This is a genomic window from Aquimonas voraii, assembly GCF_900101825.1.
Taxonomy (GTDB): domain Bacteria; phylum Pseudomonadota; class Gammaproteobacteria; order Xanthomonadales; family Xanthomonadaceae; genus Aquimonas; species Aquimonas voraii.
This window is the reverse complement of sequence record NZ_FNAG01000017.1, coordinates 1-52,422: the sequence shown is the minus strand read 5'-3', so window position 1 is coordinate 52,422 and position 52,422 is coordinate 1. Positions and strand designations below refer to the sequence as shown.

Genomic DNA, 52,422 nt, shown 5'->3' with positions numbered 1-52,422 from the left:
TCGCTATCGACCAGGCAGGCCTTGTACCGACCTTCCCAGAGCGTTCCGGTGCGCGCGTGGCGCGCGTTGAACTGCCCGACATAGCGCCGGCCGAGCTGTTGCATCAGGCAACCTGTGGCACCCACTTCGGGCGGCGTTGCCAACAGGTGGACGTGGTTGTCCATCAGTACATAGGCGTGCAGCTTGCAGCCCGTGGCGAGCAGCGCCTCCCGCAACAGTTGGCGATAGCAGGCGCGATCCATGTCATCGAGGAAGCAGGGAAGGCGATTGTTGCCACGCTGCACGATGTGCTGCGGAATGCCTGGCAGGTCGAGTCGAGGTTGGTGGGCCATGTGCACAGCATCGCTGCAGCGGTGGCCACCCTACGTGGGCACAACGCTGGCGATGCTGTAGGAACTCGGCGCGCGGGGCTATCGGAAGTGAACCTGACCCCGTTTCCCCGCTACCGCATCAGCTGCGGATCGCGCTTCTCGTGCCAGACCCGAATGATCTCGATCATGTCGCCGCTCAGCCGGTACACCAGCAGATAGGGCGTTCGCTGCACGCGCCATTCCCGTGACTTCAGATCGTCACCCGGTCGACCAATGTAGGGAAACTGCACCAGCTTGAGCACGCTGACCCGGATGCGCCGCGCGATGTCAGTGGCCGCCTGCGGATTCTCTGCTGCGATGTACCTCTGCGCGCTCGCGAAGTCCGCCAGCGCGAGCCGGGTCCACCTAACTTTCAATATCGATGCCCCACTTGGCGAACTCCTGGTGGACATCCTGATCGCTCGCAAATTCACCGCGATCTGCGGCCGCAATGCCGGCATCTACCGCCGCGCGGAACCGGGCGTACTCCAGCACGTCCGCCCAGGTCGCCCCTTCAGGCAAGCGCTCGGCCAGACCGTGCAGCTCTTGCCGTAGGTCATCGGGGGGCAGGTCTTTGATCACGGCGTTCATGGCAGACCTCGCAGGGGTGCTGTCCGGATGATAGCGGCCTTGGCCGATCAGCGACGAGAACAGGGGTCGGAGTCCACTTTGCAGGCCGCGCGCAGGAAATGCCACGCTTCCTTGTGGCGATTGCCGTGGCGGGAATGATGCTCAAGGCGCAGATTCTCCTGCCCCAGTTCCATCCAAAGCGTGATCCCGCACGCGCGCATCGACGTCAAGCATGGGCATTGGGTCAAGTCGCCCGACGCCATGCCAAGACAGCCACGCATCGACCTGCACGGCGTACCGCAGCACCTCGTGCAGCGCGGCAACGATCGCTGCCCCTGCTTCTTCGCGCCCATCGACCGCAAGCGCGACCTCGGCGAACGGCGCGAGGCTGCACCCTGACACGGCTGCGTCGTACACGCCTACTTGTTGATGACCGACCGCGTGTATCTGCTGCTGACACCCGCGGCGATCGGTTGCGTCAGCGCCATGAGGTTTCGCGGGGGCGTCGCTGCGTCTGCTGCATCAACGATCGCTAGCGCCGCACCGGCACTCTTTGGGATGGCCGCTTCAAGGCCTGCGCGGTGCACTCCGACGATCACCTGCTGCGCTGTTACTGTTCGATCGAAGTCAATCCGGTCCGTGCGCGCAGGGTCAGCCAAGCCGGCGAGCACGCCGGGTCGAGCGACGCCGCAAACGCGCAGGGCGCGATCGACCCGCGGGTCAGCCCGCACCCGCGGTCCCTGGCGCTGCATGCCGAAGACATGGCAAGCCATCGCCTTTACCGCGAGTGGGTCCAATCGGCGATCACACCGAACGAAGTCGCGCCGGACGAAGTCGACGAGATCAGACAACGCCTGGAGTACCGGCACGCCTTCGAAACGGTGCGGCTCCGACGGCGGATTCAATTCCGAATCGCAACACGCTTCTTGAGGGCTTCGGCGAAGACCTCGTAAGGGGTGCGCCAGCCTAGCGTCTTTCGCGGCCGGCTGTTGATCCTGCGCTCGATCTCTTGGAGCCGCTCGTCACTGACTGTCGCGAAGTCGGTGCCCTTGGGCAGGTAGTAGCGAACCAGTCCGTTGCCGTTCTCGTTGGAGCCGCGCTGCCACGAGGCGTAGGGCTCGGCAAAGTAGAAGTCGGCCTTGCAGGCGATCGCGATGATCTCGTGCTCAGCAAACTCCTTGCCGTTGTCCGCGGTGAGGGTGTGCACCAGGTGCTGGATGGGCGCCAGCGTGCCGATGATGGCGCGGCTCACAGCCTCTGCGGTGCGCTGCGACACGCGCCGGATCAGGTGCAGGCGCGAGCGCCGCTCCGTCAGCGTCACCAGCACCTGGCCTCCGTTGGCCTTGACCATGGTGTCCAGCTCCCAGTCACCGATGCGGCTGCGCTCCTCCACCATCGGCGGACGTTCGCGGATGTCGCGCCGATGCTTGATCTGGCCGCGACGATCCGGACGATAGCGGCGCCTCCTGCGTGGCTTGTTCTGCCGCAGCAGCGTATGCAGCGAGCCGCCACGCCGATGATCCGCCGCAATGTGCTGATAGATCCGCTCATGGCTTGCCAGCCCCGTCGCACCGGCAATCTGCTCGGGGCTGTGATCCTCGCGCAGCAGCGCCTCGATACGCGGCCAGTGCGACGGATCGATCCGGGGGCGCTTGCTCGCATGGTGGCGCCGCTGTCGCGCTCGAGTATGGGCTGGATCCGGGGAGTACCCCGCGGGGCATCGGTTGCGCTTGAGCTCGCGACAGATCGTGCTGGCGGATCGATGCATCCGCTTGCCAATCGCACGCAGACTCAAGCCTGCTTCGCGCAGCGCGTGCGCCTGATATCGTTCCTCTTGGGTCAGGTGACCTCTGGACATGGGCAACTCCACTTGCAGGTAGAGGAGCTCAGGCTACGTCACCTGGCCCACTACGCTCCGTAGGGGTGTTGCGTTTCAGAGTTGAGACCGCCGCGAAATTCCACGTCAAGTGAAGGACTTCGGGCTGTGCGTGGAGCACCGACGTTTGGTGTTTCGCCTTGTCTGCTGTCGGTTGGGTGGAGCGATGGAACAGAGCCTGTGCTTGCACGCCCGATACGCAGAACCTTTGCTGATCTGACCGGGGCAAGGCTGCGGGTGGATCGCCGGGCTCGCTTGTCGCAGGAAGAAGGCCCGACCAGCGGCAGGCCGTGGCGTTCCTGCATGCGGGTCTGTTCCCTTCTTCTCCGCGCGCCTGCGCCATGGCATTTTCCACTCGGTGCGACCCAGGCCCGGCCAGGAATCGGGCACGTCGGCGCAAGACCGTGCACGGCCTTGCGCGTGGTCCTCGGGTGTTCGAGCTAGCTTCGCACCTCGAATCCGTGTACCTGCGGATCACCTCAGCCTCAACCGCTCACTCGAACCCATCCTTGAGCAGATCCTGCGCATACAGCCGCACCCGCATGACGCTGCCGTAGAAGCTGCCGTCGTCGCTGGCATAGGCATAGCCGCCGAACACCACGCGTTCGCCGTCGGCGGACAGGGCCATGCTGTCCAGGCGGTTGTCGCGGTCGCTGCCGAACAGGCTGTGGCCGTAGCCCATGCGGCCCGGCAGGCCGAGGTTGAGGTTGCCGAAGCTGCTGTCGAAGCTGCCGTCGGCGTTGAGGCGGACCAGGGCGGCATCGCCGAAGCTGAAGCCCGCGTACTCGTAGCCGCCGCCGATCAGGATCTTGCCGTCGGGCGTGGCGAGCACGTCGGCGGCATAGGCGTCTCCGTGGATGCCGCTGGCGGTGTAGTCGAAGTTCAGGGCGGTGCCGCCGAGGAAGCCCGGATCGTTCGCGCCCGTCACGGTATCGATCACGCTGACGCCGATCGAAGGGTCGGTGTCGCTGGCGTTGGCGGCGTAGCCGACCACGATCAGCCGCGAGCCGGCGCCCTGCCGCTGGAGGGCCAGGCGATTGCCGGTGTTGTGTCGAAATCCCGGGGCGGCACTGAAGAAGAGACTACGGAAGCCGTTGCTGCCGAACTGCGGGTCGATGCCATAGCCTGGCGTTGCCGAGGGAAACGAGGTGCCGATCACCGCCGTGTCGAACTGGCCCTGCGAGTTGACGATGCCGCGGCGAAGCAGGGTGCGGAAGCGCAGCGGCACGTTCGCCCCGGGCACGTAGTCGGCGGCGAGATCCGCCACCTGCACATCGAAGTTGGCGCCGATGCGCAGCGCATACCACGGGTTGGGCTGGCCCAGGTTGCCGCCGATGACGTTGCCGCATTCGGCTACGCCGCAGAGTTGGCCGGTGTTGGCGAACAGCACCACATGCATCAGGTCGCGCGGGCCGCTGTCGCCGTCGCGGATCGCGCCGGCGAGCATGAAGCGGTTGGACGCCAACTCGTAGGGTTCGATCGCACCGGCGATGTCGGACGGCGTGCCGCCGCGGCGAATGCGCAGCAGCCCGCCGCTGGCGAAGTTGGGGTCGAGGCTGCCGTTGGTCAGCACCGCCCACACCGCCATGTCGCTCTGGTTGAAGGCGCCGAACAGCGTGCCCAGCACCAGCAGCGCGCCATCGGCGCGAAGCGCGGCATCGACCGCCTCCACTTCGAAATCGACGCCGGCATCGAACAGCTGCTGTCCGCGCGGACCGTAGCTCGTGTCCGGCGAGCCGTCCGCGTTCAGGCGGGTGACGCCGATCTGGCTGTTGCCCGGGAACTGCGAGCCGAACGGTGTTGGCGTGTTGCTGACCAGCAGGGTCTTGTTGTCCGCCTGCACCAGGGTTTTGACGACCCGGGTCGCGCCGCGCTGCAGGCTGGCGTCGATGGGGAAGAAGGTCGTGGTCTTGCCACTGGCGACGGGGCCGAAACCGGGATCCAGCTGACCGTTGGCCTGTGCCGCCAGCGCCCAGGTGGCCAGCAGTGCGAGTGCGATGAGGCGAGTGATCGGGTGTGTCATCTGCGGTTCTCAGCGATCGGCGCAGGAAAGCGCCCTTGCTGCGACACACGCTGGATGGGGGTTGGACCTGACAGCCGGCGCACGAAGCGACCCTGCGACTGGCAGCCGTGCCGCTGAGCACGGCTGCTTGTAGGCACGCTCTTCCAGGTCAAGCCTCCTCGGCGGCGTATAGGCGTGCTCGCGAGCCGCAAGCGGGGTGCAGGCTGCGTGCAGAGCGTTGGCGGCTGTTGAGCCCCTCTCCCCCGGTGGGAGAGGGGTTGGGGAGAGAGGGGGCACACTCGCGGCAAGATCCCCCCTCTCCCCCGGCCCCTCTCCCTCCAGGGGAGAGGGGAGCAGAGCACTCTGCTTACGCACGACGCTCATCAGATTCCGGAATCCCAGGTGTTTGTAGGAGCGAGCTTGCTCGCGACCCGCGGGTTGCGTGCAGGGCGCACGCTGCGTGCAAAGCGCAGGCTGCTCTTGAGCCCCTCTCCCCCCGTGGGAGAGGGGTTGGGGAGAGGGGGAACGCTCGCGGCACGCTTGCCCCCTCTCCCCCGGCCCCTCTCCCTCCAGGGGAGAGGGGAGCAAAGCACTCAACCGACGCGCAGAGGCGCAGTGGCACAGCGGTGGCGCGCTCAGTGCGACCTATCGGCTACGCCCTGCTCTGCCTGTTGGCCGAGGGCCGAGATCCGCTCACGCTCCGGGTGTGCTTCAGGGAAGGCGCGCTGGTACTCGGGCCAGGCCTGCTTCCACGCCGACAGTGCCGTGTCCTTGTCGCCCGCGCCCAGCGCGGCCTGTGCGAGCAGTGCGTAGGCCTCGGCGCGGCGCATGGGGACGAAGGCGTGCGGCTGCGCCTCCATCAGGGCCACGGCTTGCCGGAACACGCGCATCGCATCGTCGAACTGCTCGGCGCGCAGATGGACCCAGGCCTGCTGGCGCAGGAAGTTCTCGCGTGCAGCGGGCGCAATCTCGGCGACACCCAGCGATGCGCTGGCCGTGTCCAGCAGCTCGAAGGCACGATCGAAATCGCCCTGTTTGGACAGTGCGCCGGCGACGCTGCCCAGCACGTCGATGCGCTGCGAGTCGCCCACCCGCGGATCGCCGCACAGGGATTCCACTTCGCTGGCGATCGCGCGCAGCGCATCGCGCTGGTTCGGCAGATCCAGCGAGAAGGCCAGCAGCTTGAGCAGGCTGAGTCGAACGGAGGCAGAGGGCTCGGTCTCCTCGGCTTGCGCCTGCAGGGCGGCGCGCAGCACCGGTACGGCAGCCTGCGCCTGGCCCTGATTCAGCAGGGCGTGCCCGATGTCACCCAGCGACTGGCGCAGCAGCAGCGGGTCGTCGGCGTGGCGCTGCTGCAGTGTGGTCGCGGCTGCCCGCAGCAGGTCGACGCTGCGCGGCTCGTGGCCGCTGTATTCCGCGGGCACGGCGCCGCCGATCACGTCCAGCAGCGCGCTCAAACGCGCTTCCGCGCGCGCGGCCTGCTGCTCGGCGCGCTGCGCCTGACGCAGGGTGCTGAGCACCCCCAGCACCGCGACCAGCAGCAGGCCCGCCAGCACGGCCAGGCCGCGGCGATGGCGCCAGATCCGCCAGCGCCACTGGCGCGCGAATCCGCCGGTGCCGCTGCGCAGGGCGCGGTCATGCTGCAGATCGTGCAGGTCATCCAACAGCGCGGCGACCGAGGCATAGCGGCGCTCGGGTGGCTTTTCCAGACAGCGCGCCAGCAGGGCCTCCAGCGCGCGTCGCCGCCAGCCCGTCGGGGCGTCGCGCACGGGCAGGCGCGCAGGCAGGCGTCGCACAGGCCCGTGCAGGATGCGCTCCGCCCAGGGCTGGGGCTTGCCGGTCACTTCAGCGTGCGGCGACTCGCCGCTCAGCAGCTCGAACAGCAGCACGCCGAGGGCATGGATGTCGGTCGCCGTGGTCGCGGCCTGCCCCAGGATCTGCTCGGGCGCGGCGTAGCGCCAGGTCAGCAGACGCAGCCCGCTCTGGGTGAGTTCGTCGGCCGCGTCGTCCAGGCCCTTGGCGATGCCGAAGTCGAGCAGTTTGGGCACGCCCTCGCGGGTCAGGCGGAGGTTCGAGGGCTTGATGTCCCGATGCACCACCAGATGACGATGCGCGTAGTCCACCGCCTCGGCCACCTGCCGGAACACCGCCAGCCGTTCGGCATAGCCCGGCGTGCGCGCGGCCCACTCCGCCCACGAGGCGCCGTCGACGAGCTCCATCGCCAGCCAGGCCTGCCCCTGCGCGCCGATGCCGCCGTCGATCAGCCTCGCGATGTTGGGATGGTCGAGCCGCGCCAGCAGCTGCCGCTCCTGCGCGAAGCGCGCCTGCTGCAGGCCGTCCAGACGCGAGGCGCGCAGACGCTTCAGCGCCACCGTCTGCGCGAATCCGGCGCCGACCCGCTCGGCGCGGAACACGTCCGCCATGCCGCCAGAGCCGATGCACTCACGCGCCTGGAAGGCGCCGAAGCGCGGCAGGTCCAGCGCCGGTGGCTGCAGGTCGTCGGCGTCCAGATGACTCAACAAGCCCTGCAGTTGGGCGGCGAAGGCGGGATCGCGCTGCTGCCAGTCGCGCAGCGCCTGCGCACGCGCTTCGTCAGGCAGCTCGCAGACGTCGTGGAAGGCCGCGCGCAGGCGCTGGAAGTCCACGTCCGGCGCGTGGCTCACGTGGCGTCCAGCGCCTGACGCAGCCAGGCCTTGGCCATCGCCCAGTCGCGATACACCGTGCGTTCGTCGACCTCCAGCAGGTTCGCCACCTCCAGCACTTCGAGCCCGCCAAAGCAGCGCCACTCGACGATCTGCGCCATGCGTTCGTCGTGTTTCGCCAGCGCCTTCAAGGCTTCATCCAGCTCCGCCAGGTTCATGTCGGCTTCGATCGGCAGGTGCAGCAGCTCCACCCATTCGACCTGCTGCCAGTGGCCGCCACCGCGCTTGTCGCGCTGGGCGGCGCGCGCGCGATCCACCAGCACCTGTCGCATCAGCTTGGCGGCGGTGGTGAACAGGTGCTTGCGGTCGCGGATGTCGATCGAGCGCGCGCCGAGCAGGCGCACGAACACGTCGTGCACCAGGGCGGTCGGCTGCAGGGTGTCGTGGTCGCGGTGGCCGCGCAGGGTGTGGGCGGCGAGGCGGCGCAGCTCGTCGTAGACCTGCGGCAGCACGCGGTCGAGCGCGTCGAGATCGCCCTCGCCCCAGCGCGCCAGCCAGCCGGTGATGTCCGCCTCGCCCAAGGTGCTCATGCCCGGCTTTCCGCGCTGTGGTGGGGCGCAGGATAGCCGAGGCGGACGCGGGGCTTGCGGCGGGCGGCGCCTGCGAACGCGCGGGCGAGAGCGAGGGGCGGACGGGATCGGGTGCATGCGGGCACGTACGCCCAGCGGGGCGCGCACCTGACAGGGGCGCGTGGTCGGACGGCGCGTCTGGCGTTGTGTCAGGCGCCTGCACGGAAGGGCGTACGTGCAGGCAGCCCACCTGGAGTTCCGCCCATGCGCCGTCTGCTGCCCCTCACCCTGCCCTTCGCCCTGCTGCTCGGCGCCTGCGATGCCGAAGAACGCGGCGCGGCGCCCGCCGCGACCGCTTCGGTGTCGAGCACCGCTGCCGCTGCGGCGGCGCCCCCTGCTGAAACCGGCAACGTCGTGCGCATGCGCGTCGACGGCGTCGACTGGCAGGCCGACCGCGAGTTCTTCTGCGCCGTGCATCCGCCGGGCATGGACCGCGCGGTGCTGGTCAGCGCCTCGCTGGGGCCGAAGGATGCGAACGAGCAGACCTTCAACTTGAACCTCAGCGGCATCGACGGCCCCGGGCGCGTGCACCTGCAGAGCAGCGCCTCGTGGGTGCACACGATCCAGCTGGCCAATCTGGATGCCGCGCGCGTTCTCAACGGCGGCGCGATGGGCTTCGACATCACCGTCGAGCTGCTGGCGGTTTCGGCCGACCCCGTCCGCGTGGAAGCGCGCTTCGAAGGCCAGTTGATGAGCAGCGCCGGCAGCGCGCTGCGCATCGAGGACGGCTACCTGCGCTGCAGCGAATGACGCCCGCCTGCACTTCAACCGGAGGACTGCCCATGCACCGTCTTGTTTGCGGGGCGACCGTCGCCCTGTTCGTCGCCAGCCCCAGCCAGGCCGCCGTGTTCACCGTCGACACCAGCAGCGATGCCGCGCTCAGCGCCTGCACGCCGGCGCCAGCCGACTGCTCGCTGCGTGGGGCCATCCTCGCCGCCAATGGGATGCCCGGCGCCGACCGCATCGAGTTCGCGCTGCCGGAAAGCGACCCCGGCTATCAGCCGGCCAGCGCGCACTGGCGCATCGAAGCGCAGAGCGCGATGCCCAACAACGCCGGCGATCTGGAGATCGACGGCTACACCCAGCCCGGCGCGCTCGCCAACACGCAGTCACCGGAGCTCGGCGGCAGCAACGCCGTGCTGAAGATCGAGCTGCGCAATGCCGGGCAGTCGTCCAACACCGGCATCGACAGCAGCAGCGCCAACTTCGATGCGCGCCTGCTGCTGCGCGGGCTGGCGATCAGCCGCTTCGCCTCGCAGGTGGTGCTGAGCGGCGGCGCCGCGCATCGGGTCGAGGGCTGCTTTCTGGGCACCGATATCAGTGGCACGGCGCCCTCGCTGACCGGCAATTCGGGCCTCGGCATCGGCGTGCGCGTGCAGGGCGAAGGGCCGTATGTGATCGGCGGTGAGACGCCGGCCGCGCGCAATGTGCTGTCCGGTATGTTCAGCGGCATCGTGTCGTTCTCGGTGCCGAACGGTCTGCGCATCCGCGGCAATCTGATCGGCACCAATGCCGCCGGCACCGCGTCCATTGCCAACCGCAGCTATGGCATCGACCTCGGCAGCTTCCGTGATGTCGTCATCGGCGGCACCACGCCGGCGGCGCGCAATGTCATCTCCGGCAACGAGTTCACCGCGATCCAGCTCGGTGCCGGCGCCGCGCCGGCGATGTTTCCGAACCTGCGCGTGCTGGGCAACTACATCGGCACCGATTGGAGCGGCAGCCTGCCGATTCCGAACGGCCGCAACGCGGCCAGCCCGAGCCAGCCGCAGCCTTCGATCCTGCTGTTCGCCGGCGGCGCCTGCAGCGTGCAGATCGGTGGCTTCAGTGCCGGCGAGGCCAACCTGATCGCCTACGGCGGCGCGCAGGGCATCCTCGTCGGCACCTGCAGGCGGGTGGCGGCCGCCGGCAATCTGCACATCGGCCACCGCGACATGGCGATCGACAATTCCGCCACGAGTTTTGCCGACGGCCCCACCGCCAACGACGCGGGCGATGCCGACAGCGGCGGCAACCGCCTGCAGAACGCAGCGGACGTCGTGGACGCCGTAGCGGTCGGCGCCGACCGCTTCCGCCTCGATCTGCGCATCGACAGCGCGCCGGGCAACGCGACCTATCCGCTGCGCGTCGATGCCTTCCGCGGTCGCGGTGCGGATCTGCTCGAACACCTGGCCCAGCGCACGATTACTCAAGCCGAGGCGCAGACCGTGGTGTCGATCGAGCTGCCGCTCACCGCACTGGCCGACGGTGTGGTGCAACTGCTGGCCACCGACGCCGAGGGCAATACCAGCGAAGTCGGTCGCTATGCCCTGAGCCCGGTGTTCGCTGACGGCTTCGAATCCGACTGAGCCCGAACACGGTCGAAAGCCCGCGGTGCGCGAGCGCGCAGCCGCGGGGCTTCGGGATCGAGTCGCGTGCGCAGGTGGTCAGCCCGCCGACTCGAAGCCATCACGGAGGAGCTCGGGCGCCCTGGGCCGAAGACCCGCTCGACCTGACAGGCCCGGTGGCGAACCCTCGGCGCGTCTGTTCAGTCCTCTGAGGCCGGTTCCAGCTGCGGCCGAATCCCCAGTCCTGAAGCGCCAATCTCGGCCTCAGCGAAGTACTCCGCCATCGGTCGCGGCCGCCCGAACGCGTAGCCCTGCGCGTAGTCGAGTCCGAGCGTTCGCATCTGCTCGGCCAGGGCCGGGGTTTCCACCCATTCGGCCACGCTCTGGCGGCCGGTGACGCGGGCGATCTGGACGATCGACTGCACGATCGCCAGCGCCAGCGGTGAGTCGGCGGCGTCGCGCACGAAGCTGCCGTCGATCTTGAGCAGGTCGACGTCGAGTTGGGGCAGGTAGGAGAACGAGCAGAAGCCGGTGCCGAAGTCGTCGAGGGCGAAGCGACAGCCCAGGGCGCGCAGGCTGCGGATGAAATCGACGGCGCGGCCGAGGTCGCTCACCGCGCCGGTCTCGGTGATCTCGAAGCACAGTCGCGACAGCGGAAAGCTCGAACGGGCGAGACGCTGCTGCAGGAAGCGGCCGAAGCCGGGGTCGACCAGCGAGGCGGCCGACAGGTTGATCGAGCACAGGCGCACGCCAGCGGCCTGCTGGGGATGGTCTTCCAGCCAGTCGAGGCAGCGATTCACCACCCAGGTGTCCAGCCTTGAAGACAGGCCGAAGCGCTCGGCCGCGGCGATGAACTCGGCAGGCGCCAGCAGGGCGCCTGTGGTCGATTCACGCTTGCGCAGCAGCACTTCGAAGTGGCGGCCCGGGCTGTCGCCCTGCAGGGGCGCGATGTCCTGGCAGAACAGCTCGAAGCGATCCTGCTCCAGCGCCTCGTTGATGCGCATCACCCAGTGCATGGCCGAGGTGCGCTCGCGCACCGCGGCATCGGCGGCGTCGGCGCGCTGGACGCGACCGCCGCCGAGCTCCTTGGCGGTGAAGCAGGCGGCATCGACCTGGGCCAGCAGGGCGCCAGCGTCGACCTCACCCTCGCCGGCCAGCACCCAGCCGACGCTGGCCCGTGTCGACACGAGGCCCGACTGCCAGGCGAAGCGGAAGTCGGCGATGCGCTCGCAGAGCTGCTCCAGCGCCTGCTGGGGGTCTTCGTCTTCGAACCCCGGCTGCAGCACGGCGAACTCGTCGCCGCCAAGCCGGAACAGGTAGGCGTGCTCGGGCAGGGCGCCGCGAATCAGGCCGGCCAGCTCGCGAAGCAAGGCGTCGCCGGCGGCATGGCTCAAGGTGTCGTTGATGATCTTGAACTGGTCGAGGTCGAGGTAGGCGACCAGCAGCGGGCGCGCGCTGGGCGAGGCCAGCGCTGCGCGCAGGTCCTCCTCGAAGGCCGCGCGATTGGGCAGACCGGTAAGCGGATCGCGCAGGGCCCGCCGCAGCAGGCGCAGGGCGGCGACGCGATTCTCGTGGATGGCCCCGGCAAGGATCTGCGGCACCACCATGGTGATGCACAGGAAACCGACCAGCACGGCGCTTTCAACCGCGCCGCTCGGCACCCGGAAACCGGCGATGCCGAGCCCGGTCAGCGTGGCCACCACCAAGGCGAAGACCGTGGTGAGGATGAAGGTGAGCAGAGGCGGAAAGCGGATCGCGCTCCACAGCAGCATGGTCATCGGCAGGCCGGCCAAGCCGAGCGCCTGGCTGCCGCTGCGCGCACCCACCGCGAACACCAGGGCGATCGCGGCCACGCTCAAGGCCGACCACAGGATGTACTCGAGCCAGCCTCGGCGCGGCGCCAGCGGGCCGTCAGCCGCCGCGCCCTGCTGGCGCCGGCGCAGGGCGCCGATGCAGAGCAGCAGGGTGGCACAGAGGGCGATCACACCGAAGACGTCGCCCAAGGCCCAGGCCAGGGCCTTGGTCGGCCAGTCCTCGCCAGCGGCAAGCCCGGACAGCACCAGGCCCAAGGTGCCGATGGCGGCGCTGGTCGCAGCCAGCGCGCAGGCGCCGATCAGGATTTGAAAGCCGGTCTGCACCGTCAGCCGACTGGAGGCGGTGCCGCCCAGCGCGCTGTAAGCGGCGCCACCGGCCAGGGCGCCGAGCGCGTTGGCGAGCATGGAGAACGGCAGGAAGCTCCAGGGCACGGGCGCCAGCAGCGCGTGCATCGCCGGCACCAGCAGCAGCACCATCACCGCAGCGCGGGCGCCGAAAAGGATCACCAGGGCCAGCCCGATGCCGGCCGGCAGCCAGATCAGGGCGACATCATCGGGACCGCGCAGGAAGCCGATGCTGAGCCAGGCCGCCAGCAAGTACAGCAGCGCCGCGGCCAGGAAGACACCCGGATGTCGGCGCGGCGGACTCGGCACGTGGCACTCCAGCTTGCGGCCTCCGTGGCGTGGGCCGGGCGCCTCCTGCGCGCGGCATTGCGGGGTGCGGCTCACCGGCGATGGCGGCGCGCGTTCTCCAGCCGGATGCAAATCCCAAGCCGCTCGGGGACCGCACGCGGAGCCGGCTGCTAACATCCGCGCGCCCTCCCTCAAGGCTGCGTGACGATGCTCGAGATCCTGCGCCCCGACGATTGGCACCTGCACCTGCGCGACGGCGCAGGCCTGGCCGCGGTGCTGCCGCATACGGCAGCGCAGTTCGCCCGCGCCATCGTCATGCCCAACCTGCGCCCGCCGGTGCGCACCGTGGCGGAAGCCGCCGCCTACCGCCAGCGCATCCTCGACGCCCTGCCCGCAGGCCTGCGCTTCGAGCCGCTGATGACGCTCTACCTCACCGACAACACGCCGGCTTCCGAGATCGAGGCCGCAGCGGCCAGCGGCTTCGTGAAGGCGGTGAAGTACTACCCGGCCGGCGCCACCACCAACAGCGATTCCGGCGTCACCGACCTCGCCCGCTGCGGGGCGGTGTTCGAGGCTCTGCAGCGCACCGGCCTGCCGCTGCTGATGCACGGCGAGGTCACCGACCACTCGGTCGACATCTTCGATCGCGAGGCGGTGTTCATCGAGCGCCATCTGCAGCGCGTGGTCGAGAGCTACCCTCGCCTCAAGGTGGTGCTGGAGCACGTCACCACCCGCCAGGGCATCGAGTTCGTACGCGACGCGCGCGCGGGCGTGGCGGCAACGCTGACCGCGCACCACCTGCTGCTCAACCGCAATGCGATCTTCCAAGGCGGCATCCGCCCGCATGCGTACTGCCTGCCGGTGTTGAAGCGCGAGGAGCACCGCCGCGCCCTGGTCGAGGCGGCGATCTCGGGCAACCCGAAGTTCTTCCTCGGCACCGACTCGGCGCCACATGCGCGCCACACCAAGGAGGCCAGCTGCGGCTGCGCGGGCCTGTACACCGCGCACGCAGCGATCGAGCTCTACGCCGAAGCCTTCGAAGACGCCGGCGCGCTGGATAGGCTGGAGGGCTTCGCCAGCTGCTTCGGGCCGGACTTCTACGGCCTGCCGCGCAACCCAGACCGCATCCGCCTTGAGCGCCGGGAGTGGCAGGTTCCGGAGAGCTATCCCTTCGGCGCCGACAGCGTGGTGCCGATGCGCGCCGGGGAGACCCTGCGCTGGCGTCTGCTGACCGGCTGAAGCACGCCGCCGGCGAGCCGAGGCTCAGCCGGGCGGCGGCAGGAACTGCGGGTGCAGGGCGCGCATCCGCGTGCTTTCCACGCGCGGGCTGCGCGCGCCACCGTCGAGATGAACCCGGCAGGGCCCTTCCACACGCGCCTCGACCAGCGCGGCCTGGGCGCGGGTAAACCAGGCCGCGCCGTCCTCGTCCGGCAGGGCCAGGGCGGCGCCGATCGACAGGGTGGCGCGCCCGGGCAGGCGCGACAGGGCCGCATTCAGTTCGGCGTGCAGCGCGTACAGGCGCGGCGCCGCTTCCTCCAGCTTCAGGCCCGGTAGGCGCAGGGCGAAGACGTCCTCGCCGATCCGATAGAGCCCGTCGATGCGCCGCAGGCGCTGGCCAAGGAGCTCGGCCAGTCCGAGCAGCACGCGCTGGCCGGCGCCGGCACCCAACTCGGCGCACAGCGGCTGGAAGCCGTCGATGTCCAGCACCGCCACCAAGCCGCGCGGGCCGCTCGGCTGCGGTCGTTCGAGGTCGAGCTGGAGCTGCTCGGCGGCCTCGGCGCCCGTGAGCGGGTCCAGACGAGGGGATGGCGCCGGCGTCGGCGGCACCCGGGCAGGGCGTTTCGTGAGGCGCAGGGCAAGGCTCGCCAGGGCCGCGCCCGCAGCCAGCAGGGCCAAGCGCTCCAAGGCGCCAGCCGAGGCCGGATCGGCCGCAGCGAGCAGGCCCCAGAGCAGGCCTGCACCGAGACTCAGGGCCAGCGGGCCCCAGGGGCGCCGTTCTGGCGGGGCATCGCCCATGGACGCGAGCGGGGAACGCACAGGTGACGCATCGGAGGAAGCCCGCGGCACGCGCGGCTGCTGGATCGCCATGGCCGGAACACCGAAGCCGGAAGTGCCCGGAGCATGCAAAGCCCGGACCGACGGCAGACCGTCGCGCCCCGATGCTGCGCCGCACGAACTGCGGCCGCGCGCCGGCACACGCAGCCTGCCCACGCTCCACCCGGCTGCCGCGGGCTTGCGCTGCGCCCCCGGCTTGCCTCAAATGGCGGGCCGCAGCACCGCCGCCCACGCAGGGAATCGACCGTCCATGAGCCGCAAAACCCGCAGCAAGCCCGCGCCCCGTCCCGCCCAGAGCGCCGCCGCACGCAGCGCCCCGGCACCGCGCCGCCCGCGCGAACTGGCGCTGATCGCGCTGTCCGCGCTCGGCCTGCTGATCACCGCCTACCTGAGCTGGGGCGCGCTGTTCGGCAGCCTGCCGGCAGGCTGCGCGGAGGGTTCGAGCTGTGCGGTGGTGCAGGGCAGCGTCTGGTCGCGCTTCCTCGGCGTACCGGTGGCGGTCTGGGGCTTTGCGACCTATCTGGTGCTGCTGTTCCTCGCGCTCTCGCGCGGCAAGCCGGCAGCGCGCTGGAAGCGCCTGTTCAGCGTCGCCCTGGTCGGCGTCGCGATCAGCCTCTACCTCACGCTCGCCGGCCTGGTGGCCCTGCAGGCCGTCTGCGCCTGGTGTCTGGCCTCGCAGGTGGTGATCCTCGCGATCTTCGTGCTGGTCCTGCTCGAACGCGAACGCGCGGCGGCGAAACCGGCCTGGGGCGTGTGGATCGGCCAGCACGCGATCGTGCTCGCCGCCGTGCTCGGCCTGATGCACGCCAGCGCCATGGGCTGGATCGGCCCGCGCGAGGATCCGCGGCTGGTGGCGCTGGCCCAGCACCTGGAGTCGACCGGCGCGAAGTTCTACGGCGCCTTCTGGTGCCCGGTCTGCCAGCAGCAGAAGCAGCGCTTCGGCGCGGCGCAGAAGTACCTGCCCTACGTCGAGTGCAGCCCCAACGGCCGCACCGGACCGGTGGCCTTCGCCTGTGTGTCCGAGAACATCACCAACTACCCGACCTGGATCATCCGCGGCCAGCGCTACAGCGAGGTGCTGGACACCGATACCCTGGCACAGCGCTCGGGCTTCCGCTGGCAGCCGCCGGCGGAGTGAGCCCAAGCTTCGGCGGCATGGCGCGCAGCAGCGTGAGGCGATCACGCGTGCTCGGCTACCCTCGGGGCGCGTGCCATTCCGGCATGGCGCCCACCTGGAAACCGCGATGAGCGCACTGAATGTCCTCGGCCAGCCGCTGCAGCCCTGCGGCACCGATCCCATGACCGGCTGGTTCCGCGACGGCTGCTGCCGCGGCGATCCCGAGGACCGCGGCCTGCACCTGGTCTGCGCGGTGATGACCGAACGCTTCCTCGCCTTCTCGAAATCGCGCGGCAACGACCTGTCGACGCCGCGGCCGGACTACGACTTTCCGGGGCTCAAACCCGGCGACCGCTGGTGCCTGTGCGCGATGCGCTGGATGGAGGCCTACGAGCACGGGCTGGCGCCGGACGTGGTGCTGGAGTCGACTCATCTGAACGCCCTCGGCGTGGTGCCGCTCGACGCCCTGCGCACCTACGCCTACAGCGGCTGAGCACGGCATGGCCGACGTCGATGCCGACCTGGCCGCGCTGGGCTGGGCCCTGCGCACGCTGCCGCTGCCGGCGGGCCCCGCGCTGTGGATCGGTGCGCGCCCCGGCCTGGACGTGCCAGGTGGATTCAGGATCGTGGCGCTGCAGGATTTCGCCCCGTGGTGCGCCGCGCTGACGCGCGCCGGCCTGGCCTGTCGATCCGCGACCGAAGGCGACGGCGTGCACGTGCCTGCGCCCGGCGAAGCGCAGTCCCTCGTGCTGCTGAGCCCCGCACGCCAGCGCGAGGCCGCCCGCGCCGAAGCCGCCCGCGCACTCGCCGCGCTGGCCGATGACGGCCTGCTGCTGGCCAGCATCGCCAACGATGCCGGTGCCAAGGCCTTCGAGTCCGATCTGCGCAGGCTCTGCCCGGTGCTGGAGGTGCACAGCAAGCACAAGTGCCGCCTGCTGCTGGCGCGCGCATCCGACCGTGAATTCGCGCAGATTGCCGCCTGGCGCGATCTCGATGCGGCAAGGCCACTGCAGACCGAAGGCTTTGTTGCGATGCCCCTGCTCGGCGCGCCCGGTCTGTTCGCGGTCAATCGCATCGATGCCGGCAGCGCCCTGCTGATCGAACACCTGCCGACCACGCTGGCGGGCGCGGTGGCCGACCTCGGCAGCGGACTCGGCGTGCTCTCGGCGGCGGCGCTCGAACGCTGCCCGGGCCTCACCTCCGTCGATCTGTTCGAAGCCAACGCACGCGCGGTCGCGCTGTCGCGCCACAACCTGCGCGATGCCCGCGTGCCGGTCCATGTGCATGGGTGCGATGTCACCCTCGGGGTCGCGGGCCAGTACGACGCAATCCTCTGCAACCCGCCCTTCCACGAAGGCGCGCGCGGCCTGCCGGCGATCGGCCAGGCCTTTCTGCGTGCCGCCGCCGATGCGCTGAAGCCCAAGGGCGAGGCCTGGATCGTCGCCAACGCGCATCTGCCCTACGAGGCGGTGTTGACCGAGCGCTTCGATCGCGTCGATCGGGTCGCGGAGGCGCGCGGTTTCAAGCTGCTGCGCACCTGCGACCCGCGCCCGCGCCGGTGAGCCTCGCGCCTGTGATCGGACAGCTCAGCAGGCGCAGCAGGACAGCGCGGCCGCTGCAGGCGCTTACGCTCGCCGGCCGGCCAGTCCCCCGAGGTGCCAGCAGATGAGCGAACCACTGAACGCAACCGGCGGTTTCATCGAGCGCTGGGCCAAACGCATTCCCGACCCGGTGCTGCTGTTCATCGCCTTCTTCGTGATCGCGTTCGTCGCTTCGGTGCTGCTCGGCGGCCACCGCTTCGAGAGCATGGGCGCCGGCGGCGAACTGCAGACCTACAGCATCCGCAGCATGGCCGAGGCCGAGCAGGTGCGCTGGATCTTCGACAATGCGCTGCTGACCAACTGGCTGGGCTTTGGCGGCGGCGTGCTCGGCGTGATCCTGGTGGTGATTCTCGCGATCGGCATCGCCGAGCAGTCGGGCCTGCTGAGCGCGCTGATCAAGCGCCTCGCCCTGTGGGTGCCGCAGTCCCTGCTGCCGCTGCTGCTGGTGCTGCTCGGCATCCTGAGTTCGCTGGCCACCGATGCCGGCTACCTGATCCTGATCCCGCTGGCCGGCATGCTCTACGCCGGCATGGGCAAGAATCCGCTGATCGGTATGGCGGCGGCGTTTGCCGGTGTCTCTGCGGGCTTCTCCGCCAACCTCGTGCCGGGCACGCCGATCGACGTGATCATCGGCGTCAACGCCCAGGCCTTCGCGGAAGCGCAGGGCGTGCCCTTCACCAATGCCGCGGGCGAGCCCCTGCAGGCGGCGACCATGCACTACTGGTTCATCGCCACCTCGACCTTCGTGCTGGCCGCCACCGGCGCGCTGGTGACGCGCTGGTTCGTGCAGCCCAGGCTGGAGCAGCAGCCCTTCGTGGTGCCCGCGGATCTCGGTCTTGGCGAATTCGCGCTGTCGTCCGTCGAACGTCGCGGCCTGCTCGGCGCGGGCCTCGGCCTGCTGGTGGCGGCCGCCCTGATCGCCGGATTGATCCTGGGCCCGCTGGCGGCGTTCGAGAACGCGGAAGGCCGGCGCATCGTGCCGTACATGAACAATGTGATCCTGCTGATCTCGCTGGCCTTCGCCTGTGTCGGCATCGGCTTCGGCATCGGCGCAGGCACCTTCAAGCGCGCGCAGGACGTGGTCGACGCGATGGTCAAGCAGATGAACACCATCGGCTACATCCTGGTGCTGACCTTCTTCGCCTACAACTTCCTCGGCCTGCTCACCTACAGCGGGCTCGGCGCCTGGATCACCTATCTCGGCGGCCAGGCCCTGCTCGGGCTGGGCCTGGATGAATCGCCGGTACTGCTGTTGATCGGCTTCGTGCTCGCGACCGCCACCATCAACCTGTTCATCGGCGGACTCACCTCGAAGTGGATGCTGCTGGGGCCGATCTTCATTCCGATGCTGTACTTCGTCAGCCCGGCGATGACGCCTGACGTGGTGTCCGCGGCCTACCGCGTGGCCGACTCGGCGACCAACGTGGTGTCGCCGATGATGATGTACGCCGGCATCATCCTGGCCTTCATGCGGCGCTATCGACCCGAGCTCAGCTTCGGCGAGATGCTGCTCATGATGGTCCCCTACTCGCTGGCCTTCCTGCTGGTCTGGACCTGCCTGCTGGTCGGCTTCTTCGTGCTCGGGCTGCCGCTCGGCTTCTGAGTTCGAGCGACGGCAGGGGCAGTCCCCCATCGCGTCGACCCGTGCCTGGAGCAAGCGTGCGAGAAACCTGCGGAATGGCGATATCGAGGAATTGCGCGGCGCGTTCGCGAAGCCGCGCCGCTGGCGACCCCTGCAGCATGTCGGAACCGCACGGATGAGGCGGCTCGGCGCTCGGCTGGCGATCGTCGCCGCAACCAGCGGCCTCGCAGCCCCGGCGTGGGCGGATGGCGCCGCGATCGTGGTCCGCGAGCTCGCGTTGCCGGTCGAGGCGCGGTCAGCACGCGCCGCCCTGGCTCGCCTCTACGAAGACGAGCGTCTGCGCGCGCACGCTTTGACGCGCTCGCGCCTCACGCTTCGCCTTGAGCTGATGCCCGAAGCGCGGGCCACTGCCGCGAGCGCAGACCCGAACCCGGGATGGGAACGCTGCCCCACCCTGAGCCAGCGCGAGCGCACGGCGTCGGAGTGTCGGCCCCGGGCTTGCCGCCTGAGTGACTTCGAAGTGGGCATGGAGATCGATGTGCTGATCCCCGAGTGGCAGCCCTTGCGCACGCCCGACGCCGACGAACTCACCCTGTGGGAGGGCGTGCAGACCCGGCTCAGACAGCATGAGCAGCGCCATCGCGAACACGCCGAAGTCGCCGCACAGCACCTGCACGCGCGCCTCGCCGAGCGTCTGGGACGGGTTGAGGATGTCGACTGCCTGCACCTGCAGACCCAGCTTGAGAACCTTCGCGAAACCGAAGTCCAGAACCTGCGCCTGCGCGACCGCGTGTTCGACGAAACCAGCGCCGAGGCGATGAAGCTGCGCCGCAGGACGCGCTGATTCAGCGCGTGGATGCAGACAGCGAGGCCAGCAGCTCAGTGGGGGTCTGGTAGCCGCTGACGCTGCCGTCGGCACGCACGATGGTGGGTGTGTTGCGGATGCCCAGACGCGCCGCCAGCGCCTTGCCCTCCTCATAGCCGGAGTCGCACATCGGGCCCTCGATGGGCTCGCCGCGGGTGGCGCGGGTGAAGGCGTCCTGGCGGTCGGCGGCGCAGAACAGCCGCGCGCCGGTGCGATCGGCCTCGGAGCCCTCGCCGGCCAGTGGCAGCAGCACGTAGTCGATACTGATCCCGGCCTCGCGGTAGGCCTCGATATCGGCATGGAAGCGGCGGCAATAGCCGCAGTCGAGGGCGGTGAAGACGGTGACCCGATGGCGCGTTTCGGGGGCCTCGAAGGCAATGGTCTGCGTCTCCGGCAAGTCGCGGAGCAGCGCACTGCGGGTCTGCTGGCGTCGGCGCTCGCTCAGGTCGACGCGATCCACCGTGTCGATCAGGTTGCCCTGCAGCAGGTGGCGGCCGTCGGCGCTGAGATAGAACAGCTGGCCGCCGGCCTCGATCTCGATCAGGCCCGGCATCGGCGCTTCGCGTACGGCTTCCACGTCGAGCTGCGGGGCGATGCGCGCCAGCGCTTCATCGACCACTGCGCGGCGCGCGGCATCGCTGGATTCGCTGGCCTGGGCGAGGCCGAGCGCGGCCATCGCGAGGAGCATCGTCAAGGGGAGGACAGCAGACTTGCCGAAAACCGTGTTGCGCATGGCGTATCTCCTCGGGCGTGGATGGCAAGGCGATGCGACTGCGATCAGCCGCCCAGAGTTCACGGGGTCGAAGCCGCCGCAACAGGTCTGAGGGTCGACCCCTCTGCGGTCTTTCGATCCCGTCGTCGCGGCACTTCCTGGGCTTGGCGCGAGCAAGCCGCAGAGCGTCCGGGCGCGATTCATGCGGCGAAACGCCAAGGCGCGCCCAGGTCCCCCCCGGGTGCGCGAATGGACGGTTTCAGGCCTCCGCGAACACCCGGCTGCGCGCGGACTCCAGCACCGCCTGCACCCCCGGATGGCCGTCACGACGCGAGCCGGCGAGGGCGTAGAAGCGCTCGCGAATGTCTTCGCTGCGGCCGAGCTCGACCAGGTTCTGGCGCGCGCACAGGTCGCTGGCGACCACCGCCGGCACCACGAACACGCCGGCACCTGCCGCGCCGAAGGCCTTCATCAGGGCGCTGTCCTCGAACTCGGCGACGATCCGCGGGCGCAGCTTGCGCTGGTCCAGCCAACGCTGCAGGGCGGCGCGCACGCGGCTGTCGGCGCCGGGCAGGAGGAAGGGTGCGCCCTGCAGGCTGCGCGGGAAGTCGTCGACCAGACGCCTGGCCAAGGCCGGCGCGGCCAGGAAGGCGGTGCCGCATTCGCCGAGCTGACTGGCGTGCACCTTGACCTCGGCCTCGCCCGAGGGCGGCCGATCGCTCAGCACCAGATCCAGTCGATGCAGGGCGAGCTCGGCCAGCAGCCTCGGCAGGCTGTCCTCGCGGCAGTGCAGGCGCGGGGCCGGGTCCAGCGCCAGCGCTGGTGACAGCAGTTCGTAGGCCAGCGACTTCGGCACCACCTCGGCCACGCCGACCCGCAGCGGCCGCACGCGCGCCTTGCGCGCCTCGGACACGGCCTCCTGCAGGGCATCGCCCAGCTCGAAGATCTCGTCGGCATAGGCGCGCACCATGCGCCCGGTTTCGGTGAGCTCCAGCCGACGGCCGACGCGCTGGAACAGGGCGGTGCCGAGGCTCAGTTCGAGTGCGGCGATCTGGCCACTCAGGGTCTGCGGGGCGAGATCGAGCTGCTCGGCCGCAGCGCGCACGCTGCCGGCGCGGGCAACGGTCCAGAACTGCTGCAGCTGACGGTAGTTGAGGCGCTCCATGGGTATCCGCTCATTCCTGACAATGCCCAAGACAATACCTGCTTTTTCCGAACTGTTGGCGACCGTATTCCTGACCCGGGGCGTCGTGCCCCGCCTACTTCCGGAGGCCACCATGCAGATCGATACCCACACCCACGGCTTCGAGTTGACCCCTGGCCTCAGCGAGCATCTGCGACGACGCCTGCGCTTTGCGCTCGGCCGTATCGGCGCCAGCGTGCAGCGGGTGGTGGTGCGCCTGTCCGACATCAACGCTGACCGCGGCGGCGTCGACAAGCGCTGCCGCCTGCAGCTGCAGATGCCCGGTCGCCCCGATGTCGTCGTCGAGGACACCCGCAGCGACCTGTATGCGGCGATCGGCTCGGCCGTCGAGCGCGCGGCAAGGACCCTGGGGCGGCGCAGCGGCCGGCTGCGCCAGCTGATGCGGCGCGGCCACGGCGCCTTGCCGGCGCGCTTCAGCCGCTGGCCGAGCGAGACCGGGCAGCTCTGACGGCGAAGCCCCGGGGACGAGGGGGCTCGCGCGGGTCCTGCATGACAGGCGGCGCCTTTGATGGGCCGATCTGAGCAGCCGGCGCAGGCATGACTTTCCGCCAGCGCATCGCGACGGCGCTGCGCGCAGGCTGCACACACCCATCACGTTAGGGAGTGCCGCCATGCCGATCCGCCGTCGCGATGTGCTGAAACTGGGGGCGCTGGCCGGTGCTGCCGGCCTCGCCCCCTCACTCGCCAGCGCCGCTGCACCCGCCATCGGCCGTGCCGCCAAGCCGTTGAACATCCTGATCCTCGGCGGCACCGGCTTCACCGGCCCGCACCAGGTGCGCTACGCGCTGGCGCGCGGGCACCGCATCACCCTGTTCAACCGCGGCCGGCGCCCGCAGGACTGGCCGGCCGAGGTCGAGGAGCTGGTCGGCGACCGCGAGACCGGCGAGCTCGACGCGCTGAAGGGCCGACGCTGGGACGTCTGCATCGACAATCCGACCAGCGTACCGCACTGGGTGCGCGATGTCGGCGAGGTGCTGAAGGGCCAGGTCGACCACTACCTCTTCATCTCCACATTGTCCGTGTACAGCGACAGCGCCACGCCGGGCCAGGACGAGGACGCACCGCGCGAGGTCTACACCGGCCCCGACATCATGGCCGAGACCCGCGCCAGCCTGCTCGCCAACATGGCGCTCTACGGGCCGATGAAGGCGGCCTGCGAGGACGAGGCGCTGAAGTGGTTCCCCGACATCACCACGCTCATCCGCCCGGGTCTCATCGTCGGCCCGGGTGACGAGACCGACCGCTTCAGCTACTGGCCACTGCGCGTGCGCCGCGGCGGCGACATCCTCGCCCCGGGCGATGGCCGTGACCCGGTGCAGTTCATCGACGCCCGCGATCTGGCGGAGTGGACGATCCGCATGGCCGAGCAGCGCGTGTTCGGTGCCTTCAACGCGATGGGCCCGGCCTACCCGATGGGCATGGACCAGCTGCTCTACGGCATCCAGGCGGTGACCGGCACGCCGGCGACCTTCCACTGGGCGCCGGCCGAGTTCCTGGCCGAACAGCAGGTCAGCCCCTGGGGCGACATGCCGGTATGGGTACCGGGCCAGGGCGAGAGCGCCGGCTTCTCGCGACATCGCAATGATCGGGCGCTCGCCCAGGGCCTGAGCTTCCGGCCGCTGGCCGAGACCGTGGCGGCCACGCTCGCGTGGTTCGATGCCCAGCCCGAGGAGCGCCGCGCGACCGTGCGCGCCGGCATCAAGCCCGAGCGCGAGGCGGAGGTGCTGGCGGCGTGGAAGGCCCGCGGTTAGGCTCCACACACGCGCTGCACGCACGCAGCCCGCACTCGTGCAGCCCACGTCCTTGAGGTTTGCCCATGAAGGTCGCGGAGTTGCTCACGCTCTTGCACCGGCACGGCTGGGTGCTTGTCGCCACCCGCGGCAGCCACCGCCAGTTCAAGCATCCGGAGCGCCCCGGGCGGGTGACGGTCGCGGGCAAGCCCAGCACGGAGTCGAGAGGTAACACCATGCGCTACGCCGTCGTCATCGAACAGGCAGAAGGCAACTTCTCCGCCTATGTTCCGGACCTGCCAGGCTGCGTTGCGGCAGCCTCGTCGCTTGAAGAGGTGGAACAGGCCATCCGCGAAGCCATCGAGTTCCATGTCGAGGGGCTCGTCGAGGACGGGCTGCCCATACCGGCGGCTCGCAGCGTGGTGGAGTACATCGAGGTTGCGGCCTGAACACCGCGCCGATCCCGAGTTGAGCAGCGGCTGGGGCCGCTTCCGCCGCGATCGCGTTTGCGCTGAAACCGCCCAAGCCGGATCATCGCGCCCCCATCGACTGCGGGTCTCCCATGCGCCTTGACCGCCTGATCGCAAACCTCGGCTACGGCAGCCGCCGCGAAGTGCAGGCCTGGTGCCGCGAGGGCTACATCACCGACCGCGCCGGCACACCGCTGCGCCACGACGCCAACGTCGAACCCGCGAACGTGCTGTTCGACGGCGAGGAACTCGACCCGGTCGCGCCGCTGACCCTGATGCTGCACAAGCCGGCCGGCTACACCTGCTCGACCAAGGACACCGGCCGTCTGGTCTACGAGCTGCTGCCCGAGCGCTTCCGTTTTCGCGACCCGGTGCTGTCGACGGTCGGCCGCCTCGACCGCGAGACCTCGGGTCTTCTGCTGTTCACCGACGATGGCGCCCTGCTGCACCGGATCATCTCGCCCAAGCAGCACGTGCCCAAGGTCTACGAAGCCGTGCTGGCCGAGCCGCTGCGCGGCGACGAGGCCGAGCTGTTCGGCAGTGGAACGCTGATGCTTGAAGGCGAGGACACCCCACTCAAGCCCGCCAGCTTCGAAGCGCTGGGCGCGAACCACGCCCGTCTGACCCTGCACGAGGGCCGCTACCACCAGGTGCGGCGCATGTTCGGTGCAGTCGGTAACCGCGTGGCTGAACTGCATCGCAGCGCGGTCGGCGGGCTAACGCTCGAAGGACTGGACGAAGGCCAGTGGCGGCGTCTGGACGAGAGCGATCTGCGGCGGGTGTTCGACGCGGGCGCCTGAGCCCAGCACGACAGCAGCGAGGCTCGGCAGCGTGGCTCTGAGCGCAAAGAATCCAATCACGTTCATGATGGGCGTCGTGTGTCAGCTGACTCCCGAAAAGGCCGGCGTGAAGCCCCTCGCCTCTCGTGGGAGAGGGGTTGGGGAGAGGGGGGCAAACCTCGCGGCAGGCGTCCTTCCCCTCTCCCCCGTCCCCCCTCCCACAAGGGGAGAGGGGAGCACAGCGAGATGAGCGATTGAGGCAAGCGCGTGGACGCGATGTTGGGCCGCGCTGCGCTCGGCCCAGCCCACGACGGCCGGTACTACAACTTCTTCAGGTCCGCCTGCGCCAGCTCGGCCACCTGCTTGTCGCCAGCGCTGGCGAGCTGCAGTGCGGCGCGCGCCTCGTCGGTGCGGCCGAGCTTGGCGAGGATCTGGCCGCGGCGCCAATGCGCGGCTTCGACGCTGAGGTCGCTGGGCTTGTCCTCGACCGCAAGGAACTGGTCGAGCTGCTGCAGGCCGACTTCGAGCTCTTCGCCGGTCAGCGCCGCCAGCCGGCCGAGCTGGTAGGCCGCATAGATGTCGTCCGCCTTCAGCTGCAGCGCCTGCTGCCATACAGCGCGTGCTTCGGCATGGCGCTGCTCGCGAAGATGCAGGTTGGCCAGCGCAGTGCGGGCGCGGATCGAAGCGGGGTCGGCTTCCACAGCGGCTTCGAAGTGCGAGCGCGCAGCCACAAGGTTCTGATCGGCCGCCGCCATCTGGCCGCGGGCGAGCTGGCCGTAGGACGGATGGATGGCGTCGATCTCGGGCAGGGTCGCTTCGGCCTTGTCGCGGCCGCCGCCGGCCACGCCGGGGGCCTGCAGGTAGTACCCCAGCAGATCGAAGCGGGCGTCGACATTGGCGGGGTCCAGCCTGACCGCGGTTTCCCAGGCTTCGCGACACTTGCCGGCCCAGCTCAGCTTGGTGAACACGCTGGCCTCCAGCGCCTGCCGACCATAGACGCGGCCGAGCCAGACGAAGGCCTGCGAGCTCTGCGGCTCGCGTTGGGTCCAGGCTTCGGCGAGTTCGATCGCTCGGTCCAGCTCGCCGGCACTCATCTGATCGCGCACTTCGACCGCGGCGGCGGGCAGTGGCGGCGTCTGCGCCTGCGCGGCGTGGGCTCCCAAAGCGAGGGCGAGGAACAGGGCCGAACGGACGAACAGACGCGGCGACAGGGACATGCGGGGCGCTCCGGGTGGGGAGCGTGGAGCATGGGGCGCTTTCGCTAAACCCTCGATGAGTTCAGGGGGTGACTGACGTTATTCGCAGGGGTGAGTCGAAGTGGAAGGTCGCCTGCGCTTCGATCCCGGCCTCCGGGTCTGCCAGGGTCGGAGGTGGGAGACGTCGAAGTCCTTCGCAGAGCTGGCCCCCTCCATCCCGTCCCCTCTCCCACGAGGGGAGAGGGGAGCACCGCGTCGCGCTTCAGCGGGCCGGCTTCGAATCCCCAATCCCGAATCCCGAATCCCCGCCCCTCACGCCGCCAGCCCGTAGCTGCGCAGCAGTGCCTCGGGCTCGGGTTCACGGCCGCGAAAGGCGACGAAGCTTTCCAGCGCCGGGCGTGAGCCGCCGACGGCGAGGATCTCGCGGCGGAATCGTTCACCGGCGGCCGCATCCAGCACACCCGCGGCCTCGAAGGCGCCAAAGGCATCGGCAGACAGCACCTCGGCCCACAGGTAGCTGTAGTAACCGGCCGCGTAGCCGCCGGCGAAGATGTGGGTGAAGCTGTTGGGCAGGCGCTGCCAGGCCGGCGGACGGATCACCGCGACCTCATCGCGCACGGAGTCGAGAATCTGCAGGGTGCGCGCGCCGCGCGCCGGATCGAATTCCAGGTGCAGGCGGAAATCGAACAGCGCGTATTCGAGCTGGCGCACCAGAAACAGTCCTGCGTGGTAGTGGCGCGCGGCCAGCAGCTTGTCGAACAGGGTCTGCGGCAGCTTTTCGCCGCTCTGGTAGTGGCCACCCAAAAGATCAATGCCGGCGCGGGTCCAGCCGAAGTTCTCCATGAACTGGCTGGGCAGCTCGACCGCGTCCCACTCGACGCCGCTGATGCCGCCCACGCCCGGCCAGGCCACCTCGGTCAGCATGTGGTGCAGGCCGTGGCCGAACTCGTGCAGCAGGGTGATGACGTCGTCGTGGGTCAAGAGCGCCGGCAGCTCGGGGGTGGGCGGCGGCACGTTGCAGACCAGGAAGGCGACCGGGATCTGCGGGTGTTCCAAAGCGTCGATGCGGGCGCGGCAGACGTCCATCCAGGCGCCGCCGCGCTTGCCGCTGCGGGCGTAGAGGTCGACGTAGAAGCCGGCGCGCACGCGGCCGTCGGCGTCGAGCACGTCGAAGTAGCGCGCATCGGCATGCCACAGCGGCACATCGGCGCGCGGCGCGAACTTGAGCCCGTAGAGCTGACCGGCCAGCGCGAACAGGCCGTCGATCACGCGCTCGACCGGGAAGTAGGGTTTCAAGTCCTCATCGCTGTAGTCGAAGCGCTGCTGGCGCAGCTTCTCGGCGGCGTAGCCGACGTCCCAGGGCTGCAGGCCGTCTATGCCGAGCTCGCGGCGCGCGAACTCCGAAAGTTCAGCGAGCTCACGTTCGGCGACAGGCTTGGCCTTGGCCGCCAGCTCGCGCAGGAAGCGCAGCACGCGCTCGGGCTCACCGGCCATCTTGTCGGCCAGCGAAACGTGCGCGCTGGAGGCGAAGCCGAGCAGCTGCGCGGCCTCGTGGCGCAGGACCAGGATCTCGCCGATGCGCGCGCTGTTGTCCTGCGCCGGATCGTGCGGGCCCTGGTCGGACGCGCGGGTCTGGTAGGCGGTGTAGACGGCCTCGCGCACGGCGCGGTCGTCGGCGAAGTTCAGCACCGCCTGCACCGCCGGACCTTTCAGGGTGGCGACGGCGCCGTCAACGCCGCGCTCGGCGCCCATCGCCCGCAGCATCGACAGTGCGGAGTCGGGAATGCCGGAAAGCTCAGCTTCCGACAGCGGCTTGAACCAGGCGTCGGTGCTGTCGAGCACGGCCTCTTCAAACGCCGTGGACAGGCGCGAGAGCTCGCTCTGGATCGCCTTGAAGCGCGAACGCGCGGGCTCCTCCAGCGCCACGCCGGAGAGTTCGAAGCCGCGCAGGCTGTCTTCGATCAGGGCGCGCTCGGGCCGCGGCAGGGTGTCGAATTCCGATGACTGGCGCAGCGTGCGCACCGCCTCGAACAGGCCCCGGTTCTGGCCCAGCGCCGCCGAGAAATCGGTGATCCGCGCCTCGGCCTCGGCATAGACCTCGCGCAGCTCGGCGGAGTCGGCCACGCCATGCAGGTGCCCGACCGGCGCAAAGCTGTGGTCGAGCGCGGCCTGGGCGCGCTCCAACGGCGCCATCAGGCGGTCGAAGCTGGGCTCGGCGGCAACGGCAAGCACCTGCTCGACGCAGGCCTCGTAGGCGGCGATGCGCGCTTCGACGGCCGGCAATACATGGGCCGGGGTGATGGCGGGGAAATCGGGGAGGCCGTGGTCGGCCAGAAGGGGGTTGGCGGCGGTTTCGGTAGTCATGGGCGGCAAGATGGTGGGCGCAGCGGCGAAGGGCAAGAGCATCCCGACCAGCGCCGCACTAGACTGCCGGCCTTCACCCACCTGCCCCGACATGCCCGAGACGCCCTTCAACGCGCTGGCCGAAGCCTTCGACCGCATCGTCGCCCTGCCCTTGGAAGCGCGCGCCGCGGCGCTGTCGGCGCTGCCGGAAGGGCTGCGCACCGAGGTCGAACGTCTGCTGCGGGCCGACACCCATTCCGAGGATCCGGTGCGGGCGGTGCTGGCCGGTTTTGGCGATGCCCTGCTGCGCGCCCGTGCGCCCGGCGCCCAGCTGGGTCCCTGGCGGATCCTGCGCGAGCTGGGTGCCGGCGGCATGGGCACCGTGCTACTGGCCGAGCGCGCCGACGGTCCCTTCGAGCAGCGTGCGGCGATCAAGCTGATCCGCGGCTTTCCCACCGAAGACAGCCGCAAGCGCCTGCGTCAGGAGCGGCGGATCCTCGCCCAGCTCGACCACCCCGGTATCGCCCGCCTGATCGACGGCGGCGAGACCGCCGACGGCCAGCCCTGGGTCGCGCTGGAGTACATCGAGGGGCAGCCCCTGCTCGCCCATGTCGCCAGCCATGCGCTGTCGCTGGCGCAGCGTCTGGGGCTGTTCGACCGCATCGCCCAAGCGGTGGCGCATGCGCACCAGCAGCTGGTGATTCACCGCGACCTGAAGCCCGGCAACGTGCTGGTACGCGCCGACGGCGAGCCCAAGCTGCTCGATTTCGGCGTCGCCAAGCTGATCGAGCTGGGCGAGGACAGCGCCCGCCGAGATGCATCGACGCGGGTCTGGACCGAGGGCTATGCGAGCCCCGAACAGCGCGAGGGCCGCGCGATCAGCACCGCCAGCGACGTCTATGCGCTGGGCGTGATGCTGCGCGAACTGCTCGAGGGCGATGCAAGTGCCCGCGAACGCCGCGATTTCCCGGTGCTGCCGATCGACGCCGAGCTTCGCGGGGTGATCGCCATGGCCTGTGCAGACGCGCCGGCGCAGCGCTATCCGACCGTCGACGCACTGCGCGAGGAGTTGGCGCGCTATGTCGCGGGCCGCCCACTGCGGGCCGCGGCCGATACGCGCCTGTACCGGCTGCGCAAGTTCCTCGGTCGGCATCGCCTGCCGGTCAGCCTGGGCACCGGGGCCCTGCTGCTGCTGGCAGGCAGCGTGGTCTGGCTGCAGCACGAACGCGCCTCGGCGGTGGCCGCCCGGCTCGAGGCCGAACGCGCCAACGCCACGCGTTCGTTGCAGTACCGCTTCCTGGCCGGCGTGTTGCAGGGCGCGGCGGGCCGCCGCGAGGACGGCAGCCCGCTGCTGGCCACCGACCTGCTGGATCGCATGCGCGATCGCCTGGAGGCGGAAGCCGGCGGCGATCGACTGGCGCGCGCCGAGCTCGAGTTCCTGCTGGCCTCGTCCTACCTCAACGCTGGCCGCTGGGCCGAGGCCAAGCCCCTGTTCGTCGCCTCGGCCGAGCACGGCGAGGGTGTGCGCGATGTCTCCGACAACGCCTACAGCCTGCGCGAGGCGGCGCGCATGGCGGTGCAGCTTGGCCGTTGGGATGAGGCCGGTGTTCTGCTGGATCGTGCGCAGGCGCAGCTGGGCCCTGGGCCCTACGCCGAGACCGCGGCCACCGCGGCGATCCGCATCGGCCTGACCCGGATCGATCTGTTCCGGCGCAGCCAGGATCCGCGGCTGGACGCACAAATCGAAAGCACCGCGCAGCAGGCGCGCGCCTGGCTGCCGGAATCGCATCTCCTGCGCGCGCTGGTGCTGGGCGAGCAGGCGGCGCGCATCGAAAATCGAGGCGACTACGCGCGCCTCGTGGCGCTGCGTCGGGAGGTGCTCGCGGCAGTCGAGGCCATTCCGGAGGTCTACCCCAGCGACCTGCGTGCGCAGCGCTTCAACCTTGCCCGTGCCCTGGAACTGGCTGGGGATGCTGACGGCGCCGAAGGGGAGCTGGCGCAGATCGAATCCGAGTTGGCGCAGAAGGCGGCCGGCATCCGCCAAGCCGAGCATGTGCATCTGCTGATGCAACGGGCCAGCCTGGCGCTGAGGCGCTGTCAGCCTGGTGAGGCGCGGACGCTGCAGGAAGAGGCGCGCGCGCTGGCCGAGCAGCTCGGGCTGGCAGCTTCTCCGGCCGATCTGCTGCTGGCAGCCCGGATCGCCCTGGCCCTGGGCGAGAGCGAGCGCGCACAGGCACTGTTCGCGGAGACGCTGTCGATGCCGGTCAGTCCCGAGTTCCGCAGCCGGGTCGAAGCCGCGCGCAGCGCCACGCCGGGGCAGTGCGCTCCGGCGCCGTGATCCGCGGATCCGTCGGCACGCGCACGACGCCGCCCAGCGGGTGCGCCCAGCGTCCGTCCAGTCCACCGGCGGCGCGACAGCGGACACGGGATCGCAGCGTCCCTCAGCCGCCGTCCGCGATCCGCCACAGGTAGAGCGCGGCGAGGCTGCGCCAGGGCGCCCAGGCTTCGCCGCGCTCGGCCAGCTCACGGCGTCCCGGCGCGGCATCGAGGCCATCCAGCCATTGCGTGCCGCGGCGGATGCCGAGGTCATCCAGCGGCAGCACGTCGGGCCGACCCAGGCGGAAGATCAGCAGCATTTCGACTGTCCAGCGGCCGATGCCGCGTACCGCGCTCAGCTGCTCGACGATGGCCTCGCTGTCCATCCGTGCCAGCCGCCGCGCATCGGGCACCTCGCCGCCCTCGGCGCGCGCGCACAGGTCGCGCAGGGCCCGCGCCTTGGCGGCGGAAACGCCACAGGCGCGCAGGCGCTCGTCGTCAATGCGCGCGAGCGTGTCGACGTGCAGGCGCTCGGCGCCGATCGCGCGCTCGACGCGGCCGACGATCGTCGCCGCGGCCTTGCCGGACAGCTGCTGGTACAGGATCGCGCGCGCGAGGACGTCGACGGTGTCGAAAGGCTCGGACCAACGCGTACCGACGTCGAGCGGACCGATTCTTCGCATGGCCGCGGCCAGGCGCGGGTCGCGCCGTGCCAGCGCGCGGCGTGCGGCCTCAAGGTCGAAGCCGCGCGGATGGATCAGGACCGGCCTCACAGAACTCCCTCGACGGCAGGGATGCGCGCCCCGGCCGCGGACTGCAGCTCGAAGTGCAGCCGCGCCCGCCCCTGCCAGCTGCTCGGCAGGGTGTAGGTAGCGAGGCCCTCGGCGGACACCACCGCGATCGGCAGGGCGATGCGGCGTTCGACCAGCGTTGCATGCGCGGAGGCGATGCGGCTGCCCGCGGGCAGCACGATGTCGACCACCAGCTGGCTGGCGCGCGGATCGCCGGCCGCCCCGTTCGGTTCGTCCGGCGTCAAGCGCAGCGGGTCGAAACGCAGACGCGCGGGCGCTTCGATCGCAGGCGGGGCGTCGGCCACAGGTGGGGTCACGGGCGGCAACAGGCTGGCGAGACCGATGCCGCCCATGAAACCGGCGGCCAGCGCCAGCAGGACCCCGGACGTCTGACGGGCGGCTTCGGCAGGGGGTGGGCTGCGGGTTCAAGCCGGGTCGCGTCAGCGGACCCAGGGGCTGCGGCTTCGAACAACCGGCCCGCGGCCGGCGCAGCCAGCACCGCGCGCAGGGCGCTGTCGGCTTCCAGTGCGGCCAGCAGGTGTGGCCGGGTCAGCAGGTAGGCTTCGAACCAGGCCTGCTCATCAGGCGCGAGCTCGCGCTCCAGGTAGCGCTGCAGCCAGGCCTGCTCAAGCCTGGGACGCAGGGGGGTCAGCGGATCAGGCAGGCTCATGGGCAGGCAGGTTGGGATCAGCAGGTACGTCGCCGCAGGAGCGCATCCTCACCCGCCTGTCCCAGCGGGCGGGCAGCGGGCGCACTCAAATGTGATGAGCTTCGCGATTGTCGCGGTTTTTGGCCCGGCTGCCTGGCCGCTCGCTTGGCCGACGGATCGACCTCCCCGCGCGGCTCAGTCGACCAGGCCGAAGGCCGAAGATTCGATCAGCCCGCGCAGACGCTCGCGAGCGCGGTGCAGCACCCGCCGGAAATGCGGTTCGTCGATGCCGAGCTCGGCGCAGAGCTCATCACGCTCGCGCTGCTCCAGGTAGAAGCCGCGCAGGACCGCGCGGTCGCGCGGCACTGGCAGGGCTTTCATCAGTTCGGCCAGTGCCCGCTGCAGATGCTGCTGGTGCAGCTGTTCGGCGGGACCCGGGCCAGGCGCGGGCAGCGCTTCGAGGCAAGCACTTTCGACCACCTCTCCGCGCAGGCCGCGGCGCCGGTACTCGGCGCGGGTGGCGTGGGCGATGGTCGCCTGCAGGTAGGCCGGCAGCGCATTGGGATCCTTGAGGGCACCCTGGCGCAGGCGGCCCAGCACGGTCAGCAGGACCTCTTGGACGAGGTCGTCGACCACCGGATCGCCCGGACGGCAAGCCCGCACGACCAGCGCACGCACGCCGCGGCCGTAGCGCTCGATGAAGCTGCGTTCGGCCTCGCTGTCGCCGGCCGCGATCGCCCGCACCAGCGGATCGCCGATGCCGGCCGGGTTCATGGTGCTGTGGCTGCAGTCGTCCACGCAGGACCCCCCGGTCACTGAGCGGATGAACATGCATGGCGCGGTCGACACCGACAAGCCGCGCAGGCTTGAAAAGCTCTGAATCGGGTCGGTCGCGGGCTGAATATCCCCAGTTCAGCCCGCTGTTCGCTGCGACAGCCCGGGCGAGGGTGGTGGGCCAGGCCGGGCTGCATCGCTCCCCTGCCGGGCGAGCGCAGGCCGTCGCTTTGGGGCAGTCCGGAGGCCGGCTCAGCGTGTGAGGAAGCGCACCAGCCGATCCGCCAGCCCGCGGTAGGGCGGCTTGAACAGGGCCATGCCCGACCAGCGCGCCTGCCGGAACACCGGCTTCTCCTTGCTGAAGGTGCGGAAGCCGGCCTCGCCGTGGTAGCTGCCCATGCCGCTGGGGCCGATGCCGCCGAAGGGCAGGTTGTTCTGGGCGAACTGCAGCACGGTGTCGTTGATCGCCACCGAGCCGGCGATGGTGTGCTCCAGCAGGTGCTCAATGCGCCGCGACTCGTGGTCGAACAGGTACAGGGCCAGCGGGCGGTCACGGCGCTTCACGTAGTCGATGGCCTCGCTGAATTCGCGGTAGGGCACGATCGGCAGCAGCGGGCCGAAGATCTCCTCCTGCATCAGCCGGCAGTCCTCGGGCGCGTCCAGCACCAGGGTCGGCGCGACCAGGCGCTGGCTGTCGGCGAGCTCGGGTTCCACCTCGATCAAGGGCTCGATGCGCGCGCCCCGCGCGCGGGCCTCTTCGCGCCAATCGACCAGACGCTGGTACTGCGCGCGGTTGATGATGCGGGTGTAGTCCGGGCCCATGCTGATGTCCGGATAGCGCGCGCGCGCCTCGGCCTTGAGCGCCGCCACCAGCGGCTCGACCTGGTCCTGCGGCACCAGCAGGTAGTCGGGCGCGATGCAGGTCTGGCCGGCATTGATGAACTTGCCCGAAGCGATGCGTGCCGCCGCGCGTTCGATCGGATAGCCCGGCGCCAGGATCACCGGCGACTTGCCGCCGAGCTCCAGGGTCACCGGCGTCAGGTTCGGCGCCGCCGCGGCCATCACCTTGCGGCCGACCGCGGTCGAGCCGGTGAAAAACAGATGGTCGAAGGGCAGGCCGGCGAACGCCGCGGCCACATCGGCCCCACCCAGCGCCACCTCGACGCGGTTGCGGGGATAGATGGAGCGCAGCAGGTCGAACAAGGCCTGGCTGGTGCGCGGCGTGTGTTCACTCGGCTTGAGATACACCGCATTGCCGGCGGCCAGGGCGGTCGCCAGCGGCACCAGGGCCAGATTGACCGGATAGTTCCAGGGCGAAATCACGCCCACCACGCCCAGCGCCTGGTAGCGCACCTCGGCGGTGGCCGGCCAGAACAGCGGGCTGATCCAGCGCCGCCGAGGCCGCATCCACTTCTTCAGGTGGCCGATCAGGTGGTCGATCTCGGACAGCACGGTCATGCCGTCGGAAATCAAGGTCTCGTGGCGGCTGCGACAGCCGAAGTCGGCGTCCATCGCGCGCACGAGTTCCGGCAGGTTGAGCTTGACCGCGGCGCGCAGGTCGTGGAGATCCTCGCGACGCTCGGCGTAGCTACGCGGCGCGCGTTCGGCCTGGGCGCGCAGCACGGCGAGGCGCTGCGGCAGTTCTTCGAGCGGGGTGCTGGGCAGGTCCATACGGCCGAGTGTAGTGCAGCACGAGGCAGCGGCAAGGCGCTTGCTACACTCCGCGCCCATGAGCACAGCCCCCTACTCCCCCTTGCGCGCCTTCTGCGGCCGCAGCCCCAAGCTCGGCCAGCGCGTTTGGGTCGACCCGATGTCGGCGGTGATCGGCGACGTCGAGATCGGCGACGACAGCTCGATCTGGCCGGGCGTGGTGATCCGCGCCGACGTCAACTACATCCGCATCGGCGCACGCACCTCGATCCAGGACGGCACCGTGGTGCACGTCACCCACGATGGGCCCTACACCCGCGAGAACGGCTGGCCGACGATCATCGGCAACGACGTCACCGTCGGCCACGCGGTGGTGCTGCACGGCTGCACCATCGAGGACCGCTGCCTGATCGGCATGCACGCCAGCGTGATGGATGGCGCGGTGGTGAAAACCCACGGCTTCGTCGGCGCCGGCGCCTTGATCGCACCGGGCAAGGTGGTCGGTGAGGGCGAACTGTGGCTGGGCAATCCCGGCCGCCTGGTGCGCCGCCTGTCCGACCGCGAAATCGAGAACCTGATGTACTCGGCCGGCCACTACGTGCGCCTGAAAGACAAGTACCTCAATCCACCGGCTTGAAGCCACCGCCCCATCACGAGAGGACGACCCCGCATGAAACTGCGCAGCGACAGCTTCGAACAGGGCCAGCCGATTCCCACCGAGTTCGCCTTTGGCCAGCCCGGCCCGGACAGCCCCTGCATCCTCTCGTCGAACCGCAATCCGCATCTGGCCTGGAGCGAAGTGCCCGAGGGCACGCGCAGTTTCGCCCTGATCTGTGTCGACCCGGATGTGCCCTCGAAGCCCGACGACGTCAACCAGGCCGGCCGCGAAGTGCCCGCCGACCTGCCGCGCGTCGACTTCGTGCACTGGCTGCTGGCGAACATCCCGGCGGATGCGCGCGAGATCGCCGCCGGCAGCTGCAGCGAAGGCGTCACCGCGCACGGCAAGCAGACGCCATCAGGACCGGCCGGCAGCGTGCAGGGCAAGAACGACTACACCGGCTGGTTCGCCGGTGACGCCGACATGGGCGGCGACTACCTGGGCTATGACGGCCCCTGCCCGCCCTTCAACGACGCCCTGCTGCACCGCTACTTCTTCCGCCTGTTCGCCCTCGATGTGGAGACGCTGAAACTGCCCGCGAAGTTCAGCATGGCCGATCTGCTTCGCGCCATGCACGGCCACGTGCTCGCCGAGGCGGTGCATTACGGCAGCTACAGCCTGAATCCGAAACTGCGCTGAGTCCGGCGCCGCCGGGCCGCGCATGGACTCGCAGGCCGCCTACTGGCTGGGTCTCGGATGGGCGCTCTATCTGGGCGCCCTGTCGGTCTGGATCGTTCTGCAGAAGCGACCGCCGGTCAGCACCCTTGCCTGGATCCTGAGTCTGGCCGCGCTGCCCGTGGTCGGCTTCGCGATCTACCACTGGCTGGGTCCGGTGCGGATCCGCCGCCAGCAGCTCAAGCGTCGACGCAGCCGGCGTCGGCTGGAGCGCGAGCCGCTGTCGGAATGCGATGTGCTGGCCGCGCTGGCGAGCCCGCTCGAGCAGCGTCAGGCGCGGCTGGTCGAAAGGCTCACGCGGATCGCCCCGACCACGGCCCAGCGCATCGAGCTGCTCAGCGACGGCGCGGCGACGTACTCGGCCCTGCTGGCGGCCATCCACGGCGCCCGCGAGCACGTGCACTGCGAGTACTACATCTTCGAGCCCGACCGGATCGGCTGCGCCGTCCGCGATGCGCTTGCGGAGCGCGCCCGCGCTGGCGTGGCGGTGAGGCTCCTGGTCGACGCCGTCGGCAGCGCAGGCCTGTCCAAGCGCTTTCTGCGGCCGCTGCGCGACGCCGGGGCCGAAGTGGTGTTTTTCCACCCGTTCCGGCTCGCGACCCTGAGGCCGCTGCTGAACCTGCGCACGCATCGCAAGATCGCGGTGATCGACGGGCGCATCGGCTTCACCGGCGGCATCAACGTCAGCGATACCCAGGACGAGCGCGTGCACAGCGGGGCCTTCCGTGACCTGCACCTGCGCATCGAAGGCGCCGCGGTGAACGGCCTGCAGCAGGTGTTTGTCGAGGACTGGCTGTACGCCAGCCGCCGGCCGCTGAAACAGCACGGCATGTTCCCGCTGCTGCCGCCCGGTGAGATTCCCCTGCAATGGCTGCCCTCGGGGCCCGACACACCGCAGGAACCCATCCATCGCGCGATGCTGCAGGGGATCGGCGATGCCGAGCGGCGGGTCTGGCTGGTGACGCCCTACTTCGTGCCGCCCGAGCCGGCCCTGTACGCCCTGAGCCGCGCCGCCCAGCGCGGGGTGGACGTGCGCGTGCTGGTGCCCCGCCGCGCCGACAGCCGAACGGTCACCTATGCCAGCCGCAGCTACTTCGACGAGCTGCTGCGCGCGGGCGTGCGCGTGTTCGAATACACCCCGCGCATGCTGCATACCAAGGCCCTGCTGGTCGACGAAGCCCTGTGCACGCTCGGCAGCGCCAACTTCGATGCGCGCAGCTTCCGGCTCAACTTCGAGCTGTGCCTGAACCTGTACGGCGCCGGCCCGGCGCGCGCGCTGGAGGCCGTGCTGCAGCTCGACTTCGCGAACGCGATCGAGGTGCGCCGGCCACGCCGCCTCACCCGCGCGCAGAGACTGGCGGAAGCCGGCGCGCGGCTGCTGTCGCCGGTGCTGTAGTGACGACGCTCCTAGCGCTTACGCAGGATACTCCGGCGCAGCAGAACCAAGGGTTCGTCGAGGCCGGCGTGCTCTACACACGGCCGGTTTATCAGCACCATGATGGAGCAGGTATCGCCAGTTCGGCTGGCCAACCTGTCAGATCTTGCAGTAGATGGTGTCCACAGGATTCATTAGGTTTTCTGGCTGAACAGACCCAACTTCTTTCCACTCAGGTCAAGAGGTGCACGGTAAATGTCCGCGCTCAAATGTCCGTGTCTGTCTGCACTAGCCATGGTAATTGTCCTCATCACTGGACTTGCCCTAGGCAGTCCCGCATTCGCATCGGCCAGTGAGATCACTCATGCAGTGCGCTGTGACGGCGCACACTCCGATGCGCATTTCGAGGGCTGCGTGCTGGGTGCCACGAGCCAGCCTTTTCCCGGCTTTGCACCCGATGGGCGCTACTGTGGCCTGAACGTGATCAATGAAACCGTTCGCTGCTTTCATCTAGTGTACGAGCCGGAATTACGGCGCTACCACGCCATGCCCGATGCGGTGCCTGGTTTCATGACTGGCAAGCTGACCTTGCTTGCCGAGGCCTACCGGCTGGACTTCATGGGCTTTAACCTTGCCAAACAGTATTACGCCGACGTGTCTATCCTTCGGGACGGGCCGCACGACCCGGTGCGCGTGTCGGTCAACGGCTGGCAATCGAGTGATCGCGGCCGCATGAACCGTGCCGTCAACAGTTGCCTTTCGGATCTCGTTTGCGTTAGGCAGATCGATTGGGCTCTGGCGCAACGGATGCAGGCCAGCGAACGGTACACAGGTGGTGGAGGTCAAGTGGGGCCCTTGGGGGGCAGCGTCAGCTGGAACTACTTTCCTGCGGAGCTGGGGCCGCCGGCCGCAGTGTGGTTCTGCGAGTCCTCCGATTGCGCGCTTTACCAGTTTGAAAACAACAGCTGGGTTTTCAAGGAAACGCGTGCACGCCGGGGTGCGGGCCCTGCCTACGGAAACCCCGACAACCAGCAGACCCTCAGTTGGGGCAGCGGACGCGACGCCCAGGATGTCTGGATTGGCATGCGCGGTGCCGGTTATCCCATGATGGATTTCCTCATGAACCACCAGTTGGTATGTGGGTGGATAAATGGAGTCTTCGACAGCTGCCGCTGGATTGCTCAGCACTGAGGACACTGCGACGCGCGAGCATCGCATCTGCCACTCGCGCGTGTTGCACCCTAATATTGAGAGGTTACCTCACAATTTCCAGTGCGGTCACATTCGAACTTTTGCATTCATGAGCCAGAACACCCGGCTGTCACCGGGATACCCGGCGGTCTCAACTCTGAAACGCAACACCTTGTAACGCGAGGTTGTGGCACCAACTTTCAACGCACCTCCTGTCAAAGTTGAGAGGATGGCATCGGGAACTGGTGCGGGGATGCTCGGTCGAGCGACGTTGTTACGCCCGCCGCCGACTCGAACCCAGCTTGCGGGTCAGGGTGTTGCGGCCCAGCCCCAGACGTTCCGCCGCCTGTTGGCGGTGCCCGCCGGTGACGGCCAGTGCCGCGTTCAACATGACCTGCTCGAAACGCTCCAGCGCCTGCGGATACAGCTCGGCCTGGCCGGAGCGCAGCGCGCCTTCGGCCCATTGCCGCAGGCTTTCCTCCCAGCTGCCGGTCGCCGGCGTCTTGCTGCGGCCGCGCAGCCCCTCGGGCAGGTCGGCCACCCGCACCACATCGCCCGGCGCCAAGGCGGCCAGACGCCAGCACAGGTTCTCCAGCTCGCGCACGTTGCCCGGCCAGTCGTAGGCGGTGAGCGCATCGAGGGTGGCGCGGTCGAAGCGCTTGCCGCCGGTGCCGAGCTTGGCCACCGCATCGGCGAGAAAGCGCTGCGCCAGCGCGGGCACGTCCTCGCGGCGCTGGCGCAGCGCCGGAATGTTCAGCCGCACCACATCCAGCCGGTGCAGCAGGTCGGCGCGGAAGCGACCCTGCTCGACCAATGCATCCAGCGGCTGGTGGGTGGCGGCGATCACCCGCACGTCGACGCGGATCAACTCGCGGCCGCCGATGCGGAAGAACTCGCCCTCCGCCAGCACGCGCAACAGGCGCGTCTGCAGCGCTGCCGGCATGTCGCCGATCTCGTCGAGGAACAGGGTGCCGCCGTCGGCCTGCTCGAAGCGTCCATGGTGGCGACGCGCGGCACCGGTGAAGGCGCCCGGCTCGTGGCCGAAGAGTTCGCTCTCCAGCAGTTCGGACGGAATCGCTGCGGTATTCAGTGCGACGAAGGGCGCCTGCGCACGCGGCGAGTGCCGGTGCAGGGCACGCGCGACCAGCTCCTTGCCGGTGCCGGTCTCGCCGATGATCAGCACCGACAGCGGCGCCTGCGCCAGCTTGCCGATGGCGCGGAACAGCTCGCGCATGGCCGGCGCCTCGCCGACCAGGTCGGGCGTATCGCGCGCGGGTGGCGGCGGCGGCGCGGGTTCGGCCTCGTCCTGCTGCAGGGCGCGCCGGGCCATCGCCACGGCGGTGTCGAGGTCGAAGGGTTTGGACAGGAAGTCGTGGGCGCCGCCGCGGAAGGCGCCAGCCGTGGACGCCACATCGGTGTAGGCGCTCATCACCACGATCGGCAGGTCCGGATGGTCGGCCTTCAGCACGTTGAGCAGCTTGAGCCCATCCATTTCCGGCATGCGCACGTCGGTGAACACGGCGGCCGGCGTCGACTTCGCCAGCGCCGCCAGCGCCGGCCCCGGGCCGTCGAACTCGCGCACCTCGAAGCCGGCGTCGCGCAGACCTTCGGCCAGCACGAAGCGCACCGAGCGGTCGTCGTCGATGACCCAGAGGGTGGAAGGCCTATTCGCCATGGTGGGCATCCTCGCGGTGCTCGTCGCGCACCGGCAGCAGCAGGGTGAAAACGGTGTGTCCCGGACGCGAGCGGAAGCTCAGCGCACCGCCGTGCTCGCGGGCCACCTGCTGCGCGAGGGCGAGGCCGAGGCCGGAGCCTTCCGGCCGCCCCGAAACCAGCGGCAGGAAGATCCGCTCCGCCAGGGACTCGGGCACGCCGCGGCCGTTGTCCTCGATTTCCAACTTGAGGGCCAGGCGGTAGCGCAGCTCGCCGATCAGCACGCCGTGCTCGGCGCGCGAGCGCAGGCGCACGATCGACGCACCGCTCTGCAGGGCGTTGCGCACCAGATTCCACAGCGCCTGCGCCAAGCGATCGGCATCGGCCGGCAGCTCGGGCAGGCTGGGGTCGTAATCGCGCAGCAGCTGCACCGACCAGCCCGCTTCGGCCTCGGCGAGCAGGCGCACGCGCTCCAGCACGGAATGCACATTGGTGGCGATCAGTTCGCGCGGCGCGGTCGGGGTGAGCAGGCGTTCAACCAGATCCGCGAGTCGCGCGGTTTCGGTGAGGATGACCTCGACATAGCGGCGGCTGTCAGCGTCCTCGATCCGGCGGCCGAGCAGCTGGGCCGCGCCCTTCAAGCCGGCCAGCGGGTTGCGCACCTCGTGGGCCAGGCCCTTGAGCGCGGCGTGCAGGGCGGCCGGCAACACGCTGGGGTCGGCGCCGGGAAAGGCATCGGCCGGATGGAATTCGATCAGCAGGCCACCCTCGGGCAGCTCGGGGCAAGATTCGAAGGGTGTGAGATAGACCTCGGCGAAGCGCTCGTCGCCCTCGCGCTTCAGCCGCAGGTGACGTCCGCGCAGCGAGGTCCGCTGCTGCTGCACCTCGGCCGCGGCCGCCAGCAGTTCACCGTCGCCGCCGTCGATCAAGGCCAGGGGCTGGTCCAACAGACGCCTGCGCGAAAGCCCCAGCCAGGCCGAACACGCCGGGTTGAGTTCACGTATCTGCTGCGTCGCATCGATCAGCAGCAGCGGAGTGGCCAACCTCTGGAAGGGGGCGAAGCGGCTGAGCATGGCGGATCCGAAACCCGGTTTGCGCCATCGTGGTGCAAAACCGGCGCGCTGGGAAGCCTCCGGCTGTGGCGTTGCAGCAAGCGGGCGGGAGCGTCAGCGAACCGCCGGCTGCATCACACTTGTTTCTGGCCTGTGACTTGCTTGCACAGGCGCATGCCTTTCAGCGCCCATCCCCATTCCCCATCCACCCGCATGGCGCGCGCCGCTGGCGCGCGCTCAGGCCGCAAAGGCGTCGCGGCTGAGGTTCTCGGGCGCACCCTCGGTGCAGACCACGTCGTCTTCGATGCGGATGCCGCCATAGGGCGCCAGCGCGTCCACCCGCGTCCAATCAATGTGACGCCCTGTGTCAGCCGCGCGCAGCCGGGCCAGCAGGCTGTCGATGAAATACAGGCCGGGCTCGATGGTGACCGCCATGCCGGGGCCGAGCACGCGGGTCAGGCGCAGGAAGGGGTGGCCCTCGGGGCGCTCGATGCGGCCGCCCTCCTCGCTGGCGGCGAAGCCGGCGACATCGTGCACCTGCAGGCCGATCAGATGGCCCAGGCCGTGCGGGAAGAAGGTCGAGGTCAGGCCCAGCGCCAAAGCCTCGTCGAGGCCGCAGCGGATCAGCCCGGCCTCGATCAGCAGAGCGCCCAACTGGCGATGGCAGTCGAGGTGCAGCTCGCGGTAGTCGCGGCCCGGACGCACGCCGTCGACCAGGGCCTGCTGGACGCGGTCGACGCCGGCCAGCAGTGCCGCGAAGTCGCCCTGTTTTGCGCTATAGGTGCGGGTGATGTCGGCGGCATAGCCGCTGCAGCTGGCGCCGGCATCGATCAGCAGGGAGCGGTGCTCGGCGGGCGCGACGGTCTCGCGGTGCTGGTAGTGCAGGATCGCCGCGTTCTGGTTGAGGCAGACGATGTTGCCGTAGGGCAGGTCGAGATCGCTGTGGCCGGTCGCCGCCAGATAGGCCTGGTGCACGCCGTGCTCGGAAGCGCCGGCGCGGAAGGCCGCCTCGGCGGCGCGGTGGCCGCGCACCGCGCGCCGGCTGGCGATGCGCATCAGTTCGAGTTCGTAGGGAGTCTTGTAGGCGCGATGGAAGTGCAGGTGATCGATCAGGGCCGCGGGGTTGTCGGGCACGTAATCACCCACGGCCGCCTCGGGCTCGCCGACGATGGCGCAGCGCGCGGCCGGCGGCAGCAGGCCCGGAAGTTCGCCGGTGTCACGGAGGATCGATATAGTGCACTGCTCGGTCCAATAACCAGCCGGATCCGCCGGCGGCTTGTGCCAGAAATCGTCCGGCTGGAAATAGAACAGATGCGGCTTGTGCCCGGGAGTGATCAACAGCCAGCAGTCGGGGTGCTCGTCCAAGGGCAGCCAAGCCTTGAAGTGCGGGTTGACGCGGAACGGATAGGGCCGATCGTCGAGGAACTCGTAGCGGGTACTGCCGGCCGCGACCAGCAGGTGCTCGCGTCCCACTCGCGCCAGCGCGGCGGCCGTGCGCTGCATCAGGGTGTCGACATGGGCGCGGTGCAGGGTGGCGAGATCGGCACTCATGGTGGCGTGGATCGTCAGTGGCGGGGTCGCCAAGCATACCGGCAGCCCCGGCCGCGATCGGGAGCCACGGCGTGAAGCCTTCCCTCCACCACACCAGCGTGCGGCGGCCGCTGATCGCAGGCCTGGTCGCCCTGCTGGTCGGGCTCGGCCTGACCTTTCTGCTGAGCCGCGAGCACGCGCGCCTGCTGAATGCGCAGCAGGAGGCCAGCCTGGGCTGGCTGGCCGAGCGCAGCGCCACCGGCCTGCGCGCCCAGCTCGAGAACTGCGCCCTGCTGGTGCGCTCGCTGCAGGCCCTGTTCAATTCCAGCGGCCTGGTCGAGCCGCACGAGTTCCAGCGCATGTACGAGGACCTGCAGCCGCGGCGGCTGTTTCCGGCCCTGCGCTCACTGGCTTATGCCGAGTACGTCGCCGGCGATCCTGTGCGCTACCCGACCACGTTCTACGCCCCGCTGCTGGGCAATGAGCGCGTCGCCGGGCTCGACATCGCGACCCAGCCGGCCAACCTGCGCGCGCTGGAGATCGCCCGCGACACCGACGACGCGGCGATGTCCGAGGTCTTCGATCTGGTCCAGCTCGGCGCCGACGGCAAGCCGCTGAAGGGTTTCATCCTGCGCCTGCCGGTGTATACGCCCGGCCCGCGCCCGCTCGACGTCGAGGAGCGTCGGCGTCGCTTCGCCGGTTCACCGGCCGCCTCGTTTTCGATCAACGAGCTGCTGGCGCGCGTGCTGCCGGATGCCGACGAAGCGATCGCGCTCAACGTCTACGACGTCAGCGACGAGGCCCCTGTGCTGCTCTACAGCAGCGGCGAGGCCGAAGCCGGAACCCGCACCGAGCAGCGCCTGATCGACTTCGCCGGCCGCCGCTGGCGGCTTGAGATCGCGCCGCTGCCGGCGTTCTCGCAGTCGCTGCAGGTGATCCCGCTGGTGAGCTTCGGTTTCGGCCTGATCGCCAGCCTGCTGCTCGGTGCCCTGTTCTTCAACGTCGCCCGCACGCGCGAGACCGCGCTCGGCCTGGCCGAGCAGATGAGCCGACGCTTCCGCGAAAGCGAGGAGCGCTTCCGCGCGCTGACCGAACTGCTGCCGGCGGCGGTGCTGCTGGCGCGCGCGGATGACCAGGTGGTCTACATGAACTTCGCCGGCCGGCAGCTGCTCGGGGTGGACAGCGCTGGCGACAAACTCGCGCTGTCGGCGCTGTTCGAGGACCGCGCCTTCGCCGAACGTCTGCGCACCGGCGGCAGCGCCAATGTCGAGGGCCTGAGCACGCGCGTGCTGCGCCCGGACCACGGCGGTTTCTGGGCCTCGGTATCGCTGACCGACATCGTGCTGGAAGGCGAACCCCACCACCTCGTGGTGATCCAGGACAGCACCGAGGCGCATGCGCTCACCGAGCGCCTGCGCCACCAGGCCGCACACGATGCGCTGACCGGTCTGCTCAACCGCGCCAGCTTCGAGCAGGCGCTGCGCGAAACCGCCCAGGCCGGCACCGTGCGTGCGCGCCAGGCCGCCCTGCTCTACCTCGACCTCGACCAGTTCAAGCTGATCAACGACACCGCCGGCCACGACGCCGGCGATCGCATGGTCAGCGAGCTGGCGAGCCTGCTGCTGGCCTGCGTGGAATCGACCGACGTGCTGGCGCGGCTCGGCGGCGACGAGTTCGGCCTGCTGCTGCGCGGCGCCAGCCGCCATCATGCGCTGGCGGTCGCCGAGAGCATCCGCCAGACCGTGCGCGGCCATCGCTTCGTGTTCGAGGGCAAGCAGCACTCGCTCACCGTCAGCATCGGCGTGGTCCTGCTCGACCAGGCCAGCTCGCGCGACACCCGGGAGCTGCTGGCCCTGGCCGATACCGCCTGTTACATGGCCAAGGAGCAGGGGCGCAACCGCGTCCATCTCACCGCCTCCGACGACATCGAGGCGCGTCGTCGCCGCGACGAGATGGCCTGGATCAACCGGCTCAAGCAGGCGCTGGCCGACAACCGTTTTGAACTGCACTTCCAGCGCATCGAGCCGCTGGGCGAGGGCAGCGAGGGCCACCTGGAGCTGCTGCTGCGCCTGCGTGACGAACACGGCCAGCTGGTGCCGCCGGCCGAGTTCATTCCCGCCGCAGAACGCTATGCGCTGATGCCCGCGATCGACCGCTGGGTGCTGCAGAACGCGCTGGCGGCGATGCGCCGCGGCCGTGCGCCCGAGGCGGCGCTGTGGGCCATCAACCTGTCGGCGCATACGCTGGAAGACGACAGCTTCGCCGACTTCGTCTGCAGCGAACTGGGCAAGAGCGGCGTGCCAGCGGCGCGGCTGTGCTTCGAGGTCACCGAGACGGCCGCACTGACCCACATGGAGCGGGCGATGGACTTCATCCAGCGCATGCGTGCGCTCGGCTGCCGCTTCGCGCTCGACGATTTCGGCTCGGGCATGTCCTCGTTCGGGTATCTCAAGCAGCTGCCGGTCGACCTGGTGAAGATCGACGGCAGCTTCATCCGCGACATCGAGAGCGACCCCATGAGCCTGTCGATCGTGCAGGCGCTGACCGGCATCTGCCACCAAGCCCAGGTCAAGGTGGTCGCCGAGTTCGTCGAAAACATGAGCATCGCCGGCACCCTCCGCGGGCTCGGCGTCGATTACGGCCAGGGCTATGCCCTGCACCGGCCGCAGCCGCTCGAGGAATAAACGCTTGGCCGCCCGCGAAGGGCGCCGCTTCAGTCGTAGTGCGAGCCCGGCGCCTCCACCCAGGCGTGCAGGTGGTGGGCATCCTCGGGCGCGATGTCGATGAAGCGGAAACCCGACCAGTACTGGCCGGGCACATGGCTGGGCTCGGACCACAGCTGGTGCACACCGACCTCCAGCGTGCGCGGCTTCTGCGCGCTGCCGCCCAGGGTGAAGCGCAGCTGGTAGAGGGCGTCCTCGACCAGCGGCGCTGAAGCCATCAGCATCATGCCGGTCTCGGAGAGGTTGCCGATCCGGCCGACGCTGAGTTCGGTCATGGTGTCGAAGACTTCGATGGCCTCGTGGGCCCGCTTGCGCTTGGCTCGACGCGATTCGTTCACGGCGTGGCTCCTGCGGGGCTGCGCTGGGCGAAGTTGCGCAGCACGCCCATGATCGACTGCCAGGCGCGATCGATGACCGTGCCCTCCTCGGCCATCACCACCTTGACCCGTCCGGCCTCCATCTCGCGGGCCAGCCATTCGAGGCTGTGCTCGGCGGCGCGCTGGCCGCGATGGTTCACGAACAGCGCGTTGCCGGTGACCGTGCTGAACCAGGACATGCGCCGGCGCAGGGTGCCGCCCTCGGGGTTGGGGAATTCGAACCAGGTGCCGAAGGGCAGGTGGCGGATGCGATCGAACTGCGCGCGCTCGGCCGCGCTGAGTGGCGCCGCGGTGGCGGCCGGGGCGACCGGCGCCGGTTCGCTGCCGTCGCCGCTCTGGCCAAGACGCACGCGCGACTTCAGCTTCATCGCCAGCTCGGTGCGGGTATTGCCTTCGCCCTGCGGCTCGGGCTCGTCCTCGCTGGCCAGCAGGCGGGCGGTGATCGCGGCGGCATCGCCGTCGTGGTAGCCGACCTTGATCAGGGCCCGCTCGATGTCCTCGCGCAGCTGCGCCAGCACCGCCGGCGGCGCCGACTGGCCGCCGCCGATCTGGATCAGCTGCTCGGCGATGTCGAGCTGCTGGCGGTAGAGCGGCGACTCTTCGCCGCCGCGCAGCAGCGACAGCGCCAGCACATCCGTCCAGGCCTGCTGCAGCAGGGTGGCGAGGAAGCGCGGCACCCGCTTGCCGTCCAATCGTTCGCTGACCGCCTGTTCGGCGCGGATCCGCGCCAGCTCGAGCTTCTCCTTGCCGCGCGCGGCCTCGACGTGCCGGCGTTCGGCAACCTCGGCCTTGCGCGCCAGGGTCTGCATCTGCTGCTGCAGATCGCCGACCAGGCTCTCGAAGACCGCCGAGTCGCCCATGTAGTCATGGGTGGCGCGATCGACCACGAGGTTGATCTTGTCGAGCAGGGCGCGATCGGCTTCGTCGGCATCGAGCAACCAGCTGGTGCCGGTTTCGGCGACCACGTTCAGCATCTGCCGAGCCGGGTGCTGGCGGCGGGTGAAGAAGCCCTTGTCGGACAGCGCCACCCGCAGCATTGGCACCTGCAGCTTGGTCAAAAGGCTGGCCGCCGGGCTGGTCTGCTTGATGTCGCGAAGGATGTGCTCGTACAGCAAGCTCATCAGCTCAAGGGTGTCCGACTCCTCGGCGCCCAGGGTGGGGCTCATGCCGGGCGGGGTCACCTGGCGCAGCTGGGCCAGCAGGTCCTGCTTCAGATGCGACAGCGAACGCGGCGCCGGCTTGCCGTCGACCAGCACCGGCGCCGGCTCGCGCGCCTGCAGCAGGGCCAGCACGGCCTGCACGTCATCGCGGCTGGCGACGTGTGCGTTCGGCGGCGGCTTGGCCTGGGCGCCGCCCAGCTTGCCCAGCAGGGCGCGGCGGCCGGCGAGCAGCTCACGCAGCATGTCGAACATGCGGCCGTCGTTGGCACCGGCCTCGGCGGCGGCCGCGCCCGCGTCCAGCGGTTCGGGGCTGGCCGTGCCCGGCCAGGCGGTGTAGGGCCGCGGTCCACTGGGCGCGGCCCCGGCGCTCGGCCCGAAGCCCGCGCCAAGCCCGGGCTCCTCCGGGTCGCGATAGGGCACGGTCTCGGGATTGAAGGCCTGGGCGGGCGCGGCGGGCTGTGCCGCTCCGGGCCCCTGCCGCGCGGGCATCGGTGCTCCCGGGACTCCCGGCGGACGCGGGCCCGCGGGCCCGCGGGCTTCGGTGGGCCTGGCCTCGGGCGGCTTCGTCTCGCCCGGCTTGGCTTCGTTCGGCTTGGCGGTTTCGGCCGGCGCGCGCGCGGCGGCTGGCTTGCGGTTCGGCGCGAAACTGAGGTTCGGCAGCACGCGCTCGCGTGCGAGGTAGCTGTTCAGGGCCTCGTAGAGCGAGCCGATCAGGCCCATCACCTGGCGTTCGAACTGGCGGTAGATCAGCAGCCGGTATTCGTTGTTCAGGTCAAGCGTGGCCACTGCGGTGCGCAGAAAGGCGCAGAGCGCGCGCGGACCGACCGGCAGGCGCTCGGCCTCGAAGGCGGGGCGGCCGGCGATCACGCCGAAGCGCTGGCCGAGCAGGAACAGGGGCAGGCTGTGGCGCACCTCGGCACGGCTGGCGATCTCGCCAAGCAGCATGTTCTGTTCGAGTTCGATGTCGGCGACCAGGCTGAGCTCGGTGAAGGCCAGGCCTTTGTCATTGCCGGCCAGCGGGCTGGCTTCGGGCGGATCCTTGAGGGTCGCCAGAGCCCCTTCCAAGGCAATGAGGAACCGCGGCACCACATCGGCGCGGCCACGCTTGATCTCGCGCAGGGCCTCGAAGCAGGAGGCCTGGATGTCGCCGCTGCGGGCCTGGTCGGCCAGCTTGAACAGCTGCTGCTCGGTTTCGTCGAGGGTGAGCTTGAGCCCACGCTCCAGCTCGTCCGAGCCGAACTTCAGGACCCCCTCCAAGAGCTGGCGCACGCGGCGCGGCAGCGCCCGCTGCGACAGTCGCACGCTGTGGCTGGCATCGATACCGGAAAAACCGGGGCTCAGCATCGGCGACCTCCGGCGACAACGCTGGTTGGAAGCGCGCGCAGACACCGCTGGCCCAAGGGCGCGAGCGGTCGGGTGCACGGGGTACGGCCGTTCGGTGGGTACATGCGCGTGGCGGATCCTCAGGCCGGCGCCACCGGGTCGCACGCTCGCGCGACGCCCGCGGCAGGGTTGAAATGCTGAATGGCTGGCAAGTCTGTAGGCAAGAAATGTGCCTTGGTTCACAGACCCGCCCGGGTGGGAGAGCGATCGCGGATGCTCTGCCCTCGGCGTCAGCCTCGGCAACTGCGTGTCAGATTGTGACCGAACGCGAGGCCGCGCAAGCCTCCATCGGGGGCTGTCGTGGGCGCGGGGCGGGTGGTTCCACGGCGGCCGATGGCCCGGCACGCGGATCCGGAGCCACGCCGCCCCTTGCAGAGCGCGTCAGGCTCGGGTCCCATCGTGTCTTCGCGTCCTCGCATCGGGATTCCGTCATGTACTCCAAACCGCTTCCCGGGTCCAGCGCCACCAAGCCCGCGACTGCACTGCAGCGTCTGTATGCCACCGGCGAGCGCCTGTTGGGGCGACTGCGCCCCCATGCCCTGATCGGTCTGTCCATGAGCCTCGCTCCCATCGCCAGCTTCGCCGCGCAGCCGCTGACCCTGGAAGCCCTGACCGGCGAGCAGCCGCTGTCCGGGCCCTCGCTGATGCAGCCGAAGATCGCGCCCGACGGCGCCCGCGTGACCTTCCTCAAGAGCCGCGAGGAAGACCGCTTCCGCCTCGACCTGTGGGAGTACCACATCGAATCCGGCGAGACCCGCCGCCTGGTCGACTCGCAGGCGCTCGTGCCCAATGAAGTGCTGTCGGACGAGGAGAAGGCCCGCCGCGAGCGCCAGCGCATCGTCGGGCTCACCGGCATCGTCGACTACCACTGGGCGCCGGACGGACGCCGCCTGCTGTTTCCGCTGGGCGGCGAGCTCTACCTCTACGACCTCGGCGCCGAGCCCGGTGCGCAGGTGCGCAAGCTGACGAACGGCGAAGGCTTCGCCACCGACCCCAAGGTTTCGCCCAAGGGCGGCTATGTCAGCTTCATCCGCGGCCGCGACCTGTGGGTGATCGACCTCGCCGATGGCCGCAGCCATCGCCTGACCTCGGACGGCAGCGAGGTCATCGGCAACGGCGTCGCCGAGTTCGTCGCCGACGAGGAGATGGACCGCCACACCGGCTACTGGTGGGCGCCGGACGACTCCGCCATTGCGTACGCGCGCATCGACGAAACCCCCGTGCCGATCCGCGAGCGCTTCGAGATCCACGCCGACACCAGCACCATTGTCCAGCAGCGCTATCCCGCGGCTGGCGAGGCCAATGTCGCCATTAGTCTGCATGTGGTCGATCTGAGCTCCGCGCTGGGCGCACCCAAGGCCGTGCCCGGTCGCATCGAGACCACCGAGGGGCCGCGCACGGTCATGCTGCAGGACCGGATACAGGCACCCGCGCCCACCGCGATCAACCTCGGCCCCGAGCCCGACATCTACCTCACCCGCGTCAATTGGGCGACGCCTCGCCTGCTCAGCTTCCAGCGCCAGTCGCGCGACCAGCGCCGGCTCGATCTGGTGCTGCACGACCTCGACAGCGGCCAGCAGCGCGTGCTGCTGACCGAAACATCCGACACCTGGGTGCCGCTGCACCACAACCTGCGCTTCCTCAAGGACGGCCAGCGCTTCCTCTGGAGCAGCGAGCGCTCGGGCTTCGAGCACCTCTACCTCGGCGACCTTGCCAGCGGCGCGCTGACGCGGCTCACGCGCGGAGAGTGGACGGTCGAGGACGTGCTGGCGCTGGATGAAGATGCCGGCCTCGTCTACTTCAGCGGCACGCTTGATTCCGCGCTGGAGAAGCACGCCTATGTGCTGCCGCTCGGCGGGGGCGAGCCCAAGCGCCTGACCGCGGCCGGCGCCTGGCACGAGGTCAAGTTCGCCGACAACGCCAGTGTCTACGTCGACAGCTGGAACAGCCCGGGCACGCCGCCGCAGATGGAGCTCTTCCGCGCCTCGGGCGAACGCATCGCCGCCCTGATCGACAACACCCTCGACGCCGACCATCCCTATGCGCCGTATCTCGCCGCCCACCTGCCGATGGAGTTCGGCAGCCTGATCGCCGCCGATGGCGAGACCGAACTCCACTACAGCCTGATCAAGCCGGCCGGCTTCGATGCCGGCAAGCGCTACCCCGCGGTGGTGCTGGTCTACGGCGGCCCGGCCGCGCAGACGGTGAAGCGCACCTGGCAGGTCGACTACAACCAGTACCTGGCCCAGCAGGGCTATGTAGTGTTCTCGCTCGACAACCGCGGCACCCCGCGCCGCGGGGCGAAGTTCGGCGGCGCGCTGTACGGCAAGCAGGGCACGGTGGAAGTCGACGACCAGCGCCGCGGCGTCGCCTTCCTGCGCGGCCTGCCCTACATCGATGGCGAACGCATCGGCGTCTACGGCTGGTCCAACGGCGGCTACATGACCCTCATGCTGCTGGCCCGCGCCGGCGAGGACTACGCCTGCGGCGCCGCCGGTGCGCCGGTCACCGACTGGGCCCTGTACGACACCCACTACACCGAACGCTACATGGACCTGCCGCAGCGCAACCCCGAGGGCTACAGGCAGGCCTCGGTGTTCACCCATCTTGATGGCCTGACCAAGCCCCTGCTGTTGCTGCACGGCATGGCCGACGACAACGTCCTGTTCGTGAACAGCACCCGCCTGATGTCGGAACTGCAGTCGCGCGGCCAGCCCTTCGAGCTGATGACCTACCCGGGTGCGCGCCATGGCCTGCAGAAGAAGGATGCGCTGCACCGGTTCCGGGTGACGGAAGCGTTCTTTGCGCGGTGCCTGGGGGCGGCGGGCTGAGGGTCTGTGGCAACGCTGAAGAACTCAGCGCTGCCGCGCGCGATGGTGGGCGCACCCGCTGGTCAAGGTCAGGATGGGCTTGATGACTGTTGCGCTGGTCCAGCTCATCTTCGACCTGGCCTTCTGGCCCCGTGGATCCCATGACAAAGTCTTGGGCGATGGGAGCAGCGCTCGGTGTACTGCTGACCGCGTCGGCGGGAGCGCAAACGTCTGCAGACATCAAGGGCGAGGTGTGGCTGCCCGGTGGGCCGATCGTGCCCCCGGGCGCCATTGCGCGAGTGCATCTGACCGCCACCAATCTAGGCCCTGACACAACGATTGGCAGCGTGGGCGTCGGTGCGGCTTTCACCCCGAATGTGGGGAGCCGCAACTTTGAGCTCCTGCAACTGGATGAAACCCCGCCGTGCACAGTGCGCGCTACGGTGTTCGTGGCGCCGCCAGGCCAGCTTTCCACCGTCGTGGTGTCCATCTTCATGGAGCGCATGCTTGCTCCCTCCGAATCGGCGACATGCATCGTTGGGCTGCGGACCTTTCCCGAATCGCCCGCGGTTCAGAGGGTGAGGTTCGGGTTCGCGCCGTTGACGGAAGACCCTGATCCTTCCAACAACAGGGTGAGCGTGGAGATCCGGACTGGCAGTCCACCACCCTCAACGCAGCCCATCGAGATTCCTGCGGCCTCATCGCAAGCCCTGCTCTTTCTTCTGGTCACGGTATGTGCCGCGGGTTCAGTCGTTCTGCGTCGGACGGTTTGATCCAAACGGAAAGCACCGCGATTGGAGATGCGTGAGGTGACGTCAAGGGATGCGTGCCCCCTGGCCGGCTTTGGCTTTGGCTTTGGCTTCGGCTTCGGCTTCGGCTCTGCGCTCCTGCGGGCAGGAGCCCGCGCTCTTCCACGGGGCCCCTGGGGAGCGGCGGGAGTGCGTCGATCAGCCCGAAGGGTCGCCGGCAGGGATGCCGGCGATGTTCGTGACAGGCCACGGAGGGCCTGTCCACGAACACCCACGGACTCACGCGAACCCTTCGCGCACGGAGGCGCGAAGGGCGCGGACGAGGGGTGGCCTTTCTCTTGCCTACTTCTCTTTGGCCACGCAAAGAGAAGTAGGTCGGGCAGCCCGCAGGGCTGACCGAAAGCTCTTG

Annotated in this window: 45 protein-coding genes; 21 read left to right on the top strand and 24 right to left on the bottom strand. The window is 69.7% G+C overall.

From position 1 onward, the window contains the following. The 3 genes from BLP83_RS16950 to BLP83_RS16940 form a co-directional block, all read right to left on the bottom strand. A partial coding sequence (locus tag BLP83_RS16950) for a transposase (RefSeq protein ID WP_176764269.1) occupies window positions 1-332 on the bottom strand: 332 nt, incomplete at its 3' end. Between the two features lie 110 nt (window positions 333-442). Continuing rightward, complete coding sequence (locus BLP83_RS16945; protein WP_176764268.1) at window positions 443-727, bottom strand: type II toxin-antitoxin system RelE/ParE family toxin; 285 nt, start codon at window positions 725-727, stop codon at window positions 443-445. Continuing rightward, the gene (locus BLP83_RS16940) at window positions 717-941 is read right to left on the bottom strand and encodes a hypothetical protein (RefSeq protein ID WP_091245647.1); all 225 of its coding nucleotides are present in this window, start codon (window positions 939-941) and stop codon (window positions 717-719) included. The genes BLP83_RS16945 and BLP83_RS16940 overlap by 11 nt, the downstream gene beginning before the upstream one ends. 180 nt (window positions 942-1,121) lie before the next feature. On the opposite strand from BLP83_RS16940, the gene BLP83_RS16935 reads away from it, so the two are divergent. Then, window positions 1,122-1,319: a hypothetical protein gene (locus tag BLP83_RS16935; RefSeq protein WP_091245644.1), complete on the top strand. Its 198-nt coding sequence runs from the start codon at window positions 1,122-1,124 to the stop codon at window positions 1,317-1,319. A gap of 20 nt (window positions 1,320-1,339) precedes the next feature. Here BLP83_RS16935 and BLP83_RS16930 read toward each other — a convergent pair whose 3' ends face one another. From BLP83_RS16930 to BLP83_RS18795, 5 genes are all read right to left on the bottom strand, one after another. Beyond that, window positions 1,340-1,825 carry a hypothetical protein gene (locus BLP83_RS16930; RefSeq protein ID WP_143006756.1) on the bottom strand — a complete coding sequence of 162 codons (486 nt, stop codon included), beginning with the start codon at window positions 1,823-1,825 and terminating at the stop codon, window positions 1,340-1,342. After that, a complete protein-coding gene (locus tag BLP83_RS16925; RefSeq protein ID WP_091245638.1) occupies window positions 1,822-2,778 on the bottom strand; it encodes an IS30 family transposase in 957 nt (318 codons plus the stop codon). Before BLP83_RS16925 ends, BLP83_RS16930 begins: the two co-directional genes overlap by 4 nt. A 511-nt stretch (window positions 2,779-3,289) precedes the next feature. Further along, the gene (locus BLP83_RS16920) at window positions 3,290-4,819 is read right to left on the bottom strand and encodes a hypothetical protein (protein WP_091245633.1); all 1,530 of its coding nucleotides are present in this window, start codon (window positions 4,817-4,819) and stop codon (window positions 3,290-3,292) included. 614 nt (window positions 4,820-5,433) lie between these two features. Then, window positions 5,434-7,461, bottom strand: a complete 2,028-nt coding sequence (locus tag BLP83_RS16915) for a serine/threonine-protein kinase (RefSeq protein WP_091245631.1) — start codon at window positions 7,459-7,461, stop codon at window positions 5,434-5,436. Next, window positions 7,458-8,030: an ECF-type sigma factor gene (locus tag BLP83_RS18795; protein ID WP_176764267.1), complete on the bottom strand. Its 573-nt coding sequence runs from the start codon at window positions 8,028-8,030 to the stop codon at window positions 7,458-7,460. The genes BLP83_RS16915 and BLP83_RS18795 overlap by 4 nt, the downstream gene beginning before the upstream one ends. A gap of 243 nt (window positions 8,031-8,273) precedes the next feature. Between BLP83_RS18795 and BLP83_RS16905 the strand changes: the two genes are divergently transcribed. Continuing rightward, window positions 8,274-8,819, top strand: coding sequence for a hypothetical protein (locus BLP83_RS16905; protein WP_176764266.1), 546 nt, complete (start codon window positions 8,274-8,276; stop codon window positions 8,817-8,819). Between the two features lie 32 nt (window positions 8,820-8,851). Further along, window positions 8,852-10,417, top strand: coding sequence for a hypothetical protein (locus BLP83_RS16900; RefSeq protein ID WP_091245621.1), 1,566 nt, complete (start codon window positions 8,852-8,854; stop codon window positions 10,415-10,417). Between the two features lie 179 nt (window positions 10,418-10,596). On the opposite strand, the gene BLP83_RS16895 is transcribed toward BLP83_RS16900, so the two are convergent. After that, the gene (locus tag BLP83_RS16895) at window positions 10,597-12,864 is read right to left on the bottom strand and encodes a putative bifunctional diguanylate cyclase/phosphodiesterase (protein ID WP_176764265.1); all 2,268 of its coding nucleotides are present in this window, start codon (window positions 12,862-12,864) and stop codon (window positions 10,597-10,599) included. A 186-nt stretch (window positions 12,865-13,050) separates the two neighbouring features. On the opposite strand from BLP83_RS16895, the gene pyrC reads away from it, so the two are divergent. Continuing rightward, window positions 13,051-14,082: a dihydroorotase gene (gene pyrC / locus BLP83_RS16890; protein WP_091245670.1), complete on the top strand. Its 1,032-nt coding sequence runs from the start codon at window positions 13,051-13,053 to the stop codon at window positions 14,080-14,082. Window positions 14,083-14,106: 24 nt separating this feature from the next. Here pyrC and BLP83_RS16885 read toward each other — a convergent pair whose 3' ends face one another. Then, on the bottom strand, window positions 14,107-14,859 hold the full coding sequence (locus BLP83_RS16885; protein WP_176764264.1) for a GGDEF domain-containing protein: 753 nt from the start codon (window positions 14,857-14,859) through the stop codon (window positions 14,107-14,109). A gap of 289 nt (window positions 14,860-15,148) precedes the next feature. Here BLP83_RS16885 and BLP83_RS16880 point away from each other — a divergent pair, with 289 nt between their 5' ends. From BLP83_RS16880 to BLP83_RS16860, 5 genes are all read left to right on the top strand, one after another. Beyond that, window positions 15,149-16,036: a vitamin K epoxide reductase family protein gene (locus tag BLP83_RS16880; RefSeq protein ID WP_218121267.1), complete on the top strand. Its 888-nt coding sequence runs from the start codon at window positions 15,149-15,151 to the stop codon at window positions 16,034-16,036. Window positions 16,037-16,142: 106 nt separating this feature from the next. Further along, window positions 16,143-16,508, top strand: a complete 366-nt coding sequence (locus BLP83_RS16875; RefSeq protein WP_091245614.1) for a DUF2237 family protein — start codon at window positions 16,143-16,145, stop codon at window positions 16,506-16,508. 7 nt (window positions 16,509-16,515) lie between these two features. Continuing rightward, window positions 16,516-17,577: a class I SAM-dependent methyltransferase gene (locus tag BLP83_RS16870; RefSeq protein ID WP_091245612.1), complete on the top strand. Its 1,062-nt coding sequence runs from the start codon at window positions 16,516-16,518 to the stop codon at window positions 17,575-17,577. 103 nt (window positions 17,578-17,680) lie between these two features. Beyond that, window positions 17,681-19,219: an AbgT family transporter gene (locus tag BLP83_RS16865; protein WP_091245608.1), complete on the top strand. Its 1,539-nt coding sequence runs from the start codon at window positions 17,681-17,683 to the stop codon at window positions 19,217-19,219. A gap of 154 nt (window positions 19,220-19,373) precedes the next feature. Beyond that, the gene (locus BLP83_RS16860) at window positions 19,374-20,042 is read left to right on the top strand and encodes a DUF922 domain-containing protein (RefSeq protein ID WP_143006754.1); all 669 of its coding nucleotides are present in this window, start codon (window positions 19,374-19,376) and stop codon (window positions 20,040-20,042) included. 1 nt (window position 20,043) lies between these two features. On the opposite strand, the gene BLP83_RS16855 is transcribed toward BLP83_RS16860, so the two are convergent. Both BLP83_RS16855 and nhaR read right to left on the bottom strand, forming a co-directional pair. Then, window positions 20,044-20,796, bottom strand: coding sequence for a DsbC family protein (locus BLP83_RS16855; RefSeq protein ID WP_176764263.1), 753 nt, complete (start codon window positions 20,794-20,796; stop codon window positions 20,044-20,046). 238 nt (window positions 20,797-21,034) lie between these two features. Next, on the bottom strand, window positions 21,035-21,940 hold the full coding sequence (gene nhaR / locus BLP83_RS16850; protein ID WP_091245601.1) for a transcriptional activator NhaR: 906 nt from the start codon (window positions 21,938-21,940) through the stop codon (window positions 21,035-21,037). A gap of 112 nt (window positions 21,941-22,052) precedes the next feature. On the opposite strand from nhaR, the gene BLP83_RS16845 reads away from it, so the two are divergent. From BLP83_RS16845 to BLP83_RS16830, 4 genes are all read left to right on the top strand, one after another. Then, window positions 22,053-22,427 (top strand): HPF/RaiA family ribosome-associated protein, encoded by a 375-nt coding sequence (locus BLP83_RS16845; protein ID WP_091245598.1) that lies wholly within the window; start codon window positions 22,053-22,055, stop codon window positions 22,425-22,427. A gap of 163 nt (window positions 22,428-22,590) precedes the next feature. After that, entirely contained in the window at window positions 22,591-23,730 is a 1,140-nt protein-coding gene (locus tag BLP83_RS16840; protein WP_091245594.1) for an NAD-dependent epimerase/dehydratase family protein, read from the top strand. A 65-nt stretch (window positions 23,731-23,795) separates the two neighbouring features. Next, on the top strand, window positions 23,796-24,158 hold the full coding sequence (locus BLP83_RS16835) for a type II toxin-antitoxin system HicB family antitoxin (protein WP_091245590.1): 363 nt from the start codon (window positions 23,796-23,798) through the stop codon (window positions 24,156-24,158). A gap of 113 nt (window positions 24,159-24,271) precedes the next feature. Then, window positions 24,272-24,979, top strand: coding sequence for a pseudouridine synthase (locus tag BLP83_RS16830; RefSeq protein ID WP_091245587.1), 708 nt, complete (start codon window positions 24,272-24,274; stop codon window positions 24,977-24,979). Window positions 24,980-25,278: 299 nt separating this feature from the next. Here the strand turns inward: BLP83_RS16830 and BLP83_RS16825 are convergent, their stop codons facing one another. Both BLP83_RS16825 and BLP83_RS16820 read right to left on the bottom strand, forming a co-directional pair. Next, entirely contained in the window at window positions 25,279-26,175 is an 897-nt protein-coding gene (locus BLP83_RS16825) for a tetratricopeptide repeat protein (RefSeq protein ID WP_091245583.1), read from the bottom strand. A gap of 291 nt (window positions 26,176-26,466) precedes the next feature. After that, window positions 26,467-28,518 (bottom strand): M3 family metallopeptidase, encoded by a 2,052-nt coding sequence (locus BLP83_RS16820; protein WP_091245663.1) that lies wholly within the window; start codon window positions 28,516-28,518, stop codon window positions 26,467-26,469. Between BLP83_RS16820 and BLP83_RS16815 the strand changes: the two genes are divergently transcribed. Further along, the gene (locus BLP83_RS16815; RefSeq protein ID WP_176764262.1) at window positions 28,517-30,835 is read left to right on the top strand and encodes a serine/threonine-protein kinase; all 2,319 of its coding nucleotides are present in this window, start codon (window positions 28,517-28,519) and stop codon (window positions 30,833-30,835) included. The two genes, BLP83_RS16820 and BLP83_RS16815, sit on opposite strands and share 2 nt — an antisense overlap. A 103-nt stretch (window positions 30,836-30,938) precedes the next feature. Here BLP83_RS16815 and BLP83_RS16810 read toward each other — a convergent pair whose 3' ends face one another. The 5 genes from BLP83_RS16810 to BLP83_RS16790 form a co-directional block, all read right to left on the bottom strand. Then, window positions 30,939-31,586 (bottom strand): DNA-3-methyladenine glycosylase family protein, encoded by a 648-nt coding sequence (locus BLP83_RS16810; RefSeq protein WP_245680068.1) that lies wholly within the window; start codon window positions 31,584-31,586, stop codon window positions 30,939-30,941. Continuing rightward, complete coding sequence (locus BLP83_RS16805; protein ID WP_143006753.1) at window positions 31,583-31,921, bottom strand: hypothetical protein; 339 nt, start codon at window positions 31,919-31,921, stop codon at window positions 31,583-31,585. Before BLP83_RS16805 ends, BLP83_RS16810 begins: the two co-directional genes overlap by 4 nt. Continuing rightward, window positions 31,918-32,274, bottom strand: coding sequence for a hypothetical protein (locus BLP83_RS16800; protein ID WP_091245575.1), 357 nt, complete (start codon window positions 32,272-32,274; stop codon window positions 31,918-31,920). The genes BLP83_RS16805 and BLP83_RS16800 overlap by 4 nt, the downstream gene beginning before the upstream one ends. Window positions 32,275-32,448: 174 nt before the next feature. Beyond that, window positions 32,449-33,084, bottom strand: a complete 636-nt coding sequence (locus tag BLP83_RS16795; protein WP_091245572.1) for an RNA polymerase sigma factor — start codon at window positions 33,082-33,084, stop codon at window positions 32,449-32,451. Window positions 33,085-33,279: 195 nt separating this feature from the next. Then, on the bottom strand, window positions 33,280-34,698 hold the full coding sequence (locus BLP83_RS16790) for a coniferyl aldehyde dehydrogenase (RefSeq protein ID WP_091245569.1): 1,419 nt from the start codon (window positions 34,696-34,698) through the stop codon (window positions 33,280-33,282). 58 nt (window positions 34,699-34,756) lie between these two features. Here BLP83_RS16790 and BLP83_RS16785 point away from each other — a divergent pair, with 58 nt between their 5' ends. The 4 genes from BLP83_RS16785 to BLP83_RS16770 all read left to right on the top strand — a co-directional run bounded on the left by BLP83_RS16785 (window position 34,757) and on the right by BLP83_RS16770 (window position 38,576). Beyond that, complete coding sequence (locus BLP83_RS16785; RefSeq protein ID WP_091245565.1) at window positions 34,757-35,314, top strand: gamma carbonic anhydrase family protein; 558 nt, start codon at window positions 34,757-34,759, stop codon at window positions 35,312-35,314. Between the two features lie 33 nt (window positions 35,315-35,347). Next, window positions 35,348-35,974: a YbhB/YbcL family Raf kinase inhibitor-like protein gene (locus tag BLP83_RS16780; RefSeq protein WP_091245563.1), complete on the top strand. Its 627-nt coding sequence runs from the start codon at window positions 35,348-35,350 to the stop codon at window positions 35,972-35,974. Window positions 35,975-35,996: 22 nt separating this feature from the next. Beyond that, the gene (gene cls / locus BLP83_RS16775; RefSeq protein WP_091245561.1) at window positions 35,997-37,406 is read left to right on the top strand and encodes a cardiolipin synthase; all 1,410 of its coding nucleotides are present in this window, start codon (window positions 35,997-35,999) and stop codon (window positions 37,404-37,406) included. A 273-nt stretch (window positions 37,407-37,679) separates the two neighbouring features. Next, a complete protein-coding gene (locus BLP83_RS16770; protein WP_143006752.1) occupies window positions 37,680-38,576 on the top strand; it encodes a hypothetical protein in 897 nt (298 codons plus the stop codon). A 274-nt stretch (window positions 38,577-38,850) separates the two neighbouring features. Here the strand turns inward: BLP83_RS16770 and ntrC are convergent, their stop codons facing one another. The 3 genes from ntrC to pepQ form a co-directional block, all read right to left on the bottom strand. Continuing rightward, window positions 38,851-40,260: a nitrogen regulation protein NR(I) gene (gene ntrC / locus BLP83_RS16765; protein WP_091245557.1), complete on the bottom strand. Its 1,410-nt coding sequence runs from the start codon at window positions 40,258-40,260 to the stop codon at window positions 38,851-38,853. Beyond that, the gene (locus BLP83_RS16760) at window positions 40,241-41,302 is read right to left on the bottom strand and encodes a two-component system sensor histidine kinase NtrB (RefSeq protein ID WP_091245556.1); all 1,062 of its coding nucleotides are present in this window, start codon (window positions 41,300-41,302) and stop codon (window positions 40,241-40,243) included. The genes ntrC and BLP83_RS16760 overlap by 20 nt, the downstream gene beginning before the upstream one ends. A gap of 216 nt (window positions 41,303-41,518) precedes the next feature. After that, window positions 41,519-42,832 (bottom strand): Xaa-Pro dipeptidase, encoded by a 1,314-nt coding sequence (gene pepQ, locus BLP83_RS16755; RefSeq protein ID WP_091245554.1) that lies wholly within the window; start codon window positions 42,830-42,832, stop codon window positions 41,519-41,521. Between the two features lie 71 nt (window positions 42,833-42,903). Here pepQ and BLP83_RS16750 point away from each other — a divergent pair, with 71 nt between their 5' ends. Next, a complete protein-coding gene (locus tag BLP83_RS16750; RefSeq protein WP_091245552.1) occupies window positions 42,904-45,495 on the top strand; it encodes a bifunctional diguanylate cyclase/phosphodiesterase in 2,592 nt (863 codons plus the stop codon). 29 nt (window positions 45,496-45,524) lie between these two features. Here the strand turns inward: BLP83_RS16750 and BLP83_RS16745 are convergent, their stop codons facing one another. Both BLP83_RS16745 and BLP83_RS19145 read right to left on the bottom strand, forming a co-directional pair. Further along, window positions 45,525-45,872, bottom strand: coding sequence for a PilZ domain-containing protein (locus BLP83_RS16745; RefSeq protein ID WP_091245550.1), 348 nt, complete (start codon window positions 45,870-45,872; stop codon window positions 45,525-45,527). After that, window positions 45,869-48,415 carry a DUF1631 domain-containing protein gene (locus BLP83_RS19145; protein WP_091245549.1) on the bottom strand — a complete coding sequence of 849 codons (2,547 nt, stop codon included), beginning with the start codon at window positions 48,413-48,415 and terminating at the stop codon, window positions 45,869-45,871. The genes BLP83_RS16745 and BLP83_RS19145 overlap by 4 nt, the downstream gene beginning before the upstream one ends. Window positions 48,416-49,008: 593 nt before the next feature. On the opposite strand from BLP83_RS19145, the gene BLP83_RS16735 reads away from it, so the two are divergent. Beyond that, complete coding sequence (locus BLP83_RS16735; RefSeq protein WP_091245654.1) at window positions 49,009-51,285, top strand: S9 family peptidase; 2,277 nt, start codon at window positions 49,009-49,011, stop codon at window positions 51,283-51,285. A 140-nt stretch (window positions 51,286-51,425) separates the two neighbouring features. Continuing rightward, on the top strand, window positions 51,426-52,037 hold the full coding sequence (locus BLP83_RS16730; RefSeq protein ID WP_143006750.1) for a hypothetical protein: 612 nt from the start codon (window positions 51,426-51,428) through the stop codon (window positions 52,035-52,037). Window positions 52,038-52,422 lie beyond the last annotated feature (385 nt).

Excerpts from the sequence above, each read along its gene's own strand:
- BLP83_RS16940 (WP_091245647.1), bottom strand. The coding sequence starts at position 941 with ATGAACGCCGTGATCAAAGACCTGCCCCCCGATGACCTACGGCAAGAG.
- BLP83_RS16925 (WP_091245638.1), bottom strand. The coding sequence starts at position 2,778 with ATGTCCAGAGGTCACCTGACCCAAGAGGAACGATATCAGGCGCACGCG.
- BLP83_RS16920 (WP_091245633.1), bottom strand. The coding sequence starts at position 4,819 with ATGACACACCCGATCACTCGCCTCATCGCACTCGCACTGCTGGCCACC.
- BLP83_RS18795 (WP_176764267.1), bottom strand. The coding sequence starts at position 8,030 with ATGAGCACCTTGGGCGAGGCGGACATCACCGGCTGGCTGGCGCGCTGG.
- BLP83_RS16905 (WP_176764266.1), top strand. The coding sequence starts at position 8,274 with ATGCGCCGTCTGCTGCCCCTCACCCTGCCCTTCGCCCTGCTGCTCGGC.
- BLP83_RS16900 (WP_091245621.1), top strand. The coding sequence starts at position 8,852 with ATGCACCGTCTTGTTTGCGGGGCGACCGTCGCCCTGTTCGTCGCCAGC.
- pyrC (WP_091245670.1), top strand. The coding sequence starts at position 13,051 with ATGCTCGAGATCCTGCGCCCCGACGATTGGCACCTGCACCTGCGCGAC.
- BLP83_RS16885 (WP_176764264.1), bottom strand. The coding sequence starts at position 14,859 with ATGGGCGATGCCCCGCCAGAACGGCGCCCCTGGGGCCCGCTGGCCCTG.
- BLP83_RS16880 (WP_218121267.1), top strand. The coding sequence starts at position 15,149 with ATGAGCCGCAAAACCCGCAGCAAGCCCGCGCCCCGTCCCGCCCAGAGC.
- BLP83_RS16875 (WP_091245614.1), top strand. The coding sequence starts at position 16,143 with ATGAGCGCACTGAATGTCCTCGGCCAGCCGCTGCAGCCCTGCGGCACC.
- BLP83_RS16870 (WP_091245612.1), top strand. The coding sequence starts at position 16,516 with ATGGCCGACGTCGATGCCGACCTGGCCGCGCTGGGCTGGGCCCTGCGC.
- BLP83_RS16865 (WP_091245608.1), top strand. The coding sequence starts at position 17,681 with ATGAGCGAACCACTGAACGCAACCGGCGGTTTCATCGAGCGCTGGGCC.
- BLP83_RS16860 (WP_143006754.1), top strand. The coding sequence starts at position 19,374 with ATGAGGCGGCTCGGCGCTCGGCTGGCGATCGTCGCCGCAACCAGCGGC.
- BLP83_RS16855 (WP_176764263.1), bottom strand. The coding sequence starts at position 20,796 with ATGCGCAACACGGTTTTCGGCAAGTCTGCTGTCCTCCCCTTGACGATG.
- nhaR (WP_091245601.1), bottom strand. The coding sequence starts at position 21,940 with ATGGAGCGCCTCAACTACCGTCAGCTGCAGCAGTTCTGGACCGTTGCC.
- BLP83_RS16845 (WP_091245598.1), top strand. The coding sequence starts at position 22,053 with ATGCAGATCGATACCCACACCCACGGCTTCGAGTTGACCCCTGGCCTC.
- BLP83_RS16840 (WP_091245594.1), top strand. The coding sequence starts at position 22,591 with ATGCCGATCCGCCGTCGCGATGTGCTGAAACTGGGGGCGCTGGCCGGT.
- BLP83_RS16835 (WP_091245590.1), top strand. The coding sequence starts at position 23,796 with ATGAAGGTCGCGGAGTTGCTCACGCTCTTGCACCGGCACGGCTGGGTG.
- BLP83_RS16830 (WP_091245587.1), top strand. The coding sequence starts at position 24,272 with ATGCGCCTTGACCGCCTGATCGCAAACCTCGGCTACGGCAGCCGCCGC.
- BLP83_RS16825 (WP_091245583.1), bottom strand. The coding sequence starts at position 26,175 with ATGTCCCTGTCGCCGCGTCTGTTCGTCCGTTCGGCCCTGTTCCTCGCC.
- BLP83_RS16815 (WP_176764262.1), top strand. The coding sequence starts at position 28,517 with ATGGGCGGCAAGATGGTGGGCGCAGCGGCGAAGGGCAAGAGCATCCCG.
- BLP83_RS16820 (WP_091245663.1), bottom strand. The coding sequence starts at position 28,518 with ATGACTACCGAAACCGCCGCCAACCCCCTTCTGGCCGACCACGGCCTC.
- BLP83_RS16800 (WP_091245575.1), bottom strand. The coding sequence starts at position 32,274 with ATGAGCCTGCCTGATCCGCTGACCCCCCTGCGTCCCAGGCTTGAGCAG.
- BLP83_RS16795 (WP_091245572.1), bottom strand. The coding sequence starts at position 33,084 with ATGTTCATCCGCTCAGTGACCGGGGGGTCCTGCGTGGACGACTGCAGC.
- BLP83_RS16790 (WP_091245569.1), bottom strand. The coding sequence starts at position 34,698 with ATGGACCTGCCCAGCACCCCGCTCGAAGAACTGCCGCAGCGCCTCGCC.
- BLP83_RS16785 (WP_091245565.1), top strand. The coding sequence starts at position 34,757 with ATGAGCACAGCCCCCTACTCCCCCTTGCGCGCCTTCTGCGGCCGCAGC.
- BLP83_RS16780 (WP_091245563.1), top strand. The coding sequence starts at position 35,348 with ATGAAACTGCGCAGCGACAGCTTCGAACAGGGCCAGCCGATTCCCACC.
- cls (WP_091245561.1), top strand. The coding sequence starts at position 35,997 with ATGGACTCGCAGGCCGCCTACTGGCTGGGTCTCGGATGGGCGCTCTAT.
- BLP83_RS16770 (WP_143006752.1), top strand. The coding sequence starts at position 37,680 with ATGGTAATTGTCCTCATCACTGGACTTGCCCTAGGCAGTCCCGCATTC.
- ntrC (WP_091245557.1), bottom strand. The coding sequence starts at position 40,260 with ATGCCCACCATGGCGAATAGGCCTTCCACCCTCTGGGTCATCGACGAC.
- BLP83_RS16760 (WP_091245556.1), bottom strand. The coding sequence starts at position 41,302 with ATGCTCAGCCGCTTCGCCCCCTTCCAGAGGTTGGCCACTCCGCTGCTG.
- pepQ (WP_091245554.1), bottom strand. The coding sequence starts at position 42,832 with ATGAGTGCCGATCTCGCCACCCTGCACCGCGCCCATGTCGACACCCTG.
- BLP83_RS19145 (WP_091245549.1), bottom strand. The coding sequence starts at position 48,415 with ATGCTGAGCCCCGGTTTTTCCGGTATCGATGCCAGCCACAGCGTGCGA.
- BLP83_RS16735 (WP_091245654.1), top strand. The coding sequence starts at position 49,009 with ATGAGCCTCGCTCCCATCGCCAGCTTCGCCGCGCAGCCGCTGACCCTG.
- BLP83_RS16730 (WP_143006750.1), top strand. The coding sequence starts at position 51,426 with ATGACAAAGTCTTGGGCGATGGGAGCAGCGCTCGGTGTACTGCTGACC.